Source organism: Neisseria montereyensis, assembly GCF_024834045.1.
GTDB lineage: Bacteria > Pseudomonadota > Gammaproteobacteria > Burkholderiales > Neisseriaceae > Neisseria > Neisseria montereyensis.
Genome location: NZ_JANUXW010000009.1, coordinates 1 through 57,671, shown reverse-complemented (window position 1 = coordinate 57,671; position 57,671 = coordinate 1). Strand labels below are relative to the sequence as shown.

56 protein-coding genes, 6 tRNA genes and 2 pseudogenes (1 of these 64 running past the window's edge) are annotated in these 57,671 nt (G+C 43.9%); 25 read left to right on the top strand and 39 right to left on the bottom strand.

Annotation, left to right across the window (positions count from 1 at the left end; all coding sequences use genetic code 11):
• Positions 1-556 carry the start of an alpha-hydroxy acid oxidase gene (locus tag NXS09_RS09235; RefSeq protein WP_259292239.1) on the bottom strand. It extends 617 nt beyond the left edge of the window, so 556 of the gene's 1,173 nt are visible here — the first part of the coding sequence; its start codon is at positions 554-556; its stop codon lies off the left edge, out of view.
• Positions 557-1,010: 454 nt separating this feature from the next.
• On the opposite strand from NXS09_RS09235, the gene iscR reads away from it, so the two are divergent.
• From iscR to NXS09_RS09210, 5 genes are all read left to right on the top strand, one after another.
• Entirely contained in the window at positions 1,011-1,454 is a 444-nt protein-coding gene (iscR, locus tag NXS09_RS09230) for a Fe-S cluster assembly transcriptional regulator IscR (RefSeq protein WP_259292238.1), read from the top strand.
• Between the two features lie 51 nt (positions 1,455-1,505).
• A complete protein-coding gene (locus NXS09_RS09225) occupies positions 1,506-2,720 on the top strand; it encodes an IscS subfamily cysteine desulfurase (protein WP_259292237.1) in 1,215 nt (404 codons plus the stop codon).
• 82 nt (positions 2,721-2,802) lie between these two features.
• Complete coding sequence (gene iscU, locus NXS09_RS09220) at positions 2,803-3,186, top strand: Fe-S cluster assembly scaffold IscU (RefSeq protein ID WP_259292236.1); 384 nt, start codon at positions 2,803-2,805, stop codon at positions 3,184-3,186.
• Between the two features lie 164 nt (positions 3,187-3,350).
• Positions 3,351-3,671 (top strand): iron-sulfur cluster assembly protein IscA, encoded by a 321-nt coding sequence (iscA, locus tag NXS09_RS09215; protein ID WP_151052443.1) that lies wholly within the window; start codon positions 3,351-3,353, stop codon positions 3,669-3,671.
• Positions 3,672-3,936: 265 nt separating this feature from the next.
• Positions 3,937-4,473 (top strand): inorganic diphosphatase, encoded by a 537-nt coding sequence (locus tag NXS09_RS09210; protein ID WP_259292235.1) that lies wholly within the window; start codon positions 3,937-3,939, stop codon positions 4,471-4,473.
• A gap of 70 nt (positions 4,474-4,543) precedes the next feature.
• Here NXS09_RS09210 and NXS09_RS09205 read toward each other — a convergent pair whose 3' ends face one another.
• The 7 genes and pseudogenes from NXS09_RS09205 to NXS09_RS09180 form a co-directional block, all read right to left on the bottom strand.
• Positions 4,544-5,578, bottom strand: coding sequence for an AbrB family transcriptional regulator (locus NXS09_RS09205; RefSeq protein ID WP_259292234.1), 1,035 nt, complete (start codon positions 5,576-5,578; stop codon positions 4,544-4,546).
• 38 nt (positions 5,579-5,616) lie between these two features.
• Positions 5,617-7,110 (bottom strand): tripartite tricarboxylate transporter permease, encoded by a 1,494-nt coding sequence (locus tag NXS09_RS09200; RefSeq protein WP_259292233.1) that lies wholly within the window; start codon positions 7,108-7,110, stop codon positions 5,617-5,619.
• Between the two features lie 15 nt (positions 7,111-7,125).
• Positions 7,126-7,566, bottom strand: a complete 441-nt coding sequence (locus NXS09_RS09195; protein ID WP_259292232.1) for a tripartite tricarboxylate transporter TctB family protein — start codon at positions 7,564-7,566, stop codon at positions 7,126-7,128.
• A gap of 222 nt (positions 7,567-7,788) precedes the next feature.
• The gene (locus tag NXS09_RS09190; RefSeq protein WP_259292231.1) at positions 7,789-8,784 is read right to left on the bottom strand and encodes a Bug family tripartite tricarboxylate transporter substrate binding protein; all 996 of its coding nucleotides are present in this window, start codon (positions 8,782-8,784) and stop codon (positions 7,789-7,791) included.
• A gap of 338 nt (positions 8,785-9,122) precedes the next feature.
• A pseudogene (locus NXS09_RS10825) lies at positions 9,123-9,260 on the bottom strand (hydroxyisourate hydrolase); the annotation flags it as partial.
• A gap of 54 nt (positions 9,261-9,314) precedes the next feature.
• The gene (locus tag NXS09_RS09185; RefSeq protein WP_434803018.1) at positions 9,315-10,694 is read right to left on the bottom strand and encodes an FAD-binding oxidoreductase; all 1,380 of its coding nucleotides are present in this window, start codon (positions 10,692-10,694) and stop codon (positions 9,315-9,317) included.
• Positions 10,695-10,896: 202 nt separating this feature from the next.
• Positions 10,897-11,223 (bottom strand): hypothetical protein, encoded by a 327-nt coding sequence (locus NXS09_RS09180; protein ID WP_259292230.1) that lies wholly within the window; start codon positions 11,221-11,223, stop codon positions 10,897-10,899.
• Positions 11,224-11,704: 481 nt separating this feature from the next.
• Between NXS09_RS09180 and NXS09_RS09175 the strand changes: the two genes are divergently transcribed.
• Positions 11,705-12,184 (top strand): FKBP-type peptidyl-prolyl cis-trans isomerase, encoded by a 480-nt coding sequence (locus NXS09_RS09175; protein WP_259292229.1) that lies wholly within the window; start codon positions 11,705-11,707, stop codon positions 12,182-12,184.
• A gap of 221 nt (positions 12,185-12,405) precedes the next feature.
• Here NXS09_RS09175 and NXS09_RS09170 read toward each other — a convergent pair whose 3' ends face one another.
• On the bottom strand, positions 12,406-12,681 hold the full coding sequence (locus tag NXS09_RS09170) for a hypothetical protein (protein WP_259292228.1): 276 nt from the start codon (positions 12,679-12,681) through the stop codon (positions 12,406-12,408).
• A gap of 310 nt (positions 12,682-12,991) precedes the next feature.
• Here NXS09_RS09170 and NXS09_RS09165 point away from each other — a divergent pair, with 310 nt between their 5' ends.
• From NXS09_RS09165 to NXS09_RS09105, 13 genes are all read left to right on the top strand, one after another.
• Positions 12,992-13,678 carry a S24 family peptidase gene (locus tag NXS09_RS09165; RefSeq protein ID WP_259292227.1) on the top strand — a complete coding sequence of 229 codons (687 nt, stop codon included), beginning with the start codon at positions 12,992-12,994 and terminating at the stop codon, positions 13,676-13,678.
• Between the two features lie 181 nt (positions 13,679-13,859).
• Positions 13,860-14,921 carry a tRNA (adenosine(37)-N6)-threonylcarbamoyltransferase complex transferase subunit TsaD gene (gene tsaD, locus NXS09_RS09160; protein ID WP_259292226.1) on the top strand — a complete coding sequence of 354 codons (1,062 nt, stop codon included), beginning with the start codon at positions 13,860-13,862 and terminating at the stop codon, positions 14,919-14,921.
• Between the two features lie 129 nt (positions 14,922-15,050).
• Positions 15,051-15,947: a tyrosine recombinase XerC gene (locus NXS09_RS09155; RefSeq protein ID WP_259292225.1), complete on the top strand. Its 897-nt coding sequence runs from the start codon at positions 15,051-15,053 to the stop codon at positions 15,945-15,947.
• A gap of 142 nt (positions 15,948-16,089) precedes the next feature.
• Complete coding sequence (locus NXS09_RS09150; RefSeq protein ID WP_259292224.1) at positions 16,090-17,199, top strand: methyltransferase; 1,110 nt, start codon at positions 16,090-16,092, stop codon at positions 17,197-17,199.
• 155 nt (positions 17,200-17,354) lie between these two features.
• Positions 17,355-18,347, top strand: coding sequence for an ornithine carbamoyltransferase (locus NXS09_RS09145; RefSeq protein ID WP_259292223.1), 993 nt, complete (start codon positions 17,355-17,357; stop codon positions 18,345-18,347).
• 130 nt (positions 18,348-18,477) lie between these two features.
• Complete coding sequence (gene pta / locus NXS09_RS09140; protein ID WP_259292222.1) at positions 18,478-19,983, top strand: phosphate acetyltransferase; 1,506 nt, start codon at positions 18,478-18,480, stop codon at positions 19,981-19,983.
• A gap of 344 nt (positions 19,984-20,327) precedes the next feature.
• On the top strand, positions 20,328-20,603 hold the full coding sequence (locus tag NXS09_RS09135) for a type B 50S ribosomal protein L31 (protein WP_259292221.1): 276 nt from the start codon (positions 20,328-20,330) through the stop codon (positions 20,601-20,603).
• A gap of 2 nt (positions 20,604-20,605) precedes the next feature.
• Complete coding sequence (gene ykgO / locus NXS09_RS09130) at positions 20,606-20,731, top strand: type B 50S ribosomal protein L36 (RefSeq protein ID WP_151050307.1); 126 nt, start codon at positions 20,606-20,608, stop codon at positions 20,729-20,731.
• Between the two features lie 439 nt (positions 20,732-21,170).
• The gene (locus NXS09_RS09125) at positions 21,171-21,908 is read left to right on the top strand and encodes a methionine ABC transporter ATP-binding protein (protein ID WP_259292220.1); all 738 of its coding nucleotides are present in this window, start codon (positions 21,171-21,173) and stop codon (positions 21,906-21,908) included.
• 1 nt (position 21,909) lies between these two features.
• Complete coding sequence (locus NXS09_RS09120; RefSeq protein WP_259292219.1) at positions 21,910-22,596, top strand: methionine ABC transporter permease; 687 nt, start codon at positions 21,910-21,912, stop codon at positions 22,594-22,596.
• Between the two features lie 75 nt (positions 22,597-22,671).
• Positions 22,672-23,607 (top strand): MetQ/NlpA family ABC transporter substrate-binding protein, encoded by a 936-nt coding sequence (locus NXS09_RS09115; protein ID WP_259292218.1) that lies wholly within the window; start codon positions 22,672-22,674, stop codon positions 23,605-23,607.
• A gap of 272 nt (positions 23,608-23,879) precedes the next feature.
• A complete protein-coding gene (gene fabI / locus NXS09_RS09110; protein ID WP_259292217.1) occupies positions 23,880-24,680 on the top strand; it encodes an enoyl-ACP reductase FabI in 801 nt (266 codons plus the stop codon).
• Between the two features lie 280 nt (positions 24,681-24,960).
• Entirely contained in the window at positions 24,961-25,836 is an 876-nt protein-coding gene (locus NXS09_RS09105) for an RnfABCDGE type electron transport complex subunit B (protein ID WP_259292216.1), read from the top strand.
• A 68-nt stretch (positions 25,837-25,904) separates the two neighbouring features.
• Here NXS09_RS09105 and NXS09_RS09100 read toward each other — a convergent pair whose 3' ends face one another.
• Entirely contained in the window at positions 25,905-26,945 is a 1,041-nt protein-coding gene (locus NXS09_RS09100; protein WP_259292215.1) for a DUF2157 domain-containing protein, read from the bottom strand.
• A gap of 453 nt (positions 26,946-27,398) precedes the next feature.
• Between NXS09_RS09100 and NXS09_RS09095 the strand changes: the two genes are divergently transcribed.
• Complete coding sequence (locus NXS09_RS09095; RefSeq protein ID WP_259292214.1) at positions 27,399-27,659, top strand: hypothetical protein; 261 nt, start codon at positions 27,399-27,401, stop codon at positions 27,657-27,659.
• A gap of 165 nt (positions 27,660-27,824) precedes the next feature.
• A complete protein-coding gene (locus NXS09_RS09090; protein WP_259292213.1) occupies positions 27,825-28,382 on the top strand; it encodes a YybH family protein in 558 nt (185 codons plus the stop codon).
• Between the two features lie 110 nt (positions 28,383-28,492).
• Here the strand turns inward: NXS09_RS09090 and NXS09_RS09085 are convergent, their stop codons facing one another.
• The 19 genes from NXS09_RS09085 to NXS09_RS08995 all read right to left on the bottom strand — a co-directional run bounded on the left by NXS09_RS09085 (position 28,493) and on the right by NXS09_RS08995 (position 40,734).
• Positions 28,493-28,639, bottom strand: coding sequence for a hypothetical protein (locus NXS09_RS09085; protein WP_259292212.1), 147 nt, complete (start codon positions 28,637-28,639; stop codon positions 28,493-28,495).
• 37 nt (positions 28,640-28,676) lie between these two features.
• Complete coding sequence (locus NXS09_RS09080; RefSeq protein WP_259292211.1) at positions 28,677-29,075, bottom strand: DUF6853 family protein; 399 nt, start codon at positions 29,073-29,075, stop codon at positions 28,677-28,679.
• Between the two features lie 226 nt (positions 29,076-29,301).
• Positions 29,302-29,391 (bottom strand) — tRNA-Leu (locus NXS09_RS09075).
• 148 nt (positions 29,392-29,539) lie between these two features.
• Positions 29,540-29,613, bottom strand: a tRNA-Cys gene (locus tag NXS09_RS09070).
• 50 nt (positions 29,614-29,663) lie between these two features.
• A tRNA-Gly gene (locus NXS09_RS09065) sits at positions 29,664-29,739 on the bottom strand.
• Between the two features lie 18 nt (positions 29,740-29,757).
• Positions 29,758-29,833: transfer RNA gene (locus NXS09_RS09060), tRNA-Gly, on the bottom strand.
• 30 nt (positions 29,834-29,863) lie between these two features.
• A tRNA-Gly gene (locus tag NXS09_RS09055) sits at positions 29,864-29,939 on the bottom strand.
• 87 nt (positions 29,940-30,026) lie between these two features.
• Complete coding sequence (gene pgsA, locus NXS09_RS09050) at positions 30,027-30,593, bottom strand: CDP-diacylglycerol--glycerol-3-phosphate 3-phosphatidyltransferase (RefSeq protein ID WP_259292210.1); 567 nt, start codon at positions 30,591-30,593, stop codon at positions 30,027-30,029.
• Positions 30,594-30,991: 398 nt separating this feature from the next.
• The gene (uvrC, locus tag NXS09_RS09045; RefSeq protein WP_259292209.1) at positions 30,992-32,827 is read right to left on the bottom strand and encodes an excinuclease ABC subunit UvrC; all 1,836 of its coding nucleotides are present in this window, start codon (positions 32,825-32,827) and stop codon (positions 30,992-30,994) included.
• Positions 32,828-32,925: 98 nt separating this feature from the next.
• On the bottom strand, positions 32,926-33,552 hold the full coding sequence (gene trhA, locus NXS09_RS09040) for a PAQR family membrane homeostasis protein TrhA (RefSeq protein WP_259292208.1): 627 nt from the start codon (positions 33,550-33,552) through the stop codon (positions 32,926-32,928).
• Between the two features lie 185 nt (positions 33,553-33,737).
• The gene (miaB, locus tag NXS09_RS09035) at positions 33,738-35,063 is read right to left on the bottom strand and encodes a tRNA (N6-isopentenyl adenosine(37)-C2)-methylthiotransferase MiaB (protein WP_151050280.1); all 1,326 of its coding nucleotides are present in this window, start codon (positions 35,061-35,063) and stop codon (positions 33,738-33,740) included.
• A gap of 20 nt (positions 35,064-35,083) precedes the next feature.
• Positions 35,084-35,467 (bottom strand): hypothetical protein, encoded by a 384-nt coding sequence (locus tag NXS09_RS09030; RefSeq protein WP_259292207.1) that lies wholly within the window; start codon positions 35,465-35,467, stop codon positions 35,084-35,086.
• Positions 35,468-35,924: 457 nt separating this feature from the next.
• Entirely contained in the window at positions 35,925-36,401 is a 477-nt protein-coding gene (locus NXS09_RS09025; RefSeq protein WP_259292206.1) for an NGO0322 family iron-responsive protein, read from the bottom strand.
• A gap of 398 nt (positions 36,402-36,799) precedes the next feature.
• Entirely contained in the window at positions 36,800-37,309 is a 510-nt protein-coding gene (luxS, locus tag NXS09_RS09020; protein ID WP_259292205.1) for an S-ribosylhomocysteine lyase, read from the bottom strand.
• A gap of 210 nt (positions 37,310-37,519) precedes the next feature.
• A complete protein-coding gene (moaA, locus tag NXS09_RS09015; RefSeq protein ID WP_259292204.1) occupies positions 37,520-38,494 on the bottom strand; it encodes a GTP 3',8-cyclase MoaA in 975 nt (324 codons plus the stop codon).
• A 148-nt stretch (positions 38,495-38,642) separates the two neighbouring features.
• Complete coding sequence (locus NXS09_RS09010) at positions 38,643-39,335, bottom strand: LrgB family protein (RefSeq protein ID WP_259292203.1); 693 nt, start codon at positions 39,333-39,335, stop codon at positions 38,643-38,645.
• Positions 39,332-39,676: a CidA/LrgA family protein gene (locus tag NXS09_RS09005; protein WP_259292202.1), complete on the bottom strand. Its 345-nt coding sequence runs from the start codon at positions 39,674-39,676 to the stop codon at positions 39,332-39,334. Before NXS09_RS09005 ends, NXS09_RS09010 begins: the two co-directional genes overlap by 4 nt.
• Positions 39,677-39,932: 256 nt before the next feature.
• Complete coding sequence (locus NXS09_RS09000) at positions 39,933-40,145, bottom strand: hypothetical protein (RefSeq protein WP_259292201.1); 213 nt, start codon at positions 40,143-40,145, stop codon at positions 39,933-39,935.
• Positions 40,146-40,155: 10 nt separating this feature from the next.
• Entirely contained in the window at positions 40,156-40,734 is a 579-nt protein-coding gene (locus NXS09_RS08995) for a C40 family peptidase (RefSeq protein WP_259292200.1), read from the bottom strand.
• Between the two features lie 185 nt (positions 40,735-40,919).
• Here NXS09_RS08995 and NXS09_RS08990 point away from each other — a divergent pair, with 185 nt between their 5' ends.
• The 4 genes from NXS09_RS08990 to mscL all read left to right on the top strand — a co-directional run bounded on the left by NXS09_RS08990 (position 40,920) and on the right by mscL (position 44,819).
• Complete coding sequence (locus NXS09_RS08990; protein WP_259292199.1) at positions 40,920-42,569, top strand: ABC1 kinase family protein; 1,650 nt, start codon at positions 40,920-40,922, stop codon at positions 42,567-42,569.
• An 80-nt stretch (positions 42,570-42,649) separates the two neighbouring features.
• The gene (locus NXS09_RS08985) at positions 42,650-43,531 is read left to right on the top strand and encodes a prephenate dehydrogenase (protein WP_259292250.1); all 882 of its coding nucleotides are present in this window, start codon (positions 42,650-42,652) and stop codon (positions 43,529-43,531) included.
• Between the two features lie 78 nt (positions 43,532-43,609).
• Positions 43,610-44,098: a disulfide bond formation protein B gene (locus NXS09_RS08980; protein WP_259292198.1), complete on the top strand. Its 489-nt coding sequence runs from the start codon at positions 43,610-43,612 to the stop codon at positions 44,096-44,098.
• A gap of 289 nt (positions 44,099-44,387) precedes the next feature.
• Positions 44,388-44,819, top strand: coding sequence for a large conductance mechanosensitive channel protein MscL (gene mscL / locus NXS09_RS08975; RefSeq protein WP_259292197.1), 432 nt, complete (start codon positions 44,388-44,390; stop codon positions 44,817-44,819).
• Positions 44,820-45,142: 323 nt separating this feature from the next.
• Here mscL and rpoC read toward each other — a convergent pair whose 3' ends face one another.
• The 10 genes and pseudogenes from rpoC to NXS09_RS08925 all read right to left on the bottom strand — a co-directional run.
• Positions 45,143-49,321 (bottom strand): DNA-directed RNA polymerase subunit beta', encoded by a 4,179-nt coding sequence (gene rpoC / locus NXS09_RS08970; protein ID WP_259292196.1) that lies wholly within the window; start codon positions 49,319-49,321, stop codon positions 45,143-45,145.
• Between the two features lie 122 nt (positions 49,322-49,443).
• Positions 49,444-53,622, bottom strand: a complete 4,179-nt coding sequence (rpoB, locus tag NXS09_RS08965; RefSeq protein ID WP_259292195.1) for a DNA-directed RNA polymerase subunit beta — start codon at positions 53,620-53,622, stop codon at positions 49,444-49,446.
• A 267-nt stretch (positions 53,623-53,889) separates the two neighbouring features.
• A complete protein-coding gene (gene rplL / locus NXS09_RS08960; RefSeq protein WP_259292194.1) occupies positions 53,890-54,261 on the bottom strand; it encodes a 50S ribosomal protein L7/L12 in 372 nt (123 codons plus the stop codon).
• Between the two features lie 57 nt (positions 54,262-54,318).
• Positions 54,319-54,819 carry a 50S ribosomal protein L10 gene (rplJ, locus tag NXS09_RS08955; protein WP_259292193.1) on the bottom strand — a complete coding sequence of 167 codons (501 nt, stop codon included), beginning with the start codon at positions 54,817-54,819 and terminating at the stop codon, positions 54,319-54,321.
• Positions 54,820-55,049: 230 nt separating this feature from the next.
• Positions 55,050-55,742, bottom strand: a complete 693-nt coding sequence (gene rplA, locus NXS09_RS08950; RefSeq protein WP_259292192.1) for a 50S ribosomal protein L1 — start codon at positions 55,740-55,742, stop codon at positions 55,050-55,052.
• Entirely contained in the window at positions 55,742-56,173 is a 432-nt protein-coding gene (rplK, locus tag NXS09_RS08945; protein ID WP_259292191.1) for a 50S ribosomal protein L11, read from the bottom strand. The genes rplA and rplK overlap by 1 nt, the downstream gene beginning before the upstream one ends.
• A gap of 121 nt (positions 56,174-56,294) precedes the next feature.
• Positions 56,295-56,831, bottom strand: coding sequence for a transcription termination/antitermination protein NusG (nusG, locus tag NXS09_RS08940; RefSeq protein ID WP_259292190.1), 537 nt, complete (start codon positions 56,829-56,831; stop codon positions 56,295-56,297).
• 2 nt (positions 56,832-56,833) lie between these two features.
• Positions 56,834-57,016, bottom strand: a pseudogene (gene secE / locus NXS09_RS08935) (preprotein translocase subunit SecE); the annotation flags it as partial.
• Between the two features lie 421 nt (positions 57,017-57,437).
• Positions 57,438-57,513, bottom strand: a tRNA-Trp gene (locus NXS09_RS08930).
• Between the two features lie 6 nt (positions 57,514-57,519).
• Positions 57,520-57,671, bottom strand: a 152-nt coding sequence (locus NXS09_RS08925; RefSeq protein WP_491904498.1) for an EF-Tu C-terminal domain-related protein, incomplete at its 5' end; no start/stop codon positions are given.

Below are 57,671 nucleotides of genomic sequence, written 5' to 3'. Positions count from 1 at the left end.
GAATAGTCGGTTTTGGTGGCGCAGACAAACCGTTTTTAATATCTTTATGACGCTGACCCAACACTTGCAAATCCACCGTTAGAATCAATGCCGAACATTGTGCCGCTTGGGCGCGCTTAACCAAATTCTCCATAAACTCACGGTCGCGCATCACATAAAGCTGAAACCAGAAAGGCGCACTGGTATTTTCTGCAATATCTTCAATCGAACAAATAGACATGGTAGAAAGCGAAAAAGGCACACCGAATTTTTCCGCCGCACGGGCAGCCAAAATTTCACCATCGGCATGTTGCATACCGGTGAAGCCTGTCGGGGCAATCGCAACCGGCATTTTCACATCTTGGCCGATCATTTTGGTTTCCAAACTGCGGTTTTCCATATCCACCAAAATACGTTGACGGAATTTAATATCTTGGAAATCAGAGGTATTGTCACGATAAGTTCTTTCAGTCCACGACCCCGAATCGGCATAATCGTAAAACATTTTCGGTACTTTACGTTGTGCCATAAGGCGCAAATCTTCGATACAGGTCATCTTACTCAAATCACGTTTCATGTCGTCTACCTTAAAAAATACATTGTTTCTGTTAGCAATAAATCAAAATCATTTCAGACGGCCTATTTACCCGCCATCTGAAAATCTTTACCAATCTATACCAAGCTTCTATAGATTGCAAATGCTTTTATTAATATCAAGCATAATCCCAATAACCATAAAACATAACGGCTACAAACCGTTTCAGTCTTATTATTTTATGGTTTCATGAACTTTAACGCCTTTTGCATCATATCATTCATTGTTTTTACTTTCTATCTAAAAACCCATTATCTCCGCTTGTATATTCATATATTCGCCATCATATTTTTAAGGTCTACTGAAAAAATATTATCGTATTCATAGCGGCAATCAATCTTTCAAACACATATACTTGACTAAATCACTCAGATATTAGACAATCGCCCTCAAGATATAACACAAACCCACCGAATAATTTTAAAACAGGCACACCATGCGACTGACCACCAAAGGCCGCTTTGCCGTTACTGCCATGATAGATTTGGCGATGAACGCTCAAAGCGGTGCGGTAAAATTAAGCGCCATTAGCGAGAGGCAGAATATTTCCCTCTCCTATTTGGAACAACTGTTCAGCAAGCTTCGTCGAGCCGAATTGGTAGAGAGCCTACGCGGCCCCGGCGGCGGATATATCCTTGCCGCCCCCGCCACCCAAATCAATATTGCCCAAATTATTGCCGCCGCAGAAGACTGCCTTGATGCAACACAATGCGGCAGCAAAGGAAACTGCAATAACGGGCATGCTTGCGTCACCCACGAACTATGGGAAAGTCTGAATAAAATCATTAATGACTACCTAAGCAATGTGACCTTACAAAACGTGGTTGACCAAAACAGCGAAAACCAAGACCAAGTGATTAATTTTACCCATATTCATTAAATGTGAATGATACGAATCATATATCAATAAAAACGAAAGAGACCACCGACCATGACAGTCAAAACCCCTATATACCTCGACTACGCTGCCACTACACCGGTTGACCCGCGTGTTGCAGAAAAAATGATTCCCTACCTTACCGAACAATTCGGCAACCCCGCATCCAATAGCCATAGTTTCGGCTGGACGGCAGAAGAAGCGGTTGAAAATGCCCGTGAGGAAATTGCCAAGCTGATTAATGCAGATTCTAAAGAAATCATCTTCACCAGCGGTGCAACCGAATCGGATAATCTGGCGATTAAAGGTGCGGCACATTTTTATCAAACCAAAGGCAAACACCTGATTACCGTGAAAACCGAGCACAAAGCCGTGCTGGATACCATGCGCGAATTAGAGCGCCAAGGTTTTGAAGTCACCTATTTAGGTGTACAAGATAACGGCCTGATTGATCTGGAAGAATTCAAAGCCGCTATCCGCCCCGATACCATTTTGGTTTCGGTTATGTGGGTGAACAATGAAATCGGTGTGATTCAAGATATTCCCGCAATCGGCGAAATCTGCCGCGAGAAAAAAATTATCTTCCACGTTGACGCTGCCCAAGCTGCCGGTAAAACACCGATTGACGTAGAAGCCGCCAAAGTAGATTTAATGAGCTTATCCGCCCACAAAATTTACGGCCCTAAAGGTATCGGCGCTATGTATGTACGCCGCAAACCGCGTGTACGCCTTGAAGCACAAATGCACGGCGGCGGTCATGAACGCGGCTTCCGCAGCGGTACATTGCCGACACACCAAATCGTCGGCATGGGCGAAGCCTTCCGCCTGGCGCGCGAAGAGTTGGATAAAGACCGCGAACACGCTTTGAAATTACGCGATATCTTCCTAAAAGGTATCGAGGGCATTGAAGAAGTTTATATCAACGGCGATTTAAACAAACGCGTACCGACCAACCTGAATGTCAGCTTTAACTTTGTAGAGGGCGAAAGCCTGATTATGGCCGTGAAAGAATTGGCGGTTTCCAGCGGTTCGGCCTGTACATCCGCCTCCTTAGAGCCCTCGTATGTATTGCGTGCTTTAGGCCGTAACGACGAATTGGCCCACTCTTCCCTACGCATTAGCTTCGGCCGCATGACAACAGAAGAAGAAATGGCCTACGCAGCCAATCTGATTAAATCCAAAATCGGCAAACTGCGCGAACTTTCCCCATTATGGGAAATGTTTAAAGAAGGCATTGACTTGAATACTGTAGAATGGGCCGAACATTAAGAATAACCAGAAACAACCGGCCGTCTGAAACGGTTTCAGACGGCCCTACGAAACGAACAAACCATACAAAAGGAACCCTATCATGGCATATAGCGATAAAGTAATTGATCATTACGAAAATCCCCGTAACGTCGGCTCATTCGACAAAGACGATAACGATGTCGGCACCGGCATGGTCGGCGCACCGGCCTGCGGCGACGTAATGAAACTGCAAATCAAAGTAAACGATAACGGCGTAATTGAAGATGCCAAATTTAAAACCTACGGTTGCGGCTCAGCCATTGCCTCTTCATCACTGATTACCGAATGGGTAAAAGGCAAAAGCTTAGACGAAGCCTTATCGATTAAAAACAACCAAATTGCCGAAGAGCTGGAGTTACCTCCGGTAAAAGTACACTGCTCCATCTTGGCCGAAGACGCGATTAAAGCTGCGGTTTCCGACTATAAAAAGAAACACAGCAGCTAATAAAGATGCGGGTGGGCTCAGCCCTATCCGACCGCAGCGGCATAGGTTCCAACCATTGCCGCCGTTGGCACTGATAACGGTTTCTTTTAATCCCCCCGAAATGGCAGCCGGCATATTGGCTGAAGTATGTCGGCATGCCAAATTTAGAATGGAAACAAACAGACATGATTACCCTTACTGAAAAAGCAGCCAATCATATCCAAAACTTTCTCACCAAACGTGGCAAAGGCGAAGGTATCCGCTTGGGCGTGAAAACCAGCGGTTGCTCAGGCATGGCCTATACTTTGGAGTTTGTGGATGAAGTCCAACCCGAAGATATGGTTTTTGAAGGTTTCGGCGTGAAAGTCTTTGTCGATCCCAAAAGCCACGTTTATTTAGACGGCACCGAATTGGACTACACCAAAGAAGGCTTGCAGGAAGGCTTTAAATTCCAAAACCCGAACGTAAAAGACGAATGCGGTTGCGGCGAAAGCTTCCACGTTTGATTTACCCCCTATTATTCAGTTTCAGACGGCCTGTTTTCAATCACATAGGCCGTCTGAAAGCCATTTGCCATAATCTCAATACCCTATCTGATTTTATGGCATCATAAAATTTTAGGCCGTCTGAAATATTTTTTCAGACGGCCTTTGCCATATTATCAAAATCATCCATAAAGCTCCTCATTCAACCCATACGGCCATTAGGTTTCAGCAGCAGATATGCTATACTCGCCCCCATCCGAAACCGATACGAATCAAGGAAAATACAATGGCTGATTTCAATAAAATCCTGACACCCGGCGATGTAGACGGCGGCATTATCAACGTTGTCAACGAAATCCCTGCCGGCAGCAACCACAAAATCGAATGGAACCGCAAAGTGGCCGCCTTCCAACTCGACCGCGTAGAACCGGCTATTTTTGCCAAACCGACCAACTACGGCTTTATTCCGCAAACATTAGATGAAGACGGCGACGAGCTCGATGTATTACTGGTTACCGAACAACCTTTGGCAACCGGCGTCTTTTTGGAAGCCAAAGTTATCGGCGTGATGAAATTTGTCGACGATGGCGAAGTAGACGACAAAATCGTATGCGTACCGGCCGACGACCGCAACAACGGCAACGCCTATAACAGCCTGAGCGACTTACCCGCCCAATTAATCAAACAAATCGAATTCCATTTCAACAACTACAAAGCACTGAAAAAACCCGGCTCTACCCAAGTACAATCATGGGGCGATGTAGCAGAAGCCAAAGCCGTGATTAAAGAATCTATCGAACGCTGGAATGCGCAAGCAAAATAAAGCTTCTTTTATTAAAACAAGCCGTCTGAAACCTTTCAGACGGCTTGTTTTATAAAGCAGAATCCATTAATCATTTCACAATGAAGCGGGCAAAGAAATGATGCAACACATCGGCCGTACCAATCACCACCAACATTCTGGAAACATGAAACGCCGTCACCAAAGGCACGCCTAATTGTAAGGTTTTGGCCGTAATCGTCATTTCCGTTACCCCGCCCGGCGCCAGCCCCAGCCCCAACGTAGGCAATGAAACCGCCACCGTATTCGCCAATAAATATGTCGCCAATGCGGTTAACAACAACGAAACCGCCACATTAACCGCCACCACCGCCAACAAACGCGGCGCGCTTCGGAAAAAACCCGGTACAAATTTATTGCCCAACGACCAACCGATAAAAATCTGGCTGATATGTGAAATAGACGACGGAATAGCCGAAAAATGAATATTACACAACGTCAATAAAGTGGCGGCAGCTAACGGGCCGAATGTCCAAGCGTTTGTCCACCTAAGCCGTTCAAACAAACGTGCACACACATAGCCGCATGCAAACAACCCAAGCAATCCGACCCAGTGAACAGACGTGTTATAGGCCAAATTACCGCTATCGGTATTATGGAAACCCATATATTGATAAAAAAACGGCACAATGGTCACAATCATCAGCACCCGCAAAGAATGTGCCGACACCACTTTAGCGATATCCGCTCCCTTCTCAACAGCCATATAAGCCATCTGACTGGCACCGCCCATAGCCGACGCATACCAAGCCGTTGCAAAATCAACCTTAGCACGGCGATACATAAACACACTGCCGAGAATACCCAGCGACAGGGAAAACAACATGCCGAAGATCATCAGCGGCCAATAAGTCAGCAATATCGCCGCCATCTGCGGAGTAAAATATAAGCCCAGTGAAAGGCCGATAACCATCAGACCTACTTTGGTAGACCATGCCGGTGCACGAACCGGCACCCCGTTCAATCCAAAAACAGCCGTTGCCAGCAACGGGCCAAGCAGCCAAGGAATCGGTATATGGGTGACATCGGCCAACCAAGCACCGCCCAAAGCAATCATAAAACCGGATAGATATTTTATAGGAGCCATTATTCAGCCACTCTCGAAAGCCGATTCCCCTGCCTGTTTTAAGCCGTTTTACGGCGACGCCACCAACGATAAATCGGTAACAACACCATCAATAACGAAAGCACCCATAAAGCTTGAGTAATCGTACCTTCAAATAAAATCCCCACCTCACCTTGTGAAATAGACAATGCACGGCGTAAGCTCGATTCCATCAGCTCACCCAATACATAGCCCAAAATCAGCGCGGAAAGCGGAAAGTTCAATTTGCGTAAAATATAGCCAAACACCCCTAAGCCCACCATCAGCACCAAGTCAAACGTTGTACTATGAATAGCATACACGCCGACAAAGCTCACCGCCGCAATCGCAGGAATCAAAATATAGTTGGGAATATTGAGCAGCTTGGCAAAAAAACCGACTAAGGGGATATTCAGCGCCAATAAAATGACATTACCGATAAACAGCGATGCAATCAAGCCCCAAACGATATCGGGCTGTTCGCTGAACAACTGCGGGCCGGGTGTGATATTGTAGAGCGTTAACGCACCCATCATCACTGCCGTTGTACCCGAACCGGGCACACCCAAGGTCAACATCGGAATAAACGAACCGCAGGCAGAAGCATTATTAGCCGCTTCAGGCGCAGCAATGCCACGCAAATCACCTTCACCGAAACGGCCTTCTTTACCGGCAATTTTCTTTTCATTGGTATACGACATCGCACTGGCAATAGTCGCCCCCGCGCCGGGCAACACGCCGATAAAAAAGCCGGCTATCCCACTACGGACCATCGCGCCCACGCTAAACAAAAACTCTTTCAACGTAAACAACGTGCGCTTACCCTGAACCAAAGCCTGTTGGCCTTTTTCCGTACCTTCCAGCATAATCAGAATCTCACTGACACTGAAAAATCCGATCACAATCGTTGTAAACTGAATGCCGTCTGAAAGGTTAACCGAATCGAAAGTAAAGCGGTATACACCTGTCACCGCATCCACGCCCACCATGGCCAGACTCAAACCAATTAACGCCGATACAGCGGTTTTCACAGGCTGGTCGCTAATCAACCCGCTTAAACAGGTAATCGCAAATACCATCAAAACAAAATACTCTGCCGGCCCGAACGCAATCGCCCATTCAGCCAACAGCGGCGCAAACAACACCACCCCGATGGTCGCAATAATGCTGCCGACAAACGAGCTGACCGCCGATAACGACAACGCAATCCCTGCCTTACCCTGCTTGGCCAACGGATAACCGTCAAGCGTAGACATAATCGCCGCCGCATCGCCGGGCACATTAATCAAAATAGCCGAAATCCGCCCGCCGTATTCGCAACCCAAATAAACCGAAGCCAATAAAATCAACGCCGATTCCGGCGACAAGCCCATCGCAAAAGCAAACGGCAGCAATAAAGCCACACCGTTAATCGGCCCCAATCCGGGCAGCATCCCCACAATGGTGCCGATAAATGCCCCGGCCAGTGCCAACAACAGATTTCCCGGAAGCAAAGCCACCTGAAAACCCGACATCAAATATTCTAAAGTGCCCATCTCTCTGTTCCCTTATCAACCGAATATGCCCAACAACGGCAGCGGCACGTCAAGCAGGGTATCGAATAAAATAAACAGCAACACCCCCATCACCACGCCTGAAATTAAACAATGCAGCGTACGCCCACCAAACAATTTACCGATGCAAAAAGCCATTAATGCCGTTGATAGTGGAAAACCAAGCACTTCAAATAAAAAAGCATAAGCCACCATACAAGCAATACATAAAGCGATTTTCTTCACAATCGCCGGCGTATAACCCAAAACAATCGGCTCCCCACGCGGACGCACCAATAAAAACAGGCAACACAAACCGAGCAAAGACAAAATCAATATCGGATAAGGCCGCGGCCCTAAAGGATCATACGCAATCGGCGCCGTATAACCCCATGCCAGATAAAGTAATCCGCACACCATCAATAAAAGCGCTGCAGAAAATAAACGTTCGATTTTCATATTATGAAACTCCACCGAAAAATACGGTTTTAGCGGCTATCACCAAGCTTTATTCTCAGAGGCCGTCTGAACGTTTCAGACGGCCGTATTATTCATTGTGAATCATATAGCCTAATCAGATAAATATCCGGCCCTAACCGCACTCATCTTCTGATACAGACGATAAAGCCGGCAACCGAAATTGCCGACTTTTATCTGCCACCATAGTGATATGGTTTGAAATTATTGCGCCAAACCAAACTCTTTAGTTAATACACGCATTTCATCAGTGGTTTTATCCACATATTGGCTCAACTCTTCGCCCGTCATCGCAAACGGCAATAAATCACGCTGACTGCGCAACTCGGCAAATTTAGGATCTTTCAGCATCGTGTCAAAACTGTTTTTCCACCATGTATAAGCCTCTTCACTTACTTTCGGGCCCATATAATAGCCGCGGACAACCGGCCATTCGACATCATAGCCCTGCTCTTTCGCCGTCGGAATATCTTGCAGCTTGCCGCCCAAACGCTCAGGTGAGAAAACGGCCAACACACGGATTTTACCCGACTCGACATGCGGCCCCATCTCGGCAATACCGGCACTCACCACATCAATATGATGACCCAATACCGACGTTACCGCCTCACCGCCGCCTTCCAAAGCGACATAGGTCATGTCTTTCGGCTGGATACCGGCCACTTTAGCCAACATAGCCGTTTGCAACCAGTCTTGACCGCCCACACTACCGCCCGCGCCAAAACTAACGGCTTTCGGATCTTTTTTCAGCGCATCTACCAAGTCTTGAAGGTTTTGTAATGGCGAATCGGCATTCACGGCAACCATACCGTAATCGGTGCCAACCGCTGCTAACCAACGAACATCTTTTTCAGTATATTGACCAAACTTACCTTGTGCCAAATTCAATAGAGAGCCGGTTGAAAACGCAATAATCGCATCATTATTCGAAGCATCGTTCGCTACAATTTTGTTATAAGCCACCGCACCGACACCACCGGGCATATACGTTACCCGCATCGGTTTTTCCAACAACCCGGTATCTTTCAATCCGCTTTGTGCCAATTTACACGTTAAATCAAAACCACCGCCGGGCTTGGCAGGCGCAATACATTCAGGCTTATCCGGCATCCCTGCTACAGTTGTCCCTTTATTACAGGCGCTCAAAGAAAGTGCAGCCGCTGCAGCAAACCCAAATAACGCATATTTTTTATACTTCATATATTTCTCCAAAGAAAGTAGCGTAATACCCCATCAATATTACAATGATTGGAATTACATGGTGGGCAGAAAATAAAGGATAATATACCCTTTGTCAATTCGATTCAAATTGAATGAATACTTTACCATTAAAGCCCGCACTAACTGGAAAGCTAAACATTATCACACCAATAGATATGCATAAAAATATTCATATACAATAATATCAACGGGATAGATAGAAACAATATAATGATTTTATTATGATTCGATTAAGGTAAATAAATTGAATAAAAATAAATAAAATACAAAAAAGCCGTCTGAAAAATTCAGACGGCTTTTTTATATTTATACAGCCATCAGCTGCCCCGATAAGTAGAACAACCAAATGGCGATAATGTAATCGGTACATAATAATGTTTACCGTTTTTCAATTCAAAAGAAACCTCTACAAACGGATAGAAATTATCTACTTTATCCCGGACAAAATATTCTTTGGTTTTGAATTCAGTTTAAAATAAGTCCCTTTTCCCCTATCGGCCATTATCCAACTAAGGCAACAATTTACCCGGATTCATAATATTATACGGATCCAACTGCTTTTTAATGGCACGCATCAGGTTAATTTCCACTTCACTCCGTACTTTAGATAGCCAATGTTTCTTAATCTGCCCGATACCATGCTCTGCGGCAATGGTTCCCTCGCATTGTAAAACATTTGTATAAACCACCTCATTGACCGCATTCTCGTACTCATAAACCCGATTATCCGAAATATCCGGCAAAAAAGTATTGTAATGCAGGCTGCCGTCGCCCAAATGGCCGAATACTACGATTTGAATATCTTTAAAGGCCGTCTGAAGTGCTGTGCCGCAATTTTCCACAAACTCCGCCACACGGACAATCGGTACGGCAATATCATGTTTGATGCTGACACCGAGATTACGCTGTGCCGCAGAAATATTTTCACGCAGCCGCCATAATTCCGAACGCTCCGATTCCGAAGATGCCAAAACCGCATTATCAAAACCGTTATCCATTAAAAACTCAGCCAATAAATCACCTAAATCTTCATGCGCAACCGAATCGGTTAATTCCATCAACACATGCCACGGCGCCTCAATAGGCTCGCGGCTTTGGCTAAAATCGGCCGATAAGGTCAATGCAAATTGACTGATAAGCTCGAAACTGCTTAAGCGTCCGGCAAATGCACCTTGTGCCAACGATAATAAATTTACCGCCTGTTCAATAGATTGCACACCCACCCAAGCAGTCTCTTTAATGATTGGCTGAGCGAATAATTTTAGCGTCGCACCGGTGATAATGCCTAAAGTACCTTCGCTACCAATAAAAAGATGGCGTAAATCATAACCGGTCGTATTTTTATGAAGCGGATTTAAATGAGATACCAGTTCACCATTAGGCAATACAACCTCCAAACCCAAAACCAAATCACGCATCGTACCATAACGCAATACATTCAATCCGCCGGCATTGCAGGCAATATTACCGCCAATCTGACAAGAGCCCTCACTGGCCAGACTAAGCGGAAAAAACCGCCCTGCATCGGAAGCCGCTTCTTGCACGTTTTGTAACACGACACCGGAATCTACCGTAATCGCATTATCCGCCACATTAATTTCTCGAACACGATTGAGCTTGGATAAATTGAGCAACACACCGCCATCCGGCACCGCTCCGCCACACAATCCGGTGTTTCCTCCCTGAGGAGTAACGCTAATCCGGCTCTCAAAGCAAAAAGCCATTAATTGCCGGACATGATCCACCGTTTCAGGTTGTACGATAATATCGGCATGCCCCGTATAACGCCTGCGTTGATCTGTCAGTAGAGCGAAGCCATCTTCCGGTATTTCCGAAGACTTGAGAAATTGTGTTAATTTTTTCTTCATTTCTATCGGGTTTATGTTCATATAAATACCATCTGAAAATATGATAAGCAATAGCCTTTAGTTTCAAAATGAATTATAAAGATATAAATATATATTTACACATAAGATTAAAAAGTATATTGAAACAACTATTGATATTAAAAGAGTTTAATACTAGTAAATAAAAAAGCGGGGTACATCCGTACCCCGCTTTTTTACATATCCGAAAATATGATGATTTAGTTTAGTTTGCAGCAGCAGAAGCTTCGGCAGCAGTTGCAGCAGCAGAAGCGGCAGCATCGGCAGCAGAAGCGGCTTCAGCAACAGCAGAAGCAGCATCACCATCACCTTCAGCCATAGCTTCTTGAGCATCAGCAGCAGCTTCAGAGGCAGCTTCTTGGGCATCAACAGCAGCTTCAGAGGCAGCAGTAGCTGCATCTTGTAAAGCTTCAGATGCATTTTGAGCAGCTTCTTGTGCATTTTGAGCAGCATCTTGTGCTTGTTGTGCATTATCACCACAAGCAGCTAAGAACAAAGACATTAAAGCAGCAGCAAGTAAAGATTTTTTCATTTTCAAATACCTTTTAAATCGATTTAAAAAACAAATATGAGGTAATCTTCTTTAAGTATAAGCCTCATAAGAATTCATCGCTGAACCTTGACAATTATGCATGATAGGAAAAATCAATGCAATGTAAACAGTTTGCACTTTCAGCAAGAATATGGTGGTTTAGTCACCTTTACTCTCGAATAAGTTCGGTATATAAAGAAAAAAAATTACGTTTTTTTGTAAAAAAATAAATTTTCGCATCTATATTTCAAAATTAATTTTCAAGCAATAAAAATTAAAAAAAATAATTTATAAAATCGAATTTTATTGTTATTTCAACAAATAGTTGCATGTAAGCAACATAGCAAAAGTAACCATCCGCCTCTTTCGTATCACTTTTGCAGGCTGTATAGTCCCTTTCATACATTCTGTTCACTCATGTTGTGCTACAATTATCACTTTATTTTTCATTAATTATATAAAACGCATAAGGATCTTCCGCATGGCTATTCAAAAAAATTCCGTTGTCACGCTTCACTATAAAATGTTTGATGCAAACGAACAACTTATTGATGAAACAGAGCAACCGATCGTTTATCTCCACGGAGGTTACGACGGCATTTTCCCTTTAGTGGAAGAAGCCTTACACGGCAAAGAAGTCGGCGATACAATTGATATACAACTGGCTCCGGACGACGCATTTGGCGAACAAAATCCGGAATTGGTACGCATTGAAAGTGTAGACGTTTTCCCCGTGGATGTAGAAGTCGGTATGATGTTTGAAGCTGACGACCCGGAAACCGGCGACGTATGGGTTTACCGTGTAACCGATGTTGCCGACGGCAAAGCAGTTGTTGACGGCAATCACCCTTTGGCCGGCATGAAAATTCACTTCCAGGCAACCGTAGAAGATGTGCGCGAAGCAAGTGAAGAAGAAATTGCTCATGGCCATGTACACGGTGAACATGGTCATCATCATTAAAATATTATTCAATATGGCAACGGTCGGCTTAGCCGACCGTTTTTCTATTTTATTATTCCTACTTCCTAATTAGAAGATGCTTAACAGGTTGGTTTAAAAGATACCCCATAGGCCATTTGAAATATTCCTTACCGCCCTTTCTTCCATTTCTTATCTAATTAAATTTATTTTTAAATCAAAAAATTATCTATCATCAGCGACAACACTCCGAACAAACCCGTTTATTCATAAACCACGCCATCCATTAAACCTTCGGCATCCAAGCCATTATAAGATTGCTCCCATGCTTGTGCCGCCTCTACCGAAGCACATTCTTGTGAAAGCGCCCGTTCGATACTGTTCATTTCTCCGGCATGCTGCTTATTTAAGCTACCGCACCCTAATTCATAAGCAAATACTTCTGCCGATTTTGCACCAAGAGAACCGGAAGAAAGCCCTGCCAATACCACAGCAAAAACACCGGCAAGCATGAAACTTTTGTTTCGACGATTTTTCATCATTGACTCCCTATACGTTATTAGATTAACCAAATTAAAAAATCCGATATCATTAGATATGATTTTTAATTCTGACTATCTTGTATGAAAAACTTTAATTCAATGCCTTAATAATTTATTTTTACTACAATTCAAAAATCAATATTCGTAAAATCTAAATTTTTTACCATATTACTAAGATAAAATTTAAAATGCAATAGTTTTTCTTACCAAAAGTAAAATAAAACTTACTTTTTATTCAAAATTAAGATAAAATAAACCTAAAACAACCCTTGTATACATCAAAGCCATATACAAACTAAGGATAAATATGGATACTTTCAAAGACAGATTAGCTTTTCTTTGGAAAGACGAAGCCAAGCAGGCCAAAATTGCCGCCGATATTGAAATGACAATCGCCGGATTTAGCCGGATTTGGCACGAAGGCGGCCTGCCCAAAGCAGAAACCTTAAAAAAAATTAAGCAATTAAAAGGATGCAGCATAGATTGGCTGCTAACTGGTGAGGGCGAACCTTATCCCGATGCGCAACGGCAAGCAAACCATGCGGAAGACACACTCGGCAATCCGGTTGATATTGATGAATTTGTATTTATCCCCCGCTACGATATTCAGGCGGCCGCCGGACACGGAAGGCTGGTAGAAAATGAAAAACCTTTGTTTACAATGGCTTTTAGGCGGTATTGGATAGAAAACTACATCACACGCGACACCAAAAACCTTTCTGTGATTTCCGTAAAAGGCGATTCGATGGAAGGCGTGCTTAACGATGGCGACTCTATTTTGATCAACCACGGTGAAACCACACCTCGCGACGGTTTGTATGTGTTGCGTTTAAATGAAAACCTATTGGTAAAACGCTTGCAATTAATGCCCGGCGGCGTCATTAATGTGATTTCGGCCAATGAAGCTTACCCGACATTTGAAATCCATTTAAATAATATGGATGAAGACATTGCCATTATCGGCAGAGTGGAATGGTTTGGCAGAAATATCTAATCCTGTTTTAGTCAGTCGAATCATACGCAAACCGTATTAACAAACCTATGGGCAGATTTCATAAAGGCCGTCTGAACAAAAACAATGTAGCGTTTCAGACGGCTTAAAGCGATACACAAACATGCTCTCAAGAAATCCGCTAAAATAATCTGTTTTTTACTTTTCAGACGGCCTCTTAAATATGTTGGTATTGGGAATAGAATCTTCTTGTGATGAAACCGGTGTAGCACTTTATGATACCGAACGCGGATTGTTGGCACACCAACTACACACACAAATGGCAATGCATGCCGAATATGGCGGCGTTGTGCCCGAGCTTGCCAGCCGCGACCACATCCGCCGACTGGTACCGCTAACCCGTGGCTGTTTGGAAGAAGCCAATGTTCAATATGCCGATATTGATGCCGTAGCTTTCACACAAGGCCCAGGCTTAGGTGGCGCGCTATTGGCCGGTTCGAGTTATGCCAATGCACTGGCTTTTTCGCTCAACAAGCCCGTTATTCCCGTCCATCATTTGGAAGGTCACCTACTATCCCCTCTACTTGCCGAACAACAGCCCGAATTCCCCTTTATTGCCTTATTGGTATCCGGCGGGCATTCCCAGTTTATGGCGGTACGCGGCATCGGCGACTACACCTTACTTGGCGAGAGTGTCGACGATGCGGCCGGCGAAGCCTTTGACAAAACGGCCAAACTGCTCGGCCTGCCCTACCCCGGCGGCGCCAAACTTTCACAACTGGCCAAACTCGGCTCACCGGATGCATTCCAATTTCCGCGCCCGATGCTGCATTCAGACGATTTGCAAATGAGTTTTTCCGGCTTGAAAACAGCAGTACTCACCGCCGTGCAAAAAGTCCGCGAGGAACACAACGGCGAGATTCCCGAACAAACCCGCAACGATATCTGCCGTGCATTTCAAGATGCCGTTGTGGATGTATTGGTTGCAAAAGCGCACAAAGCCCTTTTGGATACCGGTTTCCGAACCCTTGTGGTTGCCGGCGGCGTAGGCGCGAACTGGAAACTTCGTGAGGCATTAGGCCGTCTGAAAGTACAACCCAAAGGCAAAGGCCGTCTGAAACCGGCGGCTGAAACCATTGATGTTTATTTTCCACCAATGGAATACTGCACCGATAACGGCGCTATGATTGCTTTTGCCGGCGCCATGCGTTTGCAAAACCAACAGGAAGCCGGAAAATTTAATGTTAAACCGCGTTGGCCGCTAACCGATATTGTCCGCCGTTAAAACCATAAGATTTTATGCCTTTACGACAAAATTTACCGTATCCTATTGTTACCTATAAAAATTACAAGGAATCATTTATCCAACCCCAAAGCCTGACTCCCCCGCGCCAACCAGCCAAGGCGGTATTTTATGCAGCTAGCCCATTTTTTTGACTATCAAGACAACTACATCACCTCACTGCAACAACAGGCGAAATCCGTGCATACCGTTGCAGCATACCGTCGCGATTTGGCACAACTGCAAAGCCTGCTGCCCGAACATACCGATACGGAACCGGCACACCGCCGCCACTTCACCGCAGCCTTAAAAAAGCTATCGCAAATGGGAACAAGCGAGCGGAGTATGGCGCGAAAACTTTCCGTTTGGCGGCAATACAGTAGCTGGTTGCAACAACAAGGGCTGATGAATCACGACCCGATGAGTGGCTTGAGTGCGCCCAAAATCCCTACAAGATTGCCGAAAGCCATTGAACAAGAAACCCTTAACCATCTATTAGACCATGACACCGACAATGAGCCGCTATCTTTGCGCGACCATGCTATTTTTGAGCTGATGTACGGCAGTGGTTTACGGGTTGGCGAAATCCATAAGCTTGATTTGGATGATATTTTATTGGACGACGGTTGGGTCGGCGTATGGGGTAAAGGCAACAAACAACGCCGCGTTCCACTTGGCCGAAAAAGCATTGCCGCACTTCATGCCTATCTAGCACAACGCCATGCGGCAGAGGGCGAAAAAGCTTTATTCACAAACCGTCAAGGCAGCCGCTTAGGAATCCGTCAAATTCAAATCCGCCTGCGTGAATGGGCTTTACGCCACGGCAGCCCGCAGCACATTTCCCCGCATATGCTGCGGCACAGCTACGCCAGCCATCTGTTACAATCCGCCCACGATATTCGGGCGGTACAAGAATTACTCGGCCACAGCAGCTTATCCACCACTCAGATTTACACCAGCTTGGATTTTGATCATCTAGCCAACGTTTACGATGACACCCACCCAAGAGCCAAACGGAAAAAAGACTAGTTTTTTTCCTTCGTAATCAATCGGTTCTACCTGAATAACAAGCCGCCTGAAAAACATAACTATGCCCGACTCCGTGGGATTCGCAAAACGATTGCGATAAAATGAGCGGCGTCCTCTATTCATTCCAAATACTATATAACCCATGCCTATTTTTATTCCCACTAATTACGAAACAACCATCGAATGGCGCAACGAAAGCACGCAAAAGCCGCCGCAACAAGCGGTTTACCGGCAAGAAAGTAATGCCCGTTCCATTCTAAAAAACGCTTATGCCAACACCGCAACGGTCTGGACAGGCGATTTTCACAATGCCAAACAAGTATTGGTCGCTATCAAAAAACAACTTCACAAAGCTAAAACCAAACCCGCCACCGATATTCAGACGGCCTTTCATACCCACCGTATGCGGCAGGCGCAAAACAGCCGTATTGTGAATATGCTGGCAGTTGAAATCGGCACAGGTTTCAGTTTGGATTTACCGCGCGCGCCTATCATTGCCGATGCTTTAGCCGACGTATACGGCACACCCAACAACCAAGCTTTTTTATTGCCGCTGAATCTTTTGCTGGGTTTTATCGGCGCCCACGAATGGCATAAAAAAGGCGTTTATATTCCCGCTTTAAATACCGAAATCCATGTTCCTTTCGGCGTATTTTCCCCCTTACGCGGCGAATATCTCGACCTTATCGCACAAGCACCGCTACCGCCAAATTGCCAAACCGCTTTCGATATCGGCACTGGTTCGGGCGTTATCGCCACCCTACTTGCCCGCAAAGGCGTACCGCATATTACCGCCACCGACACCAACCCGCGCGCCATCACCTGCGCCGAAAGCAATATCCGCCGTCTTGGTTTTGCCGACGCCGTCCATATAGAAAATACCGATTTATTCCCGCAAGAGCGTGCCGATTTAATTGTCTGCAACCCGCCTTGGCTGCCTGCCAAGCCCACATCGGCCATCGAATCCGCACTATACGATCCTGACAACGCCATGCTGAAAAGCTTTCTGAATGGCGTGAAAAATCATCTGAATGAAAACGGTGAAGCATGGCTGATTATGTCCGACTTAGCCGAACACCTGCATTTAAGAAAAGCCGATTTTTTAGCACAATGTTTTCAGACGGCCTCGTTAAGCCTTATTGATGTATCCCACACCGCACCCAAACACCGCAAAGCCTATGACAACGAAGATCCGCTCGCCTTTGCACGCCGGCAAGAAACCACTTTCCTTTATCGCTTAAAGACCGTCTGAAAAATATTTGCCGCCGTCGTTTCCTTTGATTATGACGGCAGCACCGATTCGCAAACTGCTTGATTTGAACGAATATCAAAAATAAACTACTATTCCCTCCATGCCCTATCGCAGGCCGTCTGAAAATATAGTTTCCGATTAACCGAAAGCCCGCCATGAATCTAAAAAATCGTCACTTCTTAAAACTGCTGGACTACACATCTGCCGAAATAGAACATTTGTTGGATTTATCTGCCGAACTCAAAGCCGCTAAAAAAAACGGCACTGAAAAACAAACCCTAACCGGCAAAAATATCGCCTTGATTTTTGAAAAAACCTCCACCCGAACCCGTTGCGCTTTCGAAGTCGCCGCCCACGATCAAGGCGCATCGGTTACCTATCTCGAACCCGGCGGCAGCCAAATCGGACACAAAGAAAGCATCAAAGACACCGCTCGCGTATTGGGCCGCATGTTTGACGGCATCGAATACCGGGGCTTCAGCCAAAACACGGTTGAAGATCTGGCCAAATATGCCGGCGTACCCGTTTTCAACGGCCTAACCGATGAATTCCACCCCACCCAAATTCTCGCCGACATGCTAACCATGCGCGAGCATTGCCAAAAACCGCTTCGTGAAATCGCATTTACCTATATGGGCGATGCCCGCTTCAATATGGGCAACTCCCTGCTATTGGGCGGTGCTTTACTCGGCATGGACGTCCGCATCGGCGCCCCCCGCCACTTATGGCCGTCTGAACAACTGATTAAGCAAGCACATGAAATTGCTGAAAAAAGCGGGGCACGCATATTGTTAACCGATAATCCGCAAGAAGCCGTTAAAGGTGTCGACTATATTCATACCGACGTATGGGTTTCTATGGGCGAACCGGAAAGCGTATGGAAAGAACGTATTGAATTACTCACACCTTACCAAGTCAATGCCAAACTGATGGCCGACTCCGGCAACCCTGATGTGAAGTTTATGCACTGCTTACCGGCATTCCATAACCGCGAAACCAAAATCGGCGAATGGATTTACCAAACATTCGGCATGGACGGCGTTGAAGTTACCGAAGATGTATTTGAAAGCGAAGCATCCGTGGTATTCGACCAAGCCGAAAACCGTATGCACACCATTAAAGCCGTGTTGGTCGCATCACTTTCCTAATTCTCAGCAAGCCGTGTTGGTTTTACCGTCACATTGTAATTAACGGTATAACCGGCACGGTCTAAGTGATAGAATCAGCAACATCTTTGCTCCCCTATATTCACAAACAAAGAAAAGGACAAAATTATTTATGGCTACTGTATTGATTGTACCCGTATCCACCCGCTCAGACAGCTGGGCTGTTACCCAAGCCGTAGCAGCGGCATTGCCGGATGCAACCGCTTCCCGCGCTTTCGATGAAACCGGCGAAGCAGAAAAAATGCTTTGCGAAGGCAGATGTGATGACTGGCTGGATATGTTGGTGACCAAAGTATCTAAATTAGATACAGAAAACGTTGTTATCAAAGGGATTAAACCCGATCCGGAAAATATTTTCCTATCTTCACGCAATATCGAACTGGCTTTATCACTGGATGCCAATGTTGTCTTTGCCGTATCTGCCGAAGGCAGAACACCCGAATATCTGGCGGCACAACTCAATACTGCCAAGCAAGCCTATGCAACTGCCCCTGATGTATTGGCCGGCTTCGTGCTCGACGCCGCTGATGCCGGTACCGGTGCCTCATTGGCCGAACAAACCGGTTTGACCTATATCGGCTCAAAAGACAATATTGTTAATACTGATTTATTATTGAAAAAAAGCGGCCGTATGTCTCCGGCACAATTCCGCGTGAATATGATGGACGCCGCACAGAAAGCCAACAAACGTATCGTATTGCCTGAAGGTGCCGAGCCGCGCACGGTACAAGCGGCTGTTATCTGTCATCAGAAAGGCATTGCCCGCTGCGTATTATTAGCCCCTCGTGCCGAAGTGGAAGCCGTTGCCAACGAACGCCATATCACCCTACCCGATTCGCTCGAAATTATTGATCCGGCGACCTTGGTTGAACAATATGTAGAGCCAATGTGCGAATTGCGTAAAAGCAAAGGCCTTACGCCTGAGCAAGCCCGCGAACAATTGCAGGATACCGTTGTTCTCGGCACCATGATGATGGCGCAAAATGATGTAGACGGTTTGGTATCCGGTGCCGTACACACCACCGCCAACACCATCCGCCCGGCATTGCAATTGATTAAAACCGCACCGGGCGCCAGCTTGGTATCGAGCGTATTCTTTATGCTATTGCCCAACCAAGTATTGGTATATGGTGACTGCGCCGTTAACCCGGAGCCTACTCCCGAACAATTGGCCGATATCGCTATTCAATCTGCCGACTCTGCCAAAGCCTTCGGTATTCCTCCCAAAGTGGCTATGATTTCTTACTCAACCGGCACATCAGGCGCCGGCCCTGCCGTTGAAAAAGTGGCTCAAGCCACTGCTTTAGTGCGTGAAAAACGCCCCGATATTGATGTAGACGGCCCCTTGCAATACGATGCCGCCACCGTGCCGAGCGTAGCCAAGTCCAAAGCCCCGGACAGCAAAGTGGCCGGACAAGCAACCGTATTGATCTTCCCTGATCTAAATACCGGTAACTGTACTTATAAAGCCGTACAACGCAATGCTAACGTATTGAGCGTCGGCCCGATGCTACAAGGCCTGCGTAAACCGGTGAACGATTTATCACGCGGCGCGTTGGTTGACGATATTGTTTACACTATTGCGTTAACTGCTATCCAAGCCGTACAAATGAGTTAACAAACACTGATTGCTTAAACGAGCATAAAGGCCGTCTGAAATTCAGACGGCCTATTTCTTAATCCCAATTCTAAGCATATTGGTACACACTCATTAATATAATTAATTAAATTTCATCAACTATAATAAAAATACTTTACCAAGATGCAACGGTTCCGATTTATAATCGCGCCCTTTATGAAACTATCCAACTATAAGATTTTTCATCTTATGACACTGAAAATAGTCGATTTTATGCCGCAAACAAAACATTCGGCATCTAAGTCTGCATGTATAGAACACTTGATGGCTTTTCTTCAATGAATTAAACTGTTACAATATAAAATTAAAACAAGGATTTTAAAATGAAACCAAATATACACCCCGAAAACTATCGTACCGTATTGTTTTTCGACAGCGGTGCCAATGAAGGCTGGTTGATCCGTTCGTGCACCGACACACACGGCAAAACCATGGAATGGACCGACGGCAAAGAATATCCTGTTTTCATGTTGGATACCTCTTCCGCTTCCCACCCGATTTATACCGGTAAACAGCGTGAATACAACAACGAAGGCCGAGCTAGCAAGTTCAACCAACGCTACAAAACAATGATGAACACATTCAGAAAGGATAAATAATAATGCAAGTACTTTCTTCTTTGAAATCGGCCAAATCACGTCATCGTGACTGCCAAATCGTACGCCGTAAAGGTAAAGTATACGTTATTTGCAAAAGCAATCCGCGCTTTAAAGCTCGTCAACGTTAATATTTTTTGTATCAGCAGATGCAAATCCTATTATTAACAAGCTGCCAAACGGCAGCTTGTTTGTTTTTTAATTTTAAACCATATCAAGCCTGCTCATATTTAACAATTCATCTATCCTGTGTATTACAAGCCATATAGCTGGTAAAATGTGGCAGTAAAATAAACTATACTGATTTATAAAATATAAATTTATTATATAATTCAAATTGTTATAAAAAAATACAAAAATCCTACTAATAAAAAACCCAACCCAACTTGTCAAATAATTTGATTTACAGTAGTATCAACTGAAAATTCATTACGCCGATTTGATACAGCTTGCGGGCGTTAAACAGCTAAAGCGTACAGCTGCAATTTTGCATCTTTCCCTTTTTAGTTTTAGGCCCGCTGTATAACACAACGGGCCTTATTCTATTTACAGATTCGCCGAGGGAATCTTATGATTATTTTGGACAACGTTTCCAAACGTTATCAACACCGCGACAAAACATGGTTTACCGCCGTCGAACCGACCACGCTGGAAATCAAAGCCGGCGAAATATTCGGTTTAATGGGTTATTCCGGCGCCGGTAAATCCACTTTATTACGACTCATCAACTTGCTCGAACGCCCTGATAGCGGCACGGTAACCGTGGGTGGGGAGGATCTAACTGCATTAAGCCCTGCCGCTTTGCGCCAAGCACGCCAAAACATCGGTATGGTCTTTCAGCAATTCAATCTTCTTAGCAACCGAACTGTTGCCGATAATGTTGCTTTTCCATTGGAAATCGCCGGTTGGCCGGTTGAAAAAATCAAACAACGTGTAGCCGAATGTTTGGAAATCGTCGGCCTTGAAAACCGTGCCGGGCATTACCCTGCCCAACTTTCAGGCGGCCAGAAACAACGCGTCGGTATTGCCCGCGCACTCGCTTCCAACCCAAAAGTTATTTTGGCCGACGAACCGACTTCCGCACTCGATCCCGCCACCACCCGCAGCGTTTTAGAATGTTTGGAAGATATTAATCGACGTTTCAATGTGACCATCGTGGTCGTTACTCATGAAATGAGCGTTATCCGCCGTCTATGTAACCGCGCCGCATTATTGCATCAAGGTAAAATCGTTGAAGTTGTGAATGTGGAAAATAACCAGATACACGCACAATCCGAAATTGGCCGCGAACTAGTGAGGGAGGATTAAAATGGCCGATTTGACTTTCTCTCTGGCAGTAGAAACCATCAGCAGTATGCGCGGCGAAATCATACAGGCGTTGTGGGAAACATTTATTATGGTCGGTCTTTCCACAACGTTTGCTACCCTGTTCGGTACCCTTTTAGGCGTATGGTTATTCATCACATCCAGCCGACAGCTTTACTACAACCGCCCGGTTCATATGGTACTGGATAATCTGGTTAACCTCATGCGTGCTTTCCCCTTCGTTATTTTAATGATTGCCATGATTCCGGCAACACGCGCCATCGTCGGCAGCACCATCGGCCCGGTTGCCGCTTCTTTAGTATTAAGCGTTTCCGGCGTATTCTATTTTGCCCGATTGGTGGAACAAAACTTACGCGAAGTGCCGCGCGGCGTTATTGAAGCAGCCAGCAGCATGGGAGCAAAACCGTTAACCATTATCCGCAAAGTACTGCTAAACGAAGCCCGTTCGGGCATGGTTTCCAGCGTTACCGTTTTAGCCATCGGACTACTTTCTTACAGTGCCGCAGCAGGTATGATTGGCGGTGGCGGCCTAGGTGATTTGGCCATACGCTACGGCTATTACCGCTACCAAACCGAAGTGATTATTTTTATTGTGGCAATTTTGGTATTATTGGTTATTATTATTCAGGGCTTAGGGAATTTTATTTCACGGAAACTCGATAAACGTTAACACCGAATTCAACCGCCGTTGGTAGGTTTTCAGACGGCCTTAACTGATTTTTGCACCATTCAAGGAGATCTATTCATGCAAGCATCTACACTATTAAAAAAAACATTCTCTATTAGCGCATTAGCATTGATATTAGCCGCTTGTGGCAGCCAAACAGAAACCGCCTCTTCTGCTGCTTCAGACAACGCAGCTTCAGCACCTACTGAAAAGAAAGAAATTGTTTTCGGTACAACTGTCGGCGATTTCGGCGATATGGTTAAAGAAGAAATCAAACCGCTTTTAGAGAAAAAAGGCTATACAGTTAAACTGATTGAATTTACCGACTATGTCCGCCCGAATTTGGCTTTGGCAGAAGGTGAATTGGATATTAATGTGTTCCAACACAAACCTTATCTGGACGACTTTAAAAAAGAACATAAATTAGACATTACCGAAGTATTCCAAGTACCGACCGCACCTTTAGGCCTCTATCCGGGCAAATTGAAATCCTTAGATGATATTCAAGAAGGCAGCAGCGTTTCCGCACCCAATGATCCATCAAATTTCGCCCGCGCATTAGTGATGATGAACGATTTGGGTTGGGTTAAATTGAAAGACGGCGTTAACCCGCTAACCGCATCGAAACACGATATTGCGGATAATCCGAAAAATATTCAAATTGTAGAACTTGAAGCGGCACAACTTCCCCGCAGCCGTGCGGATGTAGACTTTGCCATTGTCAACGGCAACTACGCCATGAGCAGCGGCATGAAACTAACCGAAACCCTATTCCAAGAACCGAGCTTCGCTTATGTTAACTGGGCTGCCGTAAAAACCGCCGACAAAGACAGCCAATGGGTGAAAGACGTTGAAGAGGCCTATAATTCCGATGAATTTAAAGCCTATGCCAAAGAGCGTTTTGCCGGATACAAATACCCTGCCGCATGGGGTGAAGCTGCCGCTCAAGGCGCTGCCAGCGAAGCTGCGGCAACCGCATCCGCCGTACCCGCCGAAGCCTCTGCCGCCCAATAAATAACACCGTATTTTTTGTTTTGCAAAACGTCTTCCTACAATGGGAAGGCGTTTTTCTTATCGCATACAAATATATAAACGTAATAACTTGATGAGATAAACAGCAGTATGTTTTTATGGTTATTATTTTCAGACGGCCATCATGATTGATACAAAACATACAGGCCGTCTGAAACAGACCTGTCATTTTCTATGCCCTAACCGACAGTTTTGATATAATATGCCGTTTAATCACCCGCAAAACCACTACTAAACACTAAAGGATAACGAACATGGGCTTTTTGCAAGGTAAAAAAATCCTGATTACAGGTATGATTTCCGAACGTTCCATCGCTTACGGAATTGCCAAAGCCTGCCGTGAACAAGGCGCGGATCTGGCTTTTACTTATGTTGTCGACAAATTAGAAGAGCGTGTACGCAAAATGGCGGCGGATCTCGGCTCGGAATTGGTATTCCGCTGCGACGTTCAAAATGATGAAGAAATAGAAAAAACCTTTACCGACTTAGGTAAAGTATGGGACGGCCTAGACGGCTTGGTACACTCTATCGGATTTGCTCCGCGCGAAGCTTTAGATGGCGACTTTTTAGACAGCATCAATCGCGAAGCCTTCAGAATCGCTCACGAAGTTTCTGCTTACAGCCTGCCCGCTTTAGCCAAAGCCGCCCGCCCGATGATGCAAGGGCGTAACGGTGCGATTTTGGCGCTGACTTATCTCGGTGCCGTTCGTGCCATTCCGCATTACAACGTTATGGGCATGGCCAAAGCCAGCCTTGAAGCCGGTATCCGCTTCACCGCTTCTTGCTTGGGTAAAGAAGGTATTCGTTGCAACGGCATTTCCGCCGGCCCGATTAAAACACTGGCCGCATCAGGTATTGCCGATTTCAGCAAACTACTCAGTCATGTTGCCTCACACAATCCGATCGGACGCAATATTACCACAACCGAAGTCGGTAATACTGCGGCATTCCTATTGTCTGATCTGGCCTCTGGCATTACCGGCGAAATCACCTATGTCGACGGTGGTTACAGCATTAATGCACTGAATGACCCCGAAGAAGATCAAGAAGATTAATATGGCCGTCTGAATCCCGTTGTCGGTATTTCCGAATAAACGGATAGATAACGGGATTCGGATAGCTCATATCAAAAGTAAAGCATACGTTTTCAGTTCGGCATCAACCTTCTCATTCTCTAATAGCCGTGTTTAAATAAAATCCATAATACACCTTAAAACACGGTCAAATCATTCGCCATCGTCTATGGTTATGTTCCGGCTATCCGATTGCCAAACGCCCACTAGCCGATTTGCGATAAAATACATATACCTACCTACTACCTATCCGAGCCCTATCATGGATCTTTCCCACCGCTTAGACCAACTACTTCCCCAAACCCAATGCCGGGAGTGCGGTTATCAAGGTTGCAAACCTTATGCCGAAGCTTTGGCAGAAGGCCGAGCCGCTATTAATCTTTGCGCGCCGGGCGGGGAAACGGTTATGTTGGAAATTTCCACTCTACTCAATCAACCTCCCCTAGCACCGGCCAAAATTCAAGAAAAAGCCCTCGCTTGGATTGACGAAGAAACCTGTATCGGCTGCACTGCCTGCATCCGCGCCTGTCCGGTTGATGCCATTATGGGTGCTTCTAAGCTCATGCATACCGTTATCAGCCAAGAATGTACCGGTTGCGGTTTATGTGTCGAACCATGCCCTGTCGACTGTATTTACATGCAACCGGTGCAAACCGATTATTTACCGCAAGCCCGGTTTTTAGCAGATAGCGAATCTATGCCGCGCTTTGCTGCCGCCCAACATGCCCGCCGCCGTTACGATTGGCACCAAGAACGAAAAGAGCGGGATGCCAAAGAACGCCGCCAATATTTAGCCGAACGTGAAGCTTTGGCAAAAGCAGCACAACATACACCGCCCAACACGGCGCTATCAGAAAGCACACCGAAAACCCAAGCCTCATTTAATCCTGCCGACCTTATTGCCAAAGCCATGGCACGCGCACAAGCGCAACAAAATCAAAGGGTGGTTTCCGCCAATCGAGAAACCTATCAGGCACAACAAATCGAAGAAGCCCGTGAACGCGCCACCTACCGCCGTGCCCAACGTGATTTAAAATATGGAACACAAGAGGAAAAAGAAGCTGCCCTCGCCTATCTGCGCCAATACAAAGCCGAGCAAGAAGCAAAAGCGGAAAAATCATCAAACAAGGCCGTCTGAAATCATTTTCAGACGGCCTGTAGTCATACCCTTAATAAAAAAACATCAATATAAATATACTTCAAATTTTAAAACTTTCGCTGCATAAAGCGGCGCATAGACTCAGGCATCTTACTCTGCAATTTTTGTGTTAATACTGCTTCATTTTTCTGCCACCAAACCCCTGCTAACACAATACCCAGCCCTACCAAAGTCAATGAAATCGGGAACAGCCAACTGTCTTTAAATACTTTATCTGCCAAATGCCAAAAATAGCCAAACATTCCCAAAGCTCCGAATACGGCAAATACACGGCGGCGGATAAGCACCCCGCCAAACACCATAGCAGCATTAATCAGAAAATAGCCGAACTTACTCCACTCGCTATCAGAATCCATCATGCTGAGCCCGCCCCAGAAAGTTATCACACCAAACAAATACAGCCAAAACGGATAATCCAGCCGGCTACGGTTGCGGGCATCTATCCAAAGTGCCAATAAAATCATAACCATCCCAAACCAAACCGAAACTTGTTGTTTAAATGCCCAATCATAAACACCGCCTTGACCATAAAAAACCCAGTCGGCAATATCCATCGACATATACCAAAGTGTTACCGCAAGCGGCATCACCAAAAACGGATAGCGATACCGCCAAAGCATGACGACTGCTCCGGCCAACGTTGCCAACTCCATCATCAACCAACGCCAGTCGATCCAACGGTGATAATCACGGTAAACCAGCTCATTATCCGGCCAGAAACCCAATGCCTGCTGCGCACCATAAACCGCCAACGGCACCAAAACCACCACAAATACGGCGCAGATACCGGCCGGAATATGTAAACGGCGGTTTCGGAAATATTCAGTCAGCGCCACCCCTGCTACGCCATAAATCAAGCAAAGCAACACAACGGCCGCTCCACCAAACGTTTCCCAACCTAAAGTCATAAATAAAGACATGGCACCAATGGCCAACAGCCCGCCGATGTAATATAAAACGTGGGTCATACCAAATTGCGGTATATGCTCGTTTTGCTGCTGCCACAGCGCCCATAAATCATCAGCCTGTTTTGCATTGATAATCTGCTGATCAACTGCCTGTTTTAAATGCTGCTTACGGATATCCATTGCCGTTCCTAAAAGAATCAATCGTTCATTAGCAAAAAGTTTTTACACACTGATAAAACATACACCTCTATATATCATTCACATCCATGAATTCATATTTAATTCCATCCAAGTAATACAACAAATAAAATTTTTCTCAAAAATAAAATCGGAATCCGGCCGTCTGAAAGATTTAACAACCTAATATTCAATACTTACACAGTAACTCAATATGGGTAAAAATCATGCATTTTTTCTATATAGACAGTTGTTTATCACAAAACAAAAACTTTTATAACCATTATTCACCACTATTGATTTCCAAATAAGAAACGAATAGTGAATAAAATGCATATTTATTAATTATTGGTTGTTTTATACAATACACACATCAACAAAACAGACAGCAAATTTCAAACGTTGTCTAACATTTAAAATATAAAAACACACCATATACAAAAAGGAATAATCATCATGAAAAAAACCGTACTGACTTTCGCCGCTTTAGCTACTTTCGCCGCTTCTTTCGCTTCTGCCCGCGGTGCCCATATGCCTAAATATGACCATACCAACGACTCAGGCCCGATTGCCGGCTTACAAGCAGTGCAACATGAAGGCATGATCCGCGCCCGCAAAAACGACGACAGCGTTAAATTTATCGCCCCGCGCGGCCAAACTTCCGATGCTGCTTTCCAATACCACTATGATCACTTAGGCCGTACTGAAAGCCGTTAATCAACTATTGAATATTTTAAAAATAAAAAAGGCCGTCTGAAATCTTTCAAACAACCTATTTTATAAACGGTAATTATTTGTATATTAAATATTTTTAATTTGTTTTAAAACCTAAAATCAACCCGACTGTAATAGTCAAATCAAAACATAAATGGAGGTCATATTATGAAATCATCTCGCTTTTTAGTAGCCGCATTAACCGCTTCTTTTCTGTTAAGTGGCAATGTAATGGCTGCCGACACACACACTGCAACAGCCGTAAGAGCAACATCACCGGAACAATCCGGCGGTACATTTAAATATTCAACAAACCGCCAAATTGCCGCCGAGCAAAAAAACGTATATGACACTATTATCCGTTATCAAACCGCACTCAATGCCGGCGATACCAGAACCATTTTGAACTTATTTGCCGATGAAAGCTATTCACAATGGAACGACAAATTGACTGCCGACACCACCGCAGAAAGACGTCAACAATATGATGACCTCTTCCAACGTGAAAAATTTGAAACCGACTTTGCTTTTGATACTATTTGGATCAATGGTGACACTGCCGTTGTGAGAACACACCATCATGTAGGTTCTGTAGTCACCAACTTCAAAGAGCAAAAAACCGTGATTGACTTAAACCGCGAAGTTTTCGTGATGAAAAAAGTTAACGGCCAATGGAAAATCTTCCTCTATACCTTTAACACTAATCCGCTTCAAGGTGAAGCTTAATAATAAAAGCCGGAGCAACTGCTCTGGCTTTTATTTATCTCATACCAATACGAAATAATCCACTTTCAATAAATTCAATATTTCTTATGGCTATGCATACTTAATTTTGTTTAGCTTGAAGTGAATTTGCCGTTGGCAGCGGGAATATCTGCCGCGCTCAAGAGAATGATGCTGTTTTCATAGGCATTGGCAGCAAAAACAATGCAATCATGCCGTCTGAAAGATTTGGATTTTTCAGACGGCATGGTGGGAACCACGTAGGCAACGAATGCTTACCTTATAGCTTACTGCGTTCTATTCATCATCAAATTGTGGCCATTGGAAATCATTTGTTTTATCCTCACCTTTTAGGAGTTTAATCATATCATTTTCGATACAATTAAAGAAACTTCTGAGACTACCCATAAAGTCCACAGCTAAGAAGAAAGAACTACTGGCAGATTTAATGTCTTCTTTGGCCATTGCATCTTGATATTTTCGCATACTCTCAAAAAAATAATAAAGGCGTTCTTCCAGTTCTTCATCCCAGTCATCCAAATAGTAGCAAAGCCATCGTGAATCATCCCATCGTGGGCCAAAAGGAATTTCATCATTGAATTTTGCGATTGCCTCTTCGTCGCCGAGGTCAATTCCCTGCTTGCGACCCAATTCTCTAAGAGCGTCTCTTACTGAATTAAAATCGTTCATTTTCATCATTTCATCCTATTTAATATTTAATGTTCTATATTTTCCTTGTTTGGTGTTTGATCTATTTAAGGAGCCGTCAATATTTAACACCATTTTAAATTTTCTATTTTCATCAAAAACTTCAAAATGATTTTTGTGTTGACCATCTAAATATATGTAATCCCCCTTAGTTCCTGCTTCGAGTTATAAAAAAAATAGTCTTTAGAAAAAATTTCTAAAGACTATTTTCAATTGGTGCCCGGAGCCGGAATCGAACCGGCACGACCTGTTTAGGGTCGACGGATTTTAAGTCCGTTGTGTCTACCTATTTCACCACCCGGGCGCTGTTTTAACATTGTTATCACAACAAAAACAGAAAAAATAAAACTTGGAGGCGGGGGCGCGGATTTTAACCGGCCTGTATAAAGGTTGCACCCTTTATCGCATAAACACTCTGCCACCCCGCCATGAAAGGGATTATTTCTAAATTGTGGAGGCGGGAGTCGGAATCGAACCGGCGTAGACGGCTTTGCAGGCCGCTGCATAACCACTTTGCTATCCCGCCTTAAAACTATTCAAGCCGGTTTAAGTGGTATTCACGACTTGATTTTAATTTGGAGCGGGAAACGAGTCTCGAACTCGCGACCTCAACCTTGGCAAGGTTGCGCTCTACCAACTGAGCTATTCCCGCAAATTCAAATGTAGCTTTTGGAGCGGGAAACGAGTCTCGAACTCGCGACCTCAACCTTGGCAAGGTTGCGCTCTACCAACTGAGCTATTCCCGCATTGAGAAATTACATTTGAAATAAAACTTTTGGAGCGGGAAACGAGTCTCGAACTCGCGACCTCAACCTTGGCAAGGTTGCGCTCTACCAACTGAGCTATTCCCGCTTAACTTTTTGCACTACACTAAATGCCGTGCAAAAGAGAGAGCTATTATAGTATCTGAAAATTTACTGTCAAGCATTTTGTGAAGGTTTAATGCTCGAATTCTTTCCATGCCATTTTCAAATAATAAAACATCGACCAAATTGTCAGTATAGATGCAATAAACATCAATATGTTGCCGATAATCATCAGGTTTAAACCATGGAAATCTTCCAAACCGATGAGCAATAATAAAATGGCCACCATTTGTGCCGCCGTTTTAAATTTACCGATGGTGGCAACGGCGATACTGCTGCGCTTTCCCATTTGCGCCATCCATTCGCGTAATGCGGAAATGGTGATTTCCCTACCGATGATAATCATCGCAAAAATCACATAAGTCCTATCTAAGCTGACCAAAAGTAATAGCGCTACGGCGACCATTAATTTATCGGCAACCGGATCAAGAAAAGCGCCGAATTCCGATGTTTGCTTCCAAAGACGTGCAAGGAAGCCATCGAACCAATCGGTAACGGCAGCGGCGGCAAAAATAGCGGCAGCAGCCCAATTAACAGTTTGCCTGTCTAACCAGCTATCCGGAAAATAAAACAATATGGTAAATACCGGAATCAGTAAGACACGCATCCAAGTGAGAAAAATAGGGAAATTCCAAGGCATAATTGAATCGGCTTTCTGTGGTTTGTGTTTTCAGACGGCTGTAGATTTCTGAAATACGGCCTTATGTGCAATAAGCTACCGTTAGGGCTTCCAAATATGACCGGTTATCAATCAGGCCAACACCACCGCTGTGCCTGATTGTATTTTCAATAAAGAGCCATCCTCATTGCATCTGTTCAAAACTTATAACAATAGGTTTTCTGTATATTACCTACGTTACTACATTTCCGGATAGCCAACCAGCCTTGTTTGATTAGCACACTTTTTTCATTCTATTGTTTATGGTGGATTATAACGAATTTAAACGATAGCTTGTGTTATTCGTTTAGGCCGTCTGAAATATTGTTGCACGGATTGTCTTTACATTCTGTATTTATCCGTATTATTAGTTTTGAATCTCAATGAAGACTATCATAAATTTTTTCAGCCAATGCCTTACTGATGCCTTCCACTTGTGCCAAGTCTTCCACACTTGCCGCAACAATGCCTCGTAAACCGCCGAAGCGGGTGAGCAATGCCTGCCGGCGCTTGGTACCCACTCCGGGAATCTCGCTTAAAGAAGAAGTGACACGCGCTTTATCGCGTTTTTTACGATGGCCTGTAATGGCAAAGCGGTGCGATTCATCCCGAACGGTTTGCAATAAATGTAAAGCCGGGCTGTTAGACGGCAGTCGGAATGTTTCGCCGGTAAAAGGCAATATCAGCTCTTCCAAACCTGCTTTGCGTTCCGGGCCTTTGGCAATGCCGATAATGGGAATATGCAGCCCCAGCTCCGTCCATACTTCTACGGCTACGCCAACCTGCCCTTTGCCGCCGTCAATCAATACGGCATCCGGCCATTTCACACTTTCGCCATTGGCTTCCGCCTCGGCCAGTTTGCCGTAACGACGGGTCAGCACTTCGCGCATAGCGGCATAATCGTCCCCCGCTTTGGCGGTGGTAATATTGTAGCGGCGGTATTGTGAAGGTTGGATATCGTGATCATCGTACACCACACAAGACGCCACGGTCGCTTCGCCTTGCGTATGGCTGATATCGAAGCATTCCAAACGTTGCAGGCTGTCCGAATCCATATTCAAGATTCTTGCCAACTCTTCGATTCTGTTTTGACGGCTGCCTTGCTGCAATTGGTGTTGTGCAAGAGCAAGACGGGCGTTTTGTTCCGCCATTTTCAGCCATACTTTACGCTCGCCGATGGTTTTGGTAACAAATTGGATTTGCTTGCCGTGTTCTTCACTCAAGGCCGTCTGAAGCACTTCGGGCAGGGTAAAGTTACTGATAATAATATCCGGCTTGCTCTTGCCTAAATAATGCTGTGCCACAAATGCTTCGGCATAGTCTTGACCGTCCGGTTCGGGATCATTGCGGATATCGGGGAAAAAGTTTTTATCGCCCACATGACGGCCGCCGCGTATGCTGACCCAATGAATACATACCCCGCCTTTTTCGACCACCAACGCCAATAAATCAATATCGTTGGGGTTATTGGGGGTTTTACTGTCGATAAATTGCTGGCTCTGAACCAAGCCGAGCGCCTGAATCTGATCTCGATAACGGGCAGCTTCTTCAAACTGCAAGGCAGCGGCGGCTTGGTTCATTTTATGATGTAGCATTTGCGTTAACTCGCCGGTTTTCCCATTAAGAAAAGTAGCCGCCTCACGCACGCTTTCCTGATAATCTTCATAAGAAATATGCCCGACACAAGGGCCCGAACAGCGCTTAATCTGGTAAAGCAGGCAGGCACGGTCGCGGTGTTGAAACGTGCTGTCTTCACAAGTACGCAACTGAAAGATTTTTTGCAGAATCTGTATGCTATCGCGTACGGCATATCCGTTTGGATAAGGGCCGAAGTATTGGTTCGGTTTTTTTAAGGTACCGCGATAATAAGCCATTTGCGGAAACTCATGCCCGCTTAGCATTAAATAAGGATAGCTTTTATCATCACGGAACAAAATATTGTATTTTGGTGATAAGGCTTTGATTAAATTGTTTTCTAAAATCAAAGCTTCCGCTTCCGAACGGGTAACGGTGGTTTCGACCGAATGAACCTGTCTTACCATCAGCATAATGCGCGGCGAATGATCATTTTTTTGAAAATAACTGGAAACACGCCGCTTAAGATTAACCGCTTTACCAACGTATAAAACCTGCCCTTTACTGTCGAGCATACGGTATACGCCCGGCAGATTAGGCAGGTTTTTTAAAAAAATATCTAAGTCGAAAGCTTTAGGCACGGTATCGGTATATTGTGTTCAGACGGCCTAAATTATACGTTAAAGCGATATTTGTCGCGAATGGCAAAGCAGGTAATGCTACGAGACAAACCAAATATTTAAATCACATAAAAATAAATACTGATAAATTGTGCCAAGCTGCCGCCCAACACAAATAAATGCCAAATGCCGTGCCCGTGTTTGATTTTTTCATCATTCACAAACCAATAAATCCCGCCGCTATAAAGTAAGCCGCCCAACACCAGCCAAAACAATCCGGCCGAGGATAAATTCTGCACCAGAGGATAAATCGCCACAACCACCAGCCAACCCATCAAAACATATAAAATCAGCGACAATAGCCTTTTTTCGCTCTTGCGCCCGATAGTCAACTCTTGAGCGATACCAAAAACCGCCAATCCCCAAGATACACCAAACAGCCACCATCCCCATGTACCATGTAAAGACACCAAACTAAACGGGGTATAACTTCCGGCAATCAATAAATAAATCGCACAATGATCTAGCTTTTGCAGCATTGCTTTGGTTTCCGGCTTACGCACACTGTGATAAACCGTCGAACCCGCATACAAAATCACCAAGCAAATACCATATGCCGCAGCACTCACTACTTTATAAACATCAGCCGTCGCAGCGGCTTTAACCAGCAATAATACCAACCCGAGAACAGCAAGCAATGTGCCCGCTAAATGGCTGTATGCATTAAAACGTTCACCTACATACATAATAATAATTCTTATTTTAAAAAGAAGCCTAGTTTACTTGATTCCACCTTAGAAAGCAGCCGATATCCATTAAAATCAGGTTAAATAGGCACGGGCAATCCGTCCGATAAAGAACACCACTCAGCTCAAGATAACCAAAGGCCGTCTGAAGTTTCAGACGGCCTCATTAGCTATACAATGCTTTCTCAACGGGTAACGATTTCACCACGCAATGAGAACGTATAAGCTTCGGTAATGGTTAACTCCACCATTTCATTAATCAATCTCGGATTGCCCGTGAAATTCACCACTCTATTATTAGCAGTTCGTGCTTGTAATTGATCCGGGTCTTTCTTAGAAATACCCTCTACCAAACAACGCTGAACCGTACCGACCATACTTTGATTAATGCGTGCGGTTTCCGCTTCAATAATTTCGTTCAACGCTTCCAGCCGGCGCACTTTTTCTTCATGCGGGGTATCGTCCGGCAGATTGGCCGCAGGCGTACCGGGGCGCGGGCTGTAAATAAACACAAAGCTAAGATCGAAAGCCACGTCTTTTACCAGTTTCAATGTTTGCTCAAACTCACGTTCGGTTTCACCGGGGAAGCCGACAATAAAATCCGAACTCAAACATAAATCAGGACGGATAGCACGCAACTTGCGAATAATTGATTTATATTCGAGCGCTGTATAACCGCGTTTCATGGCACTCAGTACGCGATCCGAGCCGCTTTGTACCGGTAGATGCAAGTGCGAAACCAACTTGGGCAGATCGCGGTAACATTCGATAATGGCATCCGAAAACTCACGCGGGTGACTGGTGGTAAAGCGCATGCGCTCAATACCCGGAATTTCATGAACGATGCGCAGCAATGTTGCAAAATCACAAATACCGCCATCATCCATCATGCCGCGATAAGCATTCACATTCTGGCCTAACAAATTGATTTCTTTAACCCCTTGTTGGGCAAGGTTGGCAATTTCGGTTAATACATCGTTCAACGGACGGGAAAATTCTTCGCCGCGCGTATAAGGCACCACACAAAAGCTACAATATTTCGAACAGCCTTCCATAATTGAAATAAAAGCCGATCCGCCTTCTACGCGTGCAGGCGGCAGATGGTCGAACTTTTCAATTTCAGGGAACGAAATATCCACTTGGGAAAGGCCGGTCGTTTCCTTATCCACAATCATCTGAGGCAGACGGTGCAATGTTTGCGGGCCGAAAACCACATCTACATAAGGTGCACGCTTAATAATCGTTTCACCTTCCTGAGAAGCAACGCAGCCGCCCACACCGATAATCAAATTAGGATTTTTGGTTTTGAGCGATTTTACCCGCCCTAAATCGGAAAATACTTTTTCCTGCGCCTTTTCGCGCACGGAACATGTATTAAAAAGAATAATATCAGCCTCTTCGGCCTCATTGACTTGCACTAATTCATCACCTTCTGCCAATACGGACAACATTTTCTCGCTGTCGTATTCATTCATTTGGCAACCGAACGTGCGGATAAATACTTTTTTCATGTCAAACTTATCAGGTAGGGTTAAGGTTGTCGGATAACGGCACGCTGCTCAAAAGCCTGTTTTTCCGCAGGAGTCAGCAGCCATATTTCCGTAATATTTCCGGCCGCATCACGACGCAGAGCTACGGTTTTACCGGTATGATAAGGCAGTTTACCCCGTACGATAAAACGGTTACGTTCGTCTTTAATACGCAAATCATGGGTAGTATTAAAAGCCGACACATTATTATCGAGCCAGCCTAAAGTTAGGATTTTCAACCACGGAATACCGCCGTTACTGAGCACCACCTGCGGGTAGTTTACTTGTTTCAAAATCGCGATATCCATATCGGCAGGCACGGTACGTTGTGCCCATGCTACGGAAGAAAACAATAAAATAAACAGGGTTGTAAGTATTTTTTTCATGATTTTTTCTTGTTATCAGTGAGTAAGATAAAGGCGGATTATAGCACAACAGAGATAAGCGAACCCTTGTTTTTAATGAAGATTTAAAGACAAATAAATGAATATACACATAACATTGTTCGGGTTAACATGGTATATAACGACATATAAAAGTATTCAGACGGCCTGATGATATTGCAGGCCGTCTGAATACTTTTATCGGTTAAGATAGTAAATTTCAACCACACATTCGATTGTATACATTTTCTAGCCGGATTCGGCACACTTTGCCATCTTCATATTTTATCAACCATAAATATACTTCGTATCAAAATTGGTACTAATCATTTAAATTTAAGCGCAAAGCGCAATTATATAATTTCAATTCCTTATATCCCCTGCTACAATGGCAAACACACCCACAAAAAAATCGCCCCACGAGGGGGCGCAAAAGGAACACAAACCACTACCAAAACTATTACAAGGCAAATTCTTCAAATGAACATTTTGCCGGATACAGCGCTTTCATCAAATCAGATGGTGAAAGCATATAATCTCTCTCATTGCTAACAGTCAGACGACCTTGCTGCGGGGTAAGCTCCAACAAACAAAAATTGGCTGCCTGTATAAATGTCTCTTTTGTGGATTGAACACGACGCTGTAGCGCCTTCAACACACGGTTATACGTATTTTCTTTACGCTTCACTGTACGAGCCGTTGCCACCCAGCTTAAGCGTGTTTCCGTATCTTCGGTTTCAATCAGTAAGATTCCCTTAAACGGTTCGCTTTGTAACTCTTCAGACAATCCGACATAATATCTTCCGTCAACGATAACAAAAACCGTATCGTAAATTTCAGGGCAATCGCTGCATTGTGTTGCCAACAGCGAATGAACAGCTCTTTGGTGCAATCTCAGAATATCGAGAGAAATTTGCTTAAAAATACTTTCAGGCATTTTGCTCTCCTTGCTTGTCTGTTTGCGAGTTGTTGGATTGAATTATACTCAAAAAATTACTTTTTGCAAATGATAATAGTTTTTATTAAGTTAAAAATATATAAATATATGTTTTTAAAGGAAATTAAATTTTACCACCTTAGCAAATTTGTCAAAAATCAGACTTAAATCAAGCATAAAGTCCATGTTCCCCTGTTAAAATGAATCACTTAGCCATGCCCAAATACTATTTCGGATTGAAAATGAAAACCTTATTTGCTGCGATATACCTTTCATTTTCAATAAAATAAGGGGGCGGATGATTCATCCGCCCCCCCCTGATTCATATCAATTTATATCACCCGACAACGTCTTTTCATCGATTTTTTCAGACGGCCGATACATAGCTACCATAATGATTATCCGGCACCGAGTAATTTCTCATCCAACATTAAATCTTCACTTTTATTGATACCGATATGGCGCTCCAATACTTTTCTGGCAATATCCTGCGCCTCAATCAAAGAATGCATCTGATAAGTGCCGCATTGATATTCATTCAACTCCGGGATTTCTTTCTGGCTTTGCACATTCAAAACATCTTGCATAGAAGCCGACCATGCCGATGCAACTTCTTCTTCGGCCGGCGTGCCAATCAGGCTCATATAAAAGCCGGTTCGGCAACCCATCGGCGAAATATCGATAATCTCTACATTATCGCCATTTAAGTGTTCGCGCATAAAGCCGGCAAATAGATGTTCCAAGGTATGAATGCCTTTTTCCGATAAAATTTCCTGATTCGGTACACAAAAACGTAGATCATAAACAGTAATATCGTCACCTTTCGGCGTGCGCATGGTTTTGGCAATCCGCACGGCAGGCGCCTGCATACGGGTGTGATCTACTTTAAAACTATCGAGCAAGGGCATGGTGGTCTTCCTTTTTTAAATCAGTATTATAATAGTCTTATCATAACACGATATATTATGGAAGCCATCGAAAATTCAAGCCTGATAATAATATTTTGATAAAGCATTAAAAAACAAAACCATCTCAATTCTTTAGTCGCAGCCATATTAGATAAATAGGCTGTCTGAAACATTTCAGACGGCCTATAAAACAATATAATTCTATTTTATTTACCCACCGGTTAATGCCATAACACGGATAATTTTATGTGGGTTTTCTACAAACTCATGTTTCTCAGGCTTACGCATCACTGCTTGACGAATGGCTTGTTCCAACTCATCATCGCTACAGCCGTTACGCAACATCGGACGCAATGCCACCTTATCTTCCTGGCCGAGACAGAGATGTAAATCACCGGTAGCGGAAAGACGAACACGATTACAAGTTTCACAAAAATGCTGACTCATCGGCGTAATCAAGCCAAGAGTAAAACTACCGTCGCCACTTTGCCAATAACGTGCGGGGCCGCCACCAATAGTGCCGTTAAAAGGGGTTAGGTCAAACTTTTGTTGCAATCGCGCCAATACTGGTTGCAAGCTAACTTTTGCATGTACCTGTCCGGTAATCCCCATCGGCATCGCTTCAATCAGATTGAGAATAAAACCGTTTTCAATACAAAATGCCACCATACCGTCTAAATCATATTCGTTAATGCCTTTAAGGGGCACCATATTGATTTTAATGCGCTCAAAACCGGTTTCTTTAGCAGCTTTAATCCCATCAAGCACCTGTTGCAGACAATCCGTTCCCGTAATGTCTTTCACGCAATCATGGCGCAAACTGTCCAAACTAATATTGAGGCGGCGCACACCTGCCCGACGAAGTGCTTGGGCATGTTTGAATAATTGGGTACCGTTGGTTGTCAGGGAAATGTCTTCCACCCCCGGCTGATTGTTAATTTCCGCTGCCAATTGTGTTAGGCCCTTACGCAACAGCGGCTCCCCACCGGTTAAACGGAATCGTTTGGTGCCCAAGCGCGCAAAAGCAGCGGCAACGCGTGCCAATTCTTCAATACTGAGCCAATCTTTGGGGATGGCGAAACCTTTAAACCCCTTAGGCAAACAGTAGGTACAGCGTAGATCGCAACGGTCGGTCACGGAAATACGCAAGTAGTCTACGGTGCGACCGAATGCGTCGGTTAACATAAACATACCCGTTGTGTTAGGTTTCTTCTATTCTATCCCGATTTATTTTTTATGTTGATGCTACATAATGCTTAGAAGCTAGTTCTTTATAAGGATAGGCCGTCTGAAAAAATTCAGACGGCCTATCCTTATCAATACAAAAAAATAATCAAATACCCAATAGCGGAATCAAAATCGGCACTAAAATAGCTGTCAGCACACCATTAAAAATCAGGCCGAGGCTGGCATAAGCAGCCAACTTCCGGCTACGTTCCAATGAGGCGGCAATCCCCATCGCATGTGAAGCCGTTCCCATTGAAATACCTTGCGAGGTCGGCATGCGTATGGTGCTGGCACTCATCAGCTTAAAACCCACCATCTGCCCCATCATACCGGCCAAAATAACGGTAGCCGCAGTCAGTGCGGGAATACCGCCGACGGCGCGGGTAATTTCGATGGCAATCGGGTTGGTTACCGATTTGGCCGCCAACGATAACACCACCTCTCTTCCGGCACCTGTCCATTTGGCAATATAGATAGCACTAATGATACCGGTCACACTGCCTGCCGCCTGAGAAGCGACAATCGGCAACCATTGGCTACGGATTTTTTTCCAATTGATATAAAGCGGCACGGCCAACGATACAACCGCCGGCTTCAACCAAAAATCAATAAATCCGGCAGCTTCGTGATAAGTATCATAATCGATATCGAATACTTTCAAATAAAGAATCACCGTAACCGTGCTCAAAACTACGGGATTGCACAAAAAACTACCCGTACGGGCACGCAATACATTGGCAATCCAATATGCGGTAATGGTAATAAACAGTAACAAAGCGGGGTTGGAAAATATGGTCATGACCAAAACCTCCGCATTAATTCATGTACTTTACCGGTTACAAACATCACCAAAAACGTGCTGATTACAGTTGCAGTCACAATCGACAATAAATCCCTTTGCACCAAATCCAAATAGCTCATCACTGCCACGCAGGGCGGCACGAGAAAAAGCGACAGATTGCCCATCAACACATCAACCATCTGCTGTAACCATGCTGTTTTCACCCACCCCAAATGCAATGCCGCAAACAAACAGCCCATACCGATAATACTGCCGGGCAGCTTAATGCCTGTTAAATAAACAACGGCTTCGCCCACGGCCAAAAAGCCGAAAATAATACTTAACGACCTAATCAACATTGGCGCGCTCCTCTTTTTCTTTTTTCTCTAGGTATTTTTTGAGTCATTATCTAAACAATAACAGTCAGGCTATCTGAAAAAATGCAAAAAGCCAAAGAAAAATAGGCAGCTAAATCCTCTGCCCATATTCATTATCGACAGAGGATTTAGCTGTAATAAATATTATTCAGACGGCCTGTCTCTGCCGGTATATCATAACCGATACCATTCAATCTACAATTCAGAAGTTAGAACCAATCTTAATGTTATCAGCTTATTATTTATAAGGATTTTCCACACCATCGACCAAACGGTGTAAATATTCCCGCAATTGTGCCTCACCGCACCCCATCAACAAAGCATCTTCAAACGTATCTTGAGCCGTCTGAAAAAGCTCGGTCATATTTTCAGTCATGACTTTGATTTTTTCGGTACACGAAACAATTTCCCCATCATCGCCATACCATTTCGGCATTTCCGGCATACTCATGGCAGCCCCTTTAATTTAAGAAACGCGAAGGGTCGTTTTTGGTGACACGGCGGCCAAAAGCATATTTCGAATTCCAATATTTATTGTTTAGGCTGGTAATTTCGATATTTTTACCGGTTCGGGGCGCGTGAATGAAACGGTTATTGCCGATATAAAGACCGACGTGTGAAATACGCCCTTTGCCCATTGTCCGGAAAAACACCATATCACCCGGCTGCAAATCGCTGCGGTTGACATGCACACCCATTTTCGCTTGTTGTGCCGAAGTACGCGGCAGATTAATCTGCATGCTGTTTTTAAAAATATGCTGCATGAAGCCGCTACAATCAAAACCGGTACGAACCGAATTGCCGCCGTAGCGATATGCCACACCGAGCAACCCCATAGCACTGCTGATTAAATTATCGGCATCACTACCACCAATATTCTGACTTTCATTATACTGATGACCTACTGCCGATACGAAACCATCTTGTGCCTGTAAACGTAATAAACTTTCAATTTCGTCGGCATGAGCAAGTTGTATATCCGCCAACATCAAGCACACGGTTGCCAACGCAGTCGAACACAATTGTTTAAAATTATTCATCCATATATCCCGTGAATTGTTTTTCAGACGGCCTTAACCGTCTTTTATGTTATTCTTTATAGACATTAGGCATGTATATTGCCATTTTATCCGCCACAAAGTTGGAATGATAACGCAATATTGACCTATTTTTTGTGAAACAACGATTAAATTCTGAAATCAGCCGCTAAGATACAGCAAAAGTCATGATGATTCCAACACTACTTGCCATGCGCGACTTCCCTCGTATGCGTGAGATTATCGGCATTTTAAGCAAATACGGTTTGGGTGAATTCGTACAACGTATCAAATTATCTTATCAAGGTACTATCGATACTGCTCCGGATCCATCAAGCCGTTATATGAGTACGCCCCGCCGTTTCCGTATGGCATTTGAAGAGTTGGGGCCGACATTTGTCAAACTCGGTCAGGTACTTTCTACCCGTGTGGATATTTTCAGTGCGGAATGGATTGAAGAATTCGAACAGTTGCAAAGCAATGTCACCCCCATTCCGACAGCCGATATCCGCACCCTCATCGAATCGCATCTGGAACGGCCTATCGGGGAAATATTCAGGCATATCGACCCCGCACCTATCGGCAGCGCCTCTATCGCCCAAGTACACCGTGCCGAACTGATAAGCGGTGAAACCGTTGCCGTTAAAATCAAACGACCCGATATCGAAGCCACCATTCAGGCTGATTTGCGTATTCTAACCCATTTAGCCAATTTGATTGAATCGGAAATTCCCGAAACACGTCGTTACCGCCCCGTGCAAATGGTACAGTATTTCTCCCGCAGTCTGGCCAAAGAAACAGATTTGTCGGTTGAATTACGCTATATGCAACGATTTGCTTCCACTTTCGATCACGATAATTTTGTCCATATTCCCAAAGTGTACCAAGAATATTCCAACCGACATATTCTTGTACAAGAATATATCAGCGACACTTTATTGAAAGATATGCCGTCTGAAACATTCGATGCGGATACGCGCCGTATATTAGCAGAACGGATTACCGACACTTTATTCACCATGATGCTGAAGCAAGGCTTTTTCCATGCCGATCCGCATCCCGGTAATATTTTTATTAATCCAAACGGCCGTATTACCTTTATCGACTTCGGGTTGGTCGGCCACCTCAGCAACACACGCCGCCGGGAAATTGTACATCTTATCAATGCCCTCACCCGCCATGATCAATTTACCATGCAGTATGTATTGAGCAACTGGGCACAGGGTGATCTACCCGATGAAAACCTACTGGGTGCCGACGTGTTGGAAATGTTATTAAATTATGAACACACTCCGATACGGGACTTGCGTATTAGCCAAGTGATTAACGATATTACCCAGCTTATGCGCCGCCACGGCCTGACATTACCGGGAGATTTGGTCATGCTGTTTAAAGCCCTGATTACCCTTGAGGGCGTGGTTAAACGTTTGGACGGCAATGTCGAACTATTAGAACAAGCCAAGCCGATTGTAGAAGAAGTTTTCAACGAACGCGTTTCGCTCGAATATTTATTGCGGAAAAGCAAAGTACACGCCCAAACCATTGCTCAAGCTTTGGATGAGCTGCCGCAAAATATTTTCCGTCTCAGCCGCCGCCTACAAAAAGGCCAAGTCGGCATTCATCTTGATTTCAAACATTTCGACCAACTCAGCCATCAGATAGACCGTGCCACAAACCGTATGACAATGGGTATTGTTACCGCTGCCTTGATTATCGGTTCTTCCATTGTGATGAGTATTGAAACCGGCCCTAAATGGTTGGGTTTTATCGGGTATCTGCTGGCATTAGCCAATAGCGTCTGGATTATTTGGTCGATTTGGCGGTCAGGTAAACATTAAACAGATTTGGCAATAAGACTATTAAGCCGGCAGCGGTTGGAGTAAACTGCAAACTTTCAATGGCTTTATCTTCTTGTCCGATGAATAATCCCACCCCGTCCAAACGTATTACCCTAATAGGCGTCGGCCTGATAGGCGGTTCGTTTGTACTTGATTTAAAACACAAAGGTTTGGCAACCTCGGTAGTAGGTATTGATCTCAACCACGATAACCTTGAACGGGCGTTAGAACGTAAAGTGATAGATGCGGCTTTCGATCACATTAATACCGAAGCTGTTACAGGAGCGGATTTAGTGATTGTGGCGACACCTGTTTCAACCCTGCCTGCCGTATGCCGCCAACTCTCGACCGTACTTGAAAATCATAGCGTATTAATTGATGTCGGCAGTACCAAACAATCTGCAATCCATGCATTCCAAAAATATCTGCCGCATCACTTACCCTACTGTATCGCCACCCATCCGATTGCCGGCTCTGACCGTAGCGGTGCATTAGCGGCCCAATTCGGTTTATTTCAAGATAAAAAACTGATTATCTGCCCTCATGGGCAAGAAGATTCTGAAAGTTTGAATTGGGTATCGTCATTATGGCAAACCGTAGGCGCACAAACTTATCTGATGAGCGCTACAGAACACGACGGTATTTTTGCCGCAGTATCCCACCTGCCCCATGTATTGGCTTATGCTTATGTGAATCAGATTGCCACGCATCCGAACGGACAAGCTTATTTTGATTTTGCCGCCTCAGGCTTCCGCGATTTCACCCGAATAGCCTCCAGCCATCCCGCTATTTGGGTAGATATCTGTTTAGAAAATAAAAACAGCCTACTCGCATTATTGAGCGGACAGCAAGCCCAATTGGCCCAACTGGCTACAATGTTAAAAAATGGCGATGCCGATGCACTATACCGATATTTCGACCAAGCCAAACAAGCCAGAGATGCTTGGGCTGCATTACAATAAGCAACCATTTAAAGGCCGTCTGAACACCTGTTCAGACAATCTTGAACCTATATCAAATATGAAAACAAAAATGGAGCAATGACAAATATGTTTCGAAAATCACTTTGGTTAATTGTTTTATTATCCATATTTACCACTATCGGCTCACTCTTTGCACAATACGTCATGGGAATGAACCCTTGTGTTTTATGTATCTTGCAACGGTTGGCCGTTATCGCTGTAGGGATAATGGCTCTGCTTACTGCATTTGGCAAACAGGCCACCCGATTAGGTCGTACCGTACGCGCCATTTTAGTGAGCATTCCCGCCTTGTATGGTATGGGTGTCGCCATCTACCAAATCTATATCCAAAGCCTGCCTCCCGGTGCCGCACCTTCTTGCGGTGCTCCTTGGACTTTCCGTTTACGCGATTGGCCGCTGTTCGACTTATACGAACCGATTATCAGAGGATTTGGCGATTGCGCCATACCGGATTATTTTTTAGGTATTTCCCTACCCGTATGGAGTATTTTGTATTTCGGCTTTGTATTATTACTACTATGGGGTAGTTGGTTTAAGAATCGTTAATACAATTTATGATGAACTTTATGGCTCAACGGCCGCCTAATGCACAGGCAGTATTATCAATACGCCGGATTGCTTAGGTCGGCCTTTTTGCTTTTGGTAAAAATACTACATTTCTTAACAGACGGTCTTTTTTAAGTTCTGACGGAAACGAAAACTGCAATTATCCGCCGAAAAACAAAACTTAACAATCAAATACATATCATTGCAATAAATTTAGTAGTATGCGCGGTGTTTTGTTTAAGACAACAATACTTATTGTTGTATATATGATTTCAAGAAAGGAAATGTAATGTCTTTAGGAAAAGAATTTAAAGAATTTATTATGCGCGGTAACGTCATTGATTTGGCCGTCGGTATGGTTATCGGTACAGCATTCAGCGGTATTGTTAAGTCTTTGGTAGACGATGTCATTATGCCGCCTATCGGCATATTGATTGGCGGTGTAGATTTCTCTAATCTTTTTGTAACACTAAAAGAAGGCACTACCCCGCCTCCTTATGCTACTGTCGCTGCTGCGCAAGAAGCCGGTGCAGTAACCATGAATATCGGCCTGTTTATCAATACATTGATTAGCTTTGTGATTGTAGCCGCAGCTATTTTTCTTGTTATCAAATTAATCAATAAAATGAAACGTGAAGAACCCGCAGTAGAAGAAGCACCTGCCGAACCTTCTGAAGAAGTCGTATTATTGCGTGAAATCCGTGATTCATTGAATAAATAAGTATAAATATTTTATTATTCAAAGGCCGTCTGAAAAGCTTTCAGACGGCCTTTTATTTAATTTCTACATAACTATAAATAAATCACAATACGAACTTTCCTTTATCTAATACTTTTCAGACGGCCTAAAACTTAATCTTTCATAAAATATAAAATCAGAAAAATATATATAAAACCATCATAAGGTATGAGATCCGCTTCAAAGTCATGTCATCCGAGTATCAAAATTCTAATTAAATCTAACAACCTTATTTACACTCATAAAAAAGCTACCGATTGAAATATCAATCGGTAGCTTTTTTTCAAAGAAAATGAAAACTCACTTTATTGGGCTTCATCCACCTGATCATTAACTTCGGCTTCATGATGCGCCTGCCATGTTTGGCGACGGGTCCGGTGGTAAGTTAAGCCCGTACCGGCCGGAATCAGACGTCCTACAATCACGTTCTCTTTCAAGCCGCGTAGTTCGTCTTGTTTACCCATAATCGCTGCTTCAGTCAGCACACGCGTGGTTTCTTGGAACGAAGCCGCTGAAATAAAGCTGTCGGTCGACAATGAGGCTTTGGTAATACCCAATAACACATTTTCGTAACGGGCCGGCTCTTTGCCGTCTTTTTCCGCCCGTTCATTGGCCAAGGTCACATCACCGCGCTCAACTTGCTCACCGGTAATAAAGCCTGTTTCACCGGCATCGGCAATATTCACGCGACGCAGCATTTGACGAATGATGACTTCAATGTGTTTATCGGAAATTTTCACACCTTGCAGGCGGTAAACTTCCTGTACCTCTTGCACAATATAGCGCGCCAAAGCTTCAATGCCTTGTAAACGCAGAATATCATGCGGATCAACGGCACCGTCTACAATGGTTTCACCACGGTTTACGACTTGGCCGTCATGCACCAAAATCTGTTTCTCTTTAGAAATCAGTGTTTCGTAAGCCACACCATCAACATCGGTAATGATCAAACGCTGTTTGCCTTTGGTTTCTTTACCGAACGATACGGTACCGGTTACCTCGGCCAACATGCCTGCATCTTTAGGTACGCGTGCTTCAAACAATTCGGCCACACGCGGCAGACCACCGGTAATATCACGGGTTTTAGATGAAGCTTGCGGGATACGCGCCAATACATCACCCTTACCGATTTCTTGTCCCTCCCGAACGGTAATCACCGCACCGACAGGGAAGGTCATTGATACTGCGGTTTTCGTACCCGGCATACAAATTTCTTCACCGTTTTCGTCTAACAGTTTAACGGTCGGACGCAACAATTTAGAAGCGGATACGGAACGACGTTTACCGTCGATCACAACCAATGTAGACAAGCCGGTTACATCATCAGTCTGTTTGGCAACGGTTACGCCCTCTTCTACATTCTCAAACTTAATTAAGCCCGCATGTTCGGTAATCATCGGACGGGTATGCGGATCCCATGTTGCCAAGGTTTGGCCCGCTTTCACGGCCGCACCGTCTTGAACCAATAAGATGGCACCGTAAGGTACTTTATGACGCTCACGCTCACGGCCGATTTCGTCATGAATCACCAACTCACTGGAGCGGCCAATTACCACCAATTCGCCTTTATTATTGGCAACATAACGCATTTGACTGCTGAAACGTGCCGTACCGTTTGATTTCGCTTCTACTTGGCTGGCTGCTGCCGCACGGGAAGCCGCACCACCGATGTGGAATGTACGCATGGTCAACTGAGTACCCGGCTCACCGATAGACTGGGCGGCAATCACACCAACCGCCTCACCGGTATTTACCAACTTGCCTCGTGCCAAGTCGCGACCATAACAGTGTGCACACAAGCCATAACGGGTTTTACAGGTAATCGGTGTACGGACTTTAACTTCATCGACACCGGATTGGTCAATAATATCAACCAATTGCTCGTTTAATAATGTACCGGCTTCTACCAGCGTTTCCCCGCTTGACGGATCAATCACATCAGAAGCAGTCACACGACCTAAAATACGGTCACGCAGCGGCTCAATTACATCACCACCTTGCACAACGGCTTTCATTACAAAGCCATCAGTGGTACCGCAATCGTCTTCCACCACCACCAAGTCTTGGGTTACGTCAACCAAACGACGGGTCAGATAACCTGAGTTGGCTGTTTTCAATGCCGTATCCGCCAAACCTTTACGCGCACCGTGTGTCGCAATAAAGTATTGCAATACGGTCAAGCCTTCACGGAAGTTAGAAGTAATCGGTGTTTCAATAATCGATCCGTCCGGTTTCGCCATCAAACCACGCATACCGGAAAGCTGTTTAATCTGAGCAGCCGAACCACGGGCACCAGAGTCTGCCATCATATAAATAGAGTTAAACGACTCTTGATCGACTTCATTGCCATCACGGTCAATTACTTTCTGTGTAGAAAGATTATCCATCATCGCTTTGGCAATTCTATCGCCGGCACGACCCCAAATATCGACCACTTTATTGTAGCGCTCACCATTGGTAACCAAACCCTGACGATATTGGTCTTCAATCTCTTTCACTTCGCTTTGCGCTTCAGCCAACAATGAGGCTTTCTCTTTCGGAATTTCCATGTCGTCGACACAAATCGAAATACCGCCTTTCGCTGCAAAACCGAAGCCCATATACATCAGATGGTCGGCGAAAATAACCGTATCACGCAATCCGCACAAACGGAACGAAGCATTAATAAGCTTAGAAATTTCTTTCTTTTTCAGCGCTTTATTAACATATTCGAATGGTAATCCTTTAGGCAGGATCTCACTCAATAATGCACGGCCAACCGTTGTTTCATAGCGCTTAACAACAGGCTCGAACTCACCCTGCTCGTTCTTTTCCCACTCACGCAAACGAACGGTAATTTTAGTGCCTAATTCAACCTGTTTCGTATGGTAAGCACGATGTACTTCTTTTACATCGGCAAACAAGCTGCCTTCGCCTTTTGCATTAATCCGGTCACGGGTCATGTAATACAGACCCAATACGATATCTTGTGAAGGTACAATAATCGGTTCGCCGTTAGCAGGAGACAACACATTATTAGAAGCCAGCATCAATGTACGCGCTTCCATTTGTGCTTCCAAGCTCAACGGAACGTGAACGGCCATTTGGTCACCGTCGAAGTCGGCGTTAAATGCCGCACACACCAACGGATGAAGCTGAATAGCTTTACCTTCAATCAAAATCGGTTCGAAAGCTTGAATACCCAAACGGTGCAATGTCGGTGCACGGTTAAGCATAATCGGATGCTCGCGAATCACTTCTTCTAAAATATCCCAAACTTCCGGCACTTCTTGTTCAACCAATTTTTTCGCCGCTTTTACTGTTGAAGCCAAGCCTTGTTTTTCCAATTTATGGAAAATAAACGGTTTGAACAATTCCAAAGCCATTTTTTTCGGCAAGCCGCATTGATGCAGACGCAGGTAAGGGCCAACGGTAATTACGGAACGACCGGAATAGTCGACACGTTTACCCAGCAGGTTTTGACGGAAACGACCGCCTTTACCTTTAATCATATCGGCCAATGATTTCAACGGACGCTTATTGGCACCTGTCATGGCTTTACCGCGACGGCCGTTATCCAACAATGAATCTACAGCTTCTTGCAGCATACGTTTTTCATTGCGAACAATAATATCAGGTGCATGCAACTCCAATAAACGTTTCAAACGGTTATTACGGTTAATTACGCGACGATATAAGTCGTTCAAATCAGAAGTCGCAAAACGACCGCCATCCAACGGTACCAACGGACGTAAATCAGGTGGCAACACCGGCAGCACATCCATAATCATCCATTCAAGTTTCATACCTGAACGTTGGAATGCTTCCAGTACTTTCAAACGTTTAGCAATTTTTTTGATTTTAGTATCAGAACCTGTTGATTCCAATTCTTGACGCAACACTTCGATTTCTGAAGTGATATCCAAGCTTCGCAATAATTCACGAACACCTTCGGCACCCATTTTGGCGTCAAAATCATCACCATATTCTTCTAATTTGGTGTAGTAATCATCTTCGGTTAACAATTGGCGACGTTGCAACGGTGTCATACCGGGATCGGTGACAACAAAAGCCTCAAAATACAATACACGCTCAATATCGCGCAGCGTCATATCCAATACCATACCCAAACGGGAAGGTAAGGATTTCAAGAACCAAATATGCGCAACAGGCGCAGCCAACTCAATATGTCCCATACGTTCACGACGTACTTTGGACAACGTTACTTCAACGCCACATTTTTCACAGGTTACGCCTTTAAATTTTAAGCGTTTGTATTTACCGCACAAACATTCATAGTCTTTAACCGGGCCGAAAATTTTGGCACAGAACAAACCATCACGTTCAGGCTTAAAGGTACGATAGTTAATGGTTTCAGGTTTTTTGACTTCACCATAAGACCATGAACGGATAGTTTCCGGGGATGCAATACCAATTTTAATTGCATCAAATTCTTCTTCTATGCCGGCAGACTGCAACGGGTTAAATAAGTTTAACAAATTCATTTTTGCTCCTTTTGGAACGGTAATCTTCAGACGGCCTATAACGAATTAAAGCCACTTATTTGAAAATCTTTTTTCAGACGGCCTTATTTAAATAGGCCGTCTGAAACCGGTTCCTTAATTATTCAATAACGTTCCAGATCGATATCCAAGCCCAATGAGCGGATTTCTTTCACCAACACGTTGAAAGACTCCGGCATGCCGGCATCGATTTTATGTTCGCCTTTAACAATGTTTTCATACATTTTCGTACGGCCTGTTACGTCATCCGACTTCACCGTCAACATTTCTTGCAAGGTATATGCAGCACCATAAGCTTCCAGTGCCCACACCTCCATCTCACCGAAACGCTGACCACCGAATTGGGCTTTACCACCAAGCGGCTGTTGTGTCACAAGGCTATAAGGACCGGTAGAACGGGCGTGCATTTTTTCATCTACCAAGTGATGTAGTTTCAAATAATGCATCACACCAACAGTGACTTTACGGTCAAACGGTTCACCGGAGCGGCCGTCATATAGCGTAATTTGTGTTTTGCTATCATTAAAGCCTAGTTTTTGTATTTCCGGGTCTTCACTTGGATAAGCAAGATTCAACATTTCATAGATTTCGTTTTCTTTTGCTCCGTCAAACACAGGTGAAGCAAAAGTAGCACCATTTTTCAGGTTTTCAGCTAGGGTCAAAATCTCTTCGTCACTCAAATCATCGAGATTTTCTTGCTTACCACTGCTGTTATAAAGCTGATTCAAGAAAGCGCGGATATCACTCACTTTTCTTTGTTCAGCCAACATACGGTCAATACGTTCGCCAATACCTTTGGCCGCCCAACCCAAATGGACTTCTAAAATCTGACCGATATTCATACGACTAGGTACACCCAACGGGTTCAACACGATATCCACCGGACGACCGTCTGCCATATAAGGCATGTCTTCCACCGGAAGAATACGAGATACAACACCTTTATTACCATGTCGACCCGCCATCTTGTCACCTGCTTGTAAACGGCGTTTAATCGCGATGAATACCTTAACCATTTTCTGAACACCCGGCTGTAATTCGTCGCCTTGAGTCAGTTTTTTCTTTTTCACTTCATATAGTTCATCGGCTTCCGCACGTTTTTGCTGTAAGCTGACTTTAATTAACTCTAATTGTTTAGCCAATGAATCATCAGCCAATCTGATATCAAACCAATCATGTTTGCTAGGCAGAGAAGCTAAATATTCAGCCGTAATATCACTATCTTTAGCTAATTTCAGAGGTCCGCCATTGGCTTTTTGGCCGACAATCATGCGCTCAATACGGCTAAAGGCATCATTATCAAAAATACGTAATTGATCGCTTAAGTCTTGGCGATAACGTTTCAACTCTGAATCGATAATAGATTGTGCCCGTTTATCACGTTGAATACCTTCGCGTGTAAATACCTGAACATCAATCACAGTACCACTCATACCGGTTGGCATACGCAAAGAAGTATCTTTAACATCCGAGGCTTTTTCACCAAAAATGGCACGCAGCAGTTTTTCTTCAGGTGTCAATTGGGTTTCACCTTTAGGTGTTACCTTACCCACCAAAACGTCGCCAGCTTCCACTTCCGCACCAATATATACAATACCTGATTCATCCAATCGATTTTGCATACGCTCAGATAGATTCGGAATATCTCGAGTAATATCTTCTGCACCCAACTTAGTATCACGGGCAACCACGTTCAGCTCTTCAATATGTATAGAGGTGTAGCGATCATCTGCCGCCACTTTCTCTGAAATCAAAATTGAATCTTCATAGTTGTATCCATTCCAAGGCATAAAGGCGATAGTCATATTCTGACCTAAAGCCAATTCGCCCAAATCAGTGGAAGCACCGTCGGCTACCACATCACCACGTTGCAAGATGTCGCCAGCTTTCACAACAGGACGTTGGTTAATGTTGGTAGATTGGTTTGAACGGGTAAATTTCACCAAGTTATAAATATCAACACCCACTTCACCCGCCGTAGCCTCATCATCATGCACACGCACGACAATACGGTTGGCATCAACATATTCCACAATACCACCACGACGGGCCACAATAGCAGTTGCGGAATCCACTGCTACGGAGCGCTCAATACCGGTACCGACCATCGGTTTTTCAGGGCGTAAACAAGGTACAGCTTGACGTTGCATGTTCGCACCCATCAAGGCACGGTTAGCATCATCATGTTCCAAGAATGGAATCAATGATGCCGCTACCGATACCACTTGACCTGTCGCCACATCCATATACTGAACACGGTCGGCCGTCGCCATAATGGTTTCGCCTTTTTCACGACAGGTAATCAAATCACCAGTCAAACGGCCGTCTGAATCCAATTCCGCATTTGCCTGCGCAATAACATAACGACCTTCTTCAATAGCAGACAAATAATCAATTTCATCAGTTACCTTACCATCAATAACTCGACGGTAAGGTGTTTCCAAGAAACCATATTCGTTGGTACGCGCATAAACAGACAAAGAGTTAATCAAACCGATGTTTGGGCCCTCTGGTGTTTCAATCGGGCATACACGACCATAGTGCGTTGGGTGCACGTCTCGCACCTCAAAACCAGCACGTTCACGAGTCAAACCACCCGGACCAAGCGCAGATACACGGCGTTTATGGGTAATTTCAGATAATGGATTCGTCTGATCCATAAATTGGCTCAATTGGCTAGAGCCAAAAAACTCTTTAATCGCTGCCGAAACAGGTTTGGCATTAATCAAATCATGCGGCATCAAATTCTCAGATTCAGCCTGATTCAAACGCTCTTTAACGGCTCTTTCAACACGGGCCAACCCGCTACGGAATTGATTCTCAACCAATTCACCCACAGAGCGCACGCGACGATTGCCCAAGTGGTCGATATCGTCCACCTCACCATGTCCATTACGCAGCTCAACCAAAGTGGCAATAGAAACAACAATATCCTCCACACTCAGAACAAAGCCACCTTTTTCCCCAGCGCCTGCAAACGTTTCATTTAATAAACGTCCATACCATGAGTTCGCCTGAGTATCAGTTAATTTTTGCTCGTAAGTACGGGTATTAAATTTCATGCGCCCTACGCGGGATAAGTCATAACTGTCTTCATTAAAGAATAAACGGTTAAAGAGCAACTCAACTGCTTCTTCTGTTGGTGGTTCGCCTGGGCGCATCATGCGGTAGATAGCTACTCTTGCCGCCTGTTGATCAGCTGTTTCATCCGTACGCAATGTATTGGAAATATAGCCACCTTGATCCAATTCATTAATATAAAGTGTTTCTACTTTTTCAATAGCATGAATATCTAACTTGGCTAATAATTCTTCCGTAATTTCTTCATTTGCAGTTGCTAAAACTTCACCTGTATCAGGAACAATTAAGTCAGTAGACAATATTTTTCCTAATAAACTTTCAGGTTCCACATCCATGCGCGTAAGCCCTGCATTGCTGATATCACGAATATTCTTAGCAGTAATACGCTTGCCTTTGGCAACCAATACTTTGCCATCTTTATCAACGATATCTAACTTAGCAGTTTCGCCTTTAAGGCGATTAACAATTAAATCAGTTTGAACGCCATTTTTGGAAAGATAAAAAGTTTCTTTATCATAAAAAATATCTAAGATTTGCTCGTTGTCATAACCAAGTGCTTTTAACAAAATAGTTACCGGCATCTTACGTCGGCGGTCAATACGGAAATACAGTAAATCCTTAGGATCAAATTCAAAATCTAACCAAGACCCACGATAAGGAATAATACGAGCAGAAAATAATAATTTTCCAGATGAATGCGTTTTACCACGATCATGCTCGAAAAACACACCTGGAGAACGGTGTAACTGAGAAACAATCACACGCTCAGTACCATTGATAACAAATGACCCGCTAGGTGTCATTAATGGAATTTCACCCATATACACTTCATTTTCACGCACTTCTTTCACCGTTGGTTTAGAAGATTCTTTATCTAAAATCACCAAACGAATACGGGCACGCAATGGGGCTGCATATGTAATCCCTCGTAATTGACACTCAGGAATATCGAATAACGGCTCACCTAAAACATAATGCACAAATTCCAATCTTGCATACCCATTATGGCTTACAATTGGAAAAATAGAATTAAACGCAGCCTGAAGACCTTCATCACTACGTTGATTAAATAATTTATCCAACTGCAAGAACTTGGAATAAGAATCTAATTGTGTCGCCAGCAAGAAAGGAACACCAAGCACATTTGCTCTTTTAGCAAAACTCTTACGAATACGTTTTTTCTCAGTAAAAGAATAACTCATACAATACTCCATTAGTGGGAGGCTTTATCGTTAAATAAAGTTTAAGAATTAAGTATAGGAAAAAAATAATTAACGTACTTAAACTTAAATAAAAAAAACAAGACAAATAACAGTTTAATGCAAAATACTTAAATTTAAATATTTACATTTATTTCCAAAAAAATTAGCTCAATATTGTTAATAAATGTAAATATTTAATAGCTAATATAGAAACAAGCAAAATAAGGCTGGTAGATAAATCTACCAGCCTTATTTCTCACGAAATGATTATTTAATTTCAACTTTCGCGCCAGCATCTTCCAGCTGTTTTTGGATTTCTTCAGCTTCGGCTTTAGAAACACCTTCTTTAACTGTTTTAGGTGCACCATCTACCATATCTTTGGCTTCTTTCAAGCCCAAGCCAGTGATAGCACGAACAACTTTAATCACACCTACTTTTTGATCACCAGCAGAAGCCAAAACTACATCAAACTCAGTTTTTTCTTCAGCTGCACCTGCTCCTGCGCCTGCAGGGCCTGCAACAGCGACGGCTGCAGCAGATACACCAAATTTTTCTTCAAATGCTTTAACCAAGTCATTCAACTCCATAACGGTTAAAGAACCAACTGCTTCTAAAATGTCTTCTTTAGTAATAGCCATGCTATTTAACTCCAAATTTATATATAAAAAATAATTAAAACAAAATTAATTTAATAATTAAGCAGCTTCTTCACCAGCTTTTTTCTCAGCCAAAGCAGCCAAAGCACGCGCAAAACCTGAAACTGGTGCCTGCATAACGAATAGCAGTTTAGATAACAACTCTTCACGGCTCGGAATAGAAGCTAGCTCACTTACTTGGGTGACATCTAATAAATCACCATTGTAAGAACCTGCTTTCACAATAATTTTGTCATCTTTTTTCGCGAATTGATGCAGCACTTTTGCAGCAGCAACAGGATCTTCAGATGCAGCATACACTAAAGGGCCAACCATTTGATCAGCCAAAGCAGCAAATGAAGTTCCCTCAACGGCACGACGAGCTAATGTATTTTTTAAAACACGCAAATATACACCTTCTTTGCGAGCATTAGCACGAAGTTCTGTCATGCTTGCAACACTGATACCGCGATACTCAGCAACTACCATAGTTTGAGCATTAGCGATGGCCCCACTAATCTCTTCTACTGTTGCTTTCTTGGTTTCAATATTGAGACTCAAGGTCTACCTCCCACTGTTAAAAGAAGAAATACCATTGGTATTTCACCAGCGCGGCAACCTAAAAAGACATTTTACAAGAAATACTTGATTATTCTATTCAGGACTACCGTCTGCGTAGGGCAATTACGATTAAATCTTACGATCCCTACGGTCTTGGACATCTACTTAAAATTAAGTAGCCCAATTTCAAACAGTATTAATGAACTCAATAATACTGTTTGAAATTTTATTTAGTTGACACTTGAAGTATCAACCCTAACACCTAAACCCATTGTGCTTGATAAGGCAATTTTCTTCAAATATTGACCTTTAGCAGCTGCAGGTTTTGCTTTAACAACTGCATCCAACAAAGCATTGAAATTTTCACGCAAATCAGCTTCCGAAAAAGAAGCACGACCAATGGTAGCGTGAACAATACCTGATTTATCAGTACGATATTGAACTTGGCCTGCTTTAGCATTTTTTACTGCTTCGGCAATATTCGGGGTAACGGTACCAACTTTAGGATTTGGCATTAAACCACGGGGGCCTAAAATCGTACCTAGTTGACCCACAATACGCATAGCATCTGGTGATGCAATAACAACATCAAAATTTAGATTGCCTTTTTTCACTTCATCAGCCAAATCTTCAAAGCCAACAACATCTGCACCCGCAGCTTGAGCAGCTTCAACATTTGCACCTTGAGTAAAAACAGCTACACGAGTAGTTTTGCCAGTACCTTTAGGCAAAACGACAGAACCACGAATAACCTGATCTGATTTACGCGGATCAACACCTAAATTAAAAGAAACATCAATAGACTCATCAAACTTAGCAGTGGCAGATTGCTTAACCAAAGCAACCGCTTCGTCAATTGCATACAACTTATTAGCTTCCACAGAGGCACGCAAAGCTTTTAAACGTTTAGAAATTTTAGCCATTACACACCCTCCACATCCAAGCCCATAGATCGGGCAGAGCCTGCAATAATACGAACTGCAGCATCTAAATCAGCAGCAGTCAAATCAGGCTCTTTAGTTTTCGCAATTTCTTCCAACTGAGCTCGAGTAACCTTACCTACTTTATTCGTTAACGGATTTGAACTACCCTTTTGAATACCAGCAGCTTTTTTCAGTAAAATAGTTGCCGGCGGCGTTTTCATTACAAAAGTAAATGATTTATCCGCAAAAGCAGTGATAACAACAGGAATCGGCAACCCTGGCTCCATAGATTGTGTTGCGGCATTAAACGCTTTACAAAACTCCATAATATTCAACCCGCGCTGACCCAAAGCCGGACCTACGGGAGGAGATGGATTAGCTTTACCTGCAGGGATCTGCAGTTTAATGTAACCTACAATTTTCTTTGCCACTTTTAATAACTCCTAAAAAAACGGGTCAAACGCAGAAAAATCCGCTCCCCAAAAAATTTAAGCTAATTATTATAGCTAATAGATTTTAAAAAATCAATACAGCTTATTAAACCACGTTAAATTACTGTACTTTTTCAACTTGGTTAAACTCAAGCTCTACCGGAGTTTCCCTACCAAAAATCTGAACGGAAACTCGCAACTTATTACGCTCATAATTCACTTCTTCAACAATACCGGTAAAATCAGCAAACGGGCCTTCATTCACCCTAACCTGTTGCCCAATTTCAAATTCAACTTTAGGCTTAGGCTTCTCAACGCCAGACTGAACTTGTTGCAGAATTAAATCAACTTCTTTTTTAGTAATCGGCGTCGGACGATTTGCTTTCCCACCAATAAAACCAGATACTCTTGGTGTACTCTTAACTAGATGCCAAGAGTCATCAGTCATCTCCATCTCTATCAATACATAACCGGGAAAAAATTTTCTCTCACTGACTGTCTTCCGGCCATTTTTAATATCCATCACCTCTTCAACAGGCACTAAAATTTGACCGAAATAATTTTCCATCCCCTCTCGTGCAATGCGCTCTTGCAATGTTTTCTGCACATTTTTTTCAAAGCCAGAATAAGCTTGTACAACATACCAACGCTTAGCCATCTTTATCCTCTCTTTAACAATAAGTCAAAAAACAGCCATGAAATCAAACTATCGGCCGCATAAATAAATAACGATAAAACTGCCACAAATATAACTACAAACAGAGTCATCCTCAAAGAATCTTTACGTGCTGGCCAAACAACTTTTTTAAATTCAACTATTGATGCTTTAACATACGAGACTAATCTCCTACCAAAATCACACCAATACAACACCAGAATCAACCCCAAAATTATACCAACGGCTGGAAATAAATATCGAGTGTAAATAGGCAAGTATGAGTAGTAATAAAAAGCCCAAATACCTGCCGCAACAAATGCAAATGCAATTAATAATTTAAATACATCAGCCCCTTTAAAGCCCACATTATCTCCATTTTTATTAGATAATTTATTTTTAGTTTCCATAACTGATGAAAGCTTCTCTTCTTTACCTCGCGGTGTATTCTCAGTCATTATTTTTCCATTTTTCAATTAAATAAAATGAACCCGGGATAGATACCAATAAGACATAATATCTATTATTTAAATTACCTGCCAGATTTAAATAATTATAAAAATATTAAAGTAAAAAATTAACCGGCACTAGGCCGGTTAATTTTTAATATGGCAGGCCAGGAGGGTCTCGAACCCCCAACCCTCGGTTTTGGAGACCGATACTCTACCAATTGAGCTACTGGCCTTTAAATTTAAGCAATAATAGAAGATACCACTCCGGCACCTACTGTACGACCACCCTCGCGAATGGCAAAACGTAAACCTTCTTCCATAGCAATCGGAGCAATCAACTCTACCGAAATCGTTACATTCTCACCCGGCATTACCATTTCCACACCTTCTT

What these genes read in the sequence shown, in the direction of transcription:
- rplA (WP_259292192.1), bottom strand. Translation starts at nt 55,742, where the DNA reads ATGGCTAAAATTTCTAAACGTTTAAAAGCTTTGCGTGCCTCTGTGGAA.
- NXS09_RS09030 (WP_259292207.1), bottom strand. Translation starts at nt 35,467, where the DNA reads ATGAAAAAAATACTTACAACCCTGTTTATTTTATTGTTTTCTTCCGTA.
- rpoC (WP_259292196.1), bottom strand. Translation starts at nt 49,321, where the DNA reads ATGAATTTGTTAAACTTATTTAACCCGTTGCAGTCTGCCGGCATAGAA.
- NXS09_RS09210 (WP_259292235.1), top strand. Translation starts at nt 3,937, where the DNA reads ATGGCTGATTTCAATAAAATCCTGACACCCGGCGATGTAGACGGCGGC.
- NXS09_RS09195 (WP_259292232.1), bottom strand. Translation starts at nt 7,566, where the DNA reads ATGAAAATCGAACGTTTATTTTCTGCAGCGCTTTTATTGATGGTGTGC.
- NXS09_RS08980 (WP_259292198.1), top strand. Translation starts at nt 43,610, where the DNA reads ATGACAAATATGTTTCGAAAATCACTTTGGTTAATTGTTTTATTATCC.
- NXS09_RS09175 (WP_259292229.1), top strand. Translation starts at nt 11,705, where the DNA reads ATGGCTATTCAAAAAAATTCCGTTGTCACGCTTCACTATAAAATGTTT.
- mscL (WP_259292197.1), top strand. Translation starts at nt 44,388, where the DNA reads ATGTCTTTAGGAAAAGAATTTAAAGAATTTATTATGCGCGGTAACGTC.
- pgsA (WP_259292210.1), bottom strand. Translation starts at nt 30,593, where the DNA reads ATGCCTTGGAATTTCCCTATTTTTCTCACTTGGATGCGTGTCTTACTG.
- moaA (WP_259292204.1), bottom strand. Translation starts at nt 38,494, where the DNA reads ATGTTAACCGACGCATTCGGTCGCACCGTAGACTACTTGCGTATTTCC.
- miaB (WP_151050280.1), bottom strand. Translation starts at nt 35,063, where the DNA reads ATGAAAAAAGTATTTATCCGCACGTTCGGTTGCCAAATGAATGAATAC.
- NXS09_RS09150 (WP_259292224.1), top strand. Translation starts at nt 16,090, where the DNA reads ATGCCTATTTTTATTCCCACTAATTACGAAACAACCATCGAATGGCGC.
- NXS09_RS09025 (WP_259292206.1), bottom strand. Translation starts at nt 36,401, where the DNA reads ATGCCTGAAAGTATTTTTAAGCAAATTTCTCTCGATATTCTGAGATTG.
- NXS09_RS09120 (WP_259292219.1), top strand. Translation starts at nt 21,910, where the DNA reads ATGGCCGATTTGACTTTCTCTCTGGCAGTAGAAACCATCAGCAGTATG.
- NXS09_RS09190 (WP_259292231.1), bottom strand. Translation starts at nt 8,784, where the DNA reads ATGAAGTATAAAAAATATGCGTTATTTGGGTTTGCTGCAGCGGCTGCA.
- nusG (WP_259292190.1), bottom strand. Translation starts at nt 56,831, where the DNA reads ATGGCTAAGCGTTGGTATGTTGTACAAGCTTATTCTGGCTTTGAAAAA.
- NXS09_RS09180 (WP_259292230.1), bottom strand. Translation starts at nt 11,223, where the DNA reads ATGAAAAAATCTTTACTTGCTGCTGCTTTAATGTCTTTGTTCTTAGCT.
- NXS09_RS09000 (WP_259292201.1), bottom strand. Translation starts at nt 40,145, where the DNA reads ATGAGTATGCCGGAAATGCCGAAATGGTATGGCGATGATGGGGAAATT.
- NXS09_RS09155 (WP_259292225.1), top strand. Translation starts at nt 15,051, where the DNA reads ATGCAGCTAGCCCATTTTTTTGACTATCAAGACAACTACATCACCTCA.
- iscA (WP_151052443.1), top strand. Translation starts at nt 3,351, where the DNA reads ATGATTACCCTTACTGAAAAAGCAGCCAATCATATCCAAAACTTTCTC.
- iscR (WP_259292238.1), top strand. Translation starts at nt 1,011, where the DNA reads ATGCGACTGACCACCAAAGGCCGCTTTGCCGTTACTGCCATGATAGAT.
- NXS09_RS09165 (WP_259292227.1), top strand. Translation starts at nt 12,992, where the DNA reads ATGGATACTTTCAAAGACAGATTAGCTTTTCTTTGGAAAGACGAAGCC.
- rpoB (WP_259292195.1), bottom strand. Translation starts at nt 53,622, where the DNA reads ATGAGTTATTCTTTTACTGAGAAAAAACGTATTCGTAAGAGTTTTGCT.
- NXS09_RS09090 (WP_259292213.1), top strand. Translation starts at nt 27,825, where the DNA reads ATGAAATCATCTCGCTTTTTAGTAGCCGCATTAACCGCTTCTTTTCTG.
- NXS09_RS09185 (WP_434803018.1), bottom strand. Translation starts at nt 10,694, where the DNA reads ATGAACATAAACCCGATAGAAATGAAGAAAAAATTAACACAATTTCTC.
- NXS09_RS09115 (WP_259292218.1), top strand. Translation starts at nt 22,672, where the DNA reads ATGCAAGCATCTACACTATTAAAAAAAACATTCTCTATTAGCGCATTA.
- rplL (WP_259292194.1), bottom strand. Translation starts at nt 54,261, where the DNA reads ATGGCTATTACTAAAGAAGACATTTTAGAAGCAGTTGGTTCTTTAACC.
- ykgO (WP_151050307.1), top strand. Translation starts at nt 20,606, where the DNA reads ATGCAAGTACTTTCTTCTTTGAAATCGGCCAAATCACGTCATCGTGAC.
- NXS09_RS08990 (WP_259292199.1), top strand. Translation starts at nt 40,920, where the DNA reads ATGATGATTCCAACACTACTTGCCATGCGCGACTTCCCTCGTATGCGT.
- NXS09_RS09170 (WP_259292228.1), bottom strand. Translation starts at nt 12,681, where the DNA reads ATGAAAAATCGTCGAAACAAAAGTTTCATGCTTGCCGGTGTTTTTGCT.
- NXS09_RS08995 (WP_259292200.1), bottom strand. Translation starts at nt 40,734, where the DNA reads ATGAATAATTTTAAACAATTGTGTTCGACTGCGTTGGCAACCGTGTGC.
- NXS09_RS09010 (WP_259292203.1), bottom strand. Translation starts at nt 39,335, where the DNA reads ATGACCATATTTTCCAACCCCGCTTTGTTACTGTTTATTACCATTACC.
- NXS09_RS08985 (WP_259292250.1), top strand. Translation starts at nt 42,650, where the DNA reads ATGAATAATCCCACCCCGTCCAAACGTATTACCCTAATAGGCGTCGGC.
- NXS09_RS09135 (WP_259292221.1), top strand. Translation starts at nt 20,328, where the DNA reads ATGAAACCAAATATACACCCCGAAAACTATCGTACCGTATTGTTTTTC.
- NXS09_RS09080 (WP_259292211.1), bottom strand. Translation starts at nt 29,075, where the DNA reads ATGAAAATGAACGATTTTAATTCAGTAAGAGACGCTCTTAGAGAATTG.
- NXS09_RS09225 (WP_259292237.1), top strand. Translation starts at nt 1,506, where the DNA reads ATGACAGTCAAAACCCCTATATACCTCGACTACGCTGCCACTACACCG.
- NXS09_RS09200 (WP_259292233.1), bottom strand. Translation starts at nt 7,110, where the DNA reads ATGGGCACTTTAGAATATTTGATGTCGGGTTTTCAGGTGGCTTTGCTT.
- NXS09_RS09005 (WP_259292202.1), bottom strand. Translation starts at nt 39,676, where the DNA reads ATGTTGATTAGGTCGTTAAGTATTATTTTCGGCTTTTTGGCCGTGGGC.
- NXS09_RS09100 (WP_259292215.1), bottom strand. Translation starts at nt 26,945, where the DNA reads ATGGATATCCGTAAGCAGCATTTAAAACAGGCAGTTGATCAGCAGATT.
- fabI (WP_259292217.1), top strand. Translation starts at nt 23,880, where the DNA reads ATGGGCTTTTTGCAAGGTAAAAAAATCCTGATTACAGGTATGATTTCC.
- NXS09_RS09095 (WP_259292214.1), top strand. Translation starts at nt 27,399, where the DNA reads ATGAAAAAAACCGTACTGACTTTCGCCGCTTTAGCTACTTTCGCCGCT.
- luxS (WP_259292205.1), bottom strand. Translation starts at nt 37,309, where the DNA reads ATGCCCTTGCTCGATAGTTTTAAAGTAGATCACACCCGTATGCAGGCG.
- pta (WP_259292222.1), top strand. Translation starts at nt 18,478, where the DNA reads ATGGCTACTGTATTGATTGTACCCGTATCCACCCGCTCAGACAGCTGG.
- iscU (WP_259292236.1), top strand. Translation starts at nt 2,803, where the DNA reads ATGGCATATAGCGATAAAGTAATTGATCATTACGAAAATCCCCGTAAC.
- NXS09_RS09205 (WP_259292234.1), bottom strand. Translation starts at nt 5,578, where the DNA reads ATGGCTCCTATAAAATATCTATCCGGTTTTATGATTGCTTTGGGCGGT.
- NXS09_RS09105 (WP_259292216.1), top strand. Translation starts at nt 24,961, where the DNA reads ATGGATCTTTCCCACCGCTTAGACCAACTACTTCCCCAAACCCAATGC.
- NXS09_RS09125 (WP_259292220.1), top strand. Translation starts at nt 21,171, where the DNA reads ATGATTATTTTGGACAACGTTTCCAAACGTTATCAACACCGCGACAAA.
- NXS09_RS09145 (WP_259292223.1), top strand. Translation starts at nt 17,355, where the DNA reads ATGAATCTAAAAAATCGTCACTTCTTAAAACTGCTGGACTACACATCT.
- tsaD (WP_259292226.1), top strand. Translation starts at nt 13,860, where the DNA reads ATGTTGGTATTGGGAATAGAATCTTCTTGTGATGAAACCGGTGTAGCA.
- trhA (WP_259292208.1), bottom strand. Translation starts at nt 33,552, where the DNA reads ATGTATGTAGGTGAACGTTTTAATGCATACAGCCATTTAGCGGGCACA.